Annotated in this window: 57 protein-coding genes, 1 tRNA gene, 1 other RNA gene and 1 riboswitch (1 of these 60 running past the window's edge); of the genes, 16 read left to right on the top strand and 43 right to left on the bottom strand. The window is 59.4% G+C overall.

Annotated elements, in window-relative coordinates:
• Positions 1–18: 18 nt before the first annotated feature.
• Entirely contained in the window at positions 19–699 is a 681-nt protein-coding gene (gene cmk / locus HDE79_RS12245) for a (d)CMP kinase (protein WP_184602262.1), read from the bottom strand.
• Positions 700–830: 131 nt separating this feature from the next.
• On the opposite strand from cmk, the gene HDE79_RS12250 reads away from it, so the two are divergent.
• The 4 genes from HDE79_RS12250 to ykgO all read left to right on the top strand — a co-directional run bounded on the left by HDE79_RS12250 (position 831) and on the right by ykgO (position 4,552).
• Positions 831–1,088 (top strand): acyl-CoA-binding protein, encoded by a 258-nt coding sequence (locus HDE79_RS12250; protein ID WP_184602263.1) that lies wholly within the window; start codon positions 831–833, stop codon positions 1,086–1,088.
• Positions 1,089–1,173: 85 nt separating this feature from the next.
• Positions 1,174–3,192: an NADPH-dependent 2,4-dienoyl-CoA reductase gene (locus tag HDE79_RS12255; RefSeq protein WP_184602264.1), complete on the top strand. Its 2,019-nt coding sequence runs from the start codon at positions 1,174–1,176 to the stop codon at positions 3,190–3,192.
• A 262-nt stretch (positions 3,193–3,454) separates the two neighbouring features.
• Entirely contained in the window at positions 3,455–4,366 is a 912-nt protein-coding gene (locus HDE79_RS12260) for a LysR substrate-binding domain-containing protein (RefSeq protein ID WP_184602265.1), read from the top strand.
• A gap of 60 nt (positions 4,367–4,426) precedes the next feature.
• A complete protein-coding gene (gene ykgO / locus HDE79_RS12265; protein WP_007508267.1) occupies positions 4,427–4,552 on the top strand; it encodes a type B 50S ribosomal protein L36 in 126 nt (41 codons plus the stop codon).
• A gap of 116 nt (positions 4,553–4,668) precedes the next feature.
• Here the strand turns inward: ykgO and HDE79_RS12270 are convergent, their stop codons facing one another.
• The 5 genes from HDE79_RS12270 to carA all read right to left on the bottom strand — a co-directional run bounded on the left by HDE79_RS12270 (position 4,669) and on the right by carA (position 11,313).
• Entirely contained in the window at positions 4,669–5,148 is a 480-nt protein-coding gene (locus tag HDE79_RS12270; RefSeq protein ID WP_184602266.1) for a hypothetical protein, read from the bottom strand.
• A 56-nt stretch (positions 5,149–5,204) separates the two neighbouring features.
• Positions 5,205–6,317 carry a glycosyltransferase gene (locus HDE79_RS12275; protein ID WP_255488399.1) on the bottom strand — a complete coding sequence of 371 codons (1,113 nt, stop codon included), beginning with the start codon at positions 6,315–6,317 and terminating at the stop codon, positions 5,205–5,207.
• 151 nt (positions 6,318–6,468) lie between these two features.
• The gene (greA, locus tag HDE79_RS12280; RefSeq protein ID WP_184602268.1) at positions 6,469–6,945 is read right to left on the bottom strand and encodes a transcription elongation factor GreA; all 477 of its coding nucleotides are present in this window, start codon (positions 6,943–6,945) and stop codon (positions 6,469–6,471) included.
• Entirely contained in the window at positions 6,942–10,169 is a 3,228-nt protein-coding gene (gene carB, locus HDE79_RS12285) for a carbamoyl-phosphate synthase large subunit (protein ID WP_184602269.1), read from the bottom strand. The genes greA and carB overlap by 4 nt, the downstream gene beginning before the upstream one ends.
• A 1-nt stretch (position 10,170) precedes the next feature.
• Positions 10,171–11,313 (bottom strand): glutamine-hydrolyzing carbamoyl-phosphate synthase small subunit, encoded by a 1,143-nt coding sequence (carA, locus tag HDE79_RS12290; protein ID WP_184602270.1) that lies wholly within the window; start codon positions 11,311–11,313, stop codon positions 10,171–10,173.
• A 213-nt stretch (positions 11,314–11,526) separates the two neighbouring features.
• Between carA and HDE79_RS12295 the strand changes: the two genes are divergently transcribed.
• Both HDE79_RS12295 and HDE79_RS12300 read left to right on the top strand, forming a co-directional pair.
• Complete coding sequence (locus tag HDE79_RS12295; RefSeq protein WP_184602271.1) at positions 11,527–12,222, top strand: 2OG-Fe(II) oxygenase; 696 nt, start codon at positions 11,527–11,529, stop codon at positions 12,220–12,222.
• A gap of 6 nt (positions 12,223–12,228) precedes the next feature.
• Positions 12,229–12,606 carry a hypothetical protein gene (locus tag HDE79_RS12300; RefSeq protein WP_184602272.1) on the top strand — a complete coding sequence of 126 codons (378 nt, stop codon included), beginning with the start codon at positions 12,229–12,231 and terminating at the stop codon, positions 12,604–12,606.
• 26 nt (positions 12,607–12,632) lie between these two features.
• Here HDE79_RS12300 and HDE79_RS12305 read toward each other — a convergent pair whose 3' ends face one another.
• From HDE79_RS12305 to hrcA, 6 genes are all read right to left on the bottom strand, one after another.
• Positions 12,633–13,640 (bottom strand): sodium:calcium antiporter, encoded by a 1,008-nt coding sequence (locus HDE79_RS12305; RefSeq protein WP_184602543.1) that lies wholly within the window; start codon positions 13,638–13,640, stop codon positions 12,633–12,635.
• Between the two features lie 15 nt (positions 13,641–13,655).
• Positions 13,656–13,856: riboswitch (yybP-ykoY riboswitch) on the bottom strand.
• 71 nt (positions 13,857–13,927) lie between these two features.
• On the bottom strand, positions 13,928–14,728 hold the full coding sequence (dapB, locus tag HDE79_RS12310) for a 4-hydroxy-tetrahydrodipicolinate reductase (protein WP_184602273.1): 801 nt from the start codon (positions 14,726–14,728) through the stop codon (positions 13,928–13,930).
• 108 nt (positions 14,729–14,836) lie between these two features.
• Positions 14,837–15,958 carry a molecular chaperone DnaJ gene (gene dnaJ, locus HDE79_RS12315; protein WP_184602274.1) on the bottom strand — a complete coding sequence of 374 codons (1,122 nt, stop codon included), beginning with the start codon at positions 15,956–15,958 and terminating at the stop codon, positions 14,837–14,839.
• 181 nt (positions 15,959–16,139) lie between these two features.
• The gene (dnaK, locus tag HDE79_RS12320; RefSeq protein ID WP_184602275.1) at positions 16,140–18,059 is read right to left on the bottom strand and encodes a molecular chaperone DnaK; all 1,920 of its coding nucleotides are present in this window, start codon (positions 18,057–18,059) and stop codon (positions 16,140–16,142) included.
• Between the two features lie 154 nt (positions 18,060–18,213).
• Positions 18,214–18,747, bottom strand: coding sequence for a nucleotide exchange factor GrpE (gene grpE, locus HDE79_RS12325; protein ID WP_184602276.1), 534 nt, complete (start codon positions 18,745–18,747; stop codon positions 18,214–18,216).
• An 88-nt stretch (positions 18,748–18,835) separates the two neighbouring features.
• Entirely contained in the window at positions 18,836–19,897 is a 1,062-nt protein-coding gene (gene hrcA, locus HDE79_RS12330; RefSeq protein ID WP_184602277.1) for a heat-inducible transcriptional repressor HrcA, read from the bottom strand.
• Positions 19,898–20,038: 141 nt separating this feature from the next.
• Between hrcA and recN the strand changes: the two genes are divergently transcribed.
• On the top strand, positions 20,039–21,712 hold the full coding sequence (recN, locus tag HDE79_RS12335; RefSeq protein ID WP_184602278.1) for a DNA repair protein RecN: 1,674 nt from the start codon (positions 20,039–20,041) through the stop codon (positions 21,710–21,712).
• A 43-nt stretch (positions 21,713–21,755) separates the two neighbouring features.
• Here recN and HDE79_RS12340 read toward each other — a convergent pair whose 3' ends face one another.
• Positions 21,756–22,391, bottom strand: coding sequence for a response regulator transcription factor (locus HDE79_RS12340; RefSeq protein WP_184602279.1), 636 nt, complete (start codon positions 22,389–22,391; stop codon positions 21,756–21,758).
• A 107-nt stretch (positions 22,392–22,498) separates the two neighbouring features.
• Here HDE79_RS12340 and HDE79_RS12345 point away from each other — a divergent pair, with 107 nt between their 5' ends.
• Complete coding sequence (locus HDE79_RS12345) at positions 22,499–24,097, top strand: MASE1 domain-containing protein (protein WP_184602544.1); 1,599 nt, start codon at positions 22,499–22,501, stop codon at positions 24,095–24,097.
• A 339-nt stretch (positions 24,098–24,436) separates the two neighbouring features.
• On the opposite strand, the gene fur is transcribed toward HDE79_RS12345, so the two are convergent.
• The gene (gene fur, locus HDE79_RS12350) at positions 24,437–24,859 is read right to left on the bottom strand and encodes a ferric iron uptake transcriptional regulator (protein WP_184602280.1); all 423 of its coding nucleotides are present in this window, start codon (positions 24,857–24,859) and stop codon (positions 24,437–24,439) included.
• Between the two features lie 76 nt (positions 24,860–24,935).
• On the opposite strand from fur, the gene bamE reads away from it, so the two are divergent.
• A complete protein-coding gene (gene bamE / locus HDE79_RS12355; RefSeq protein ID WP_184602281.1) occupies positions 24,936–25,433 on the top strand; it encodes an outer membrane protein assembly factor BamE in 498 nt (165 codons plus the stop codon).
• A 21-nt stretch (positions 25,434–25,454) separates the two neighbouring features.
• Here the strand turns inward: bamE and HDE79_RS12360 are convergent, their stop codons facing one another.
• Both HDE79_RS12360 and HDE79_RS12365 read right to left on the bottom strand, forming a co-directional pair.
• Positions 25,455–25,733 carry an RnfH family protein gene (locus tag HDE79_RS12360; RefSeq protein ID WP_184602282.1) on the bottom strand — a complete coding sequence of 93 codons (279 nt, stop codon included), beginning with the start codon at positions 25,731–25,733 and terminating at the stop codon, positions 25,455–25,457.
• The gene (locus HDE79_RS12365; protein WP_184602283.1) at positions 25,726–26,157 is read right to left on the bottom strand and encodes a type II toxin-antitoxin system RatA family toxin; all 432 of its coding nucleotides are present in this window, start codon (positions 26,155–26,157) and stop codon (positions 25,726–25,728) included. The genes HDE79_RS12360 and HDE79_RS12365 overlap by 8 nt, the downstream gene beginning before the upstream one ends.
• 83 nt (positions 26,158–26,240) lie before the next feature.
• Here HDE79_RS12365 and smpB point away from each other — a divergent pair, with 83 nt between their 5' ends.
• Positions 26,241–26,732: an SsrA-binding protein SmpB gene (gene smpB, locus HDE79_RS12370; protein ID WP_184602284.1), complete on the top strand. Its 492-nt coding sequence runs from the start codon at positions 26,241–26,243 to the stop codon at positions 26,730–26,732.
• A 246-nt stretch (positions 26,733–26,978) separates the two neighbouring features.
• Here the strand turns inward: smpB and HDE79_RS12375 are convergent, their stop codons facing one another.
• Together HDE79_RS12375 and HDE79_RS12380 are read right to left on the bottom strand one after the other, a co-directional pair.
• A complete protein-coding gene (locus tag HDE79_RS12375) occupies positions 26,979–27,152 on the bottom strand; it encodes a hypothetical protein (RefSeq protein WP_184602285.1) in 174 nt (57 codons plus the stop codon).
• A gap of 345 nt (positions 27,153–27,497) precedes the next feature.
• Positions 27,498–27,839: a hypothetical protein gene (locus HDE79_RS12380; protein WP_184602286.1), complete on the bottom strand. Its 342-nt coding sequence runs from the start codon at positions 27,837–27,839 to the stop codon at positions 27,498–27,500.
• Between the two features lie 311 nt (positions 27,840–28,150).
• Between HDE79_RS12380 and HDE79_RS12385 the strand changes: the two genes are divergently transcribed.
• Complete coding sequence (locus HDE79_RS12385) at positions 28,151–28,543, top strand: hypothetical protein (protein ID WP_184602287.1); 393 nt, start codon at positions 28,151–28,153, stop codon at positions 28,541–28,543.
• 105 nt (positions 28,544–28,648) lie between these two features.
• On the opposite strand, the gene HDE79_RS12390 is transcribed toward HDE79_RS12385, so the two are convergent.
• The 9 genes from HDE79_RS12390 to ssrA all read right to left on the bottom strand — a co-directional run bounded on the left by HDE79_RS12390 (position 28,649) and on the right by ssrA (position 36,149).
• A complete protein-coding gene (locus HDE79_RS12390) occupies positions 28,649–28,879 on the bottom strand; it encodes a hypothetical protein (RefSeq protein WP_184602288.1) in 231 nt (76 codons plus the stop codon).
• Between the two features lie 644 nt (positions 28,880–29,523).
• Entirely contained in the window at positions 29,524–29,769 is a 246-nt protein-coding gene (locus HDE79_RS12395) for a hypothetical protein (protein WP_184602289.1), read from the bottom strand.
• On the bottom strand, positions 29,766–30,461 hold the full coding sequence (locus HDE79_RS12400) for a hypothetical protein (RefSeq protein ID WP_184602290.1): 696 nt from the start codon (positions 30,459–30,461) through the stop codon (positions 29,766–29,768). The genes HDE79_RS12395 and HDE79_RS12400 overlap by 4 nt, the downstream gene beginning before the upstream one ends.
• Positions 30,458–32,653 carry a YfjI family protein gene (locus HDE79_RS12405; RefSeq protein WP_184602291.1) on the bottom strand — a complete coding sequence of 732 codons (2,196 nt, stop codon included), beginning with the start codon at positions 32,651–32,653 and terminating at the stop codon, positions 30,458–30,460. Before HDE79_RS12405 ends, HDE79_RS12400 begins: the two co-directional genes overlap by 4 nt.
• Entirely contained in the window at positions 32,650–32,943 is a 294-nt protein-coding gene (locus HDE79_RS12410; protein WP_184602292.1) for a CHC2 zinc finger domain-containing protein, read from the bottom strand. Before HDE79_RS12410 ends, HDE79_RS12405 begins: the two co-directional genes overlap by 4 nt.
• On the bottom strand, positions 32,940–33,203 hold the full coding sequence (locus HDE79_RS12415) for an AlpA family phage regulatory protein (RefSeq protein WP_343205960.1): 264 nt from the start codon (positions 33,201–33,203) through the stop codon (positions 32,940–32,942). The genes HDE79_RS12410 and HDE79_RS12415 overlap by 4 nt, the downstream gene beginning before the upstream one ends.
• 82 nt (positions 33,204–33,285) lie before the next feature.
• Complete coding sequence (locus HDE79_RS12420) at positions 33,286–34,281, bottom strand: hypothetical protein (RefSeq protein WP_184602294.1); 996 nt, start codon at positions 34,279–34,281, stop codon at positions 33,286–33,288.
• A gap of 99 nt (positions 34,282–34,380) precedes the next feature.
• On the bottom strand, positions 34,381–35,631 hold the full coding sequence (locus HDE79_RS12425; protein ID WP_184602295.1) for an integrase arm-type DNA-binding domain-containing protein: 1,251 nt from the start codon (positions 35,629–35,631) through the stop codon (positions 34,381–34,383).
• A gap of 163 nt (positions 35,632–35,794) precedes the next feature.
• Positions 35,795–36,149: a transfer-messenger RNA gene (gene ssrA / locus HDE79_RS12430) on the bottom strand.
• A 286-nt stretch (positions 36,150–36,435) separates the two neighbouring features.
• On the opposite strand from ssrA, the gene HDE79_RS12435 reads away from it, so the two are divergent.
• Together HDE79_RS12435 and HDE79_RS12440 are read left to right on the top strand one after the other, a co-directional pair.
• Positions 36,436–36,759 (top strand): cytochrome c, encoded by a 324-nt coding sequence (locus HDE79_RS12435; RefSeq protein WP_184602296.1) that lies wholly within the window; start codon positions 36,436–36,438, stop codon positions 36,757–36,759.
• Positions 36,760–36,777: 18 nt separating this feature from the next.
• Positions 36,778–37,131 (top strand): cytochrome c, encoded by a 354-nt coding sequence (locus HDE79_RS12440; RefSeq protein WP_184602297.1) that lies wholly within the window; start codon positions 36,778–36,780, stop codon positions 37,129–37,131.
• A 68-nt stretch (positions 37,132–37,199) separates the two neighbouring features.
• On the opposite strand, the gene HDE79_RS12445 is transcribed toward HDE79_RS12440, so the two are convergent.
• A complete protein-coding gene (locus HDE79_RS12445; protein WP_184602298.1) occupies positions 37,200–37,808 on the bottom strand; it encodes an NfuA family Fe-S biogenesis protein in 609 nt (202 codons plus the stop codon).
• Between the two features lie 150 nt (positions 37,809–37,958).
• On the opposite strand from HDE79_RS12445, the gene HDE79_RS12450 reads away from it, so the two are divergent.
• Positions 37,959–38,300 carry a 4a-hydroxytetrahydrobiopterin dehydratase gene (locus tag HDE79_RS12450; protein WP_184602299.1) on the top strand — a complete coding sequence of 114 codons (342 nt, stop codon included), beginning with the start codon at positions 37,959–37,961 and terminating at the stop codon, positions 38,298–38,300.
• 31 nt (positions 38,301–38,331) lie between these two features.
• Here HDE79_RS12450 and HDE79_RS12455 read toward each other — a convergent pair whose 3' ends face one another.
• Entirely contained in the window at positions 38,332–39,330 is a 999-nt protein-coding gene (locus tag HDE79_RS12455) for an RluA family pseudouridine synthase (RefSeq protein ID WP_184602300.1), read from the bottom strand.
• Between the two features lie 334 nt (positions 39,331–39,664).
• Between HDE79_RS12455 and HDE79_RS12460 the strand changes: the two genes are divergently transcribed.
• Positions 39,665–42,850 carry an Rne/Rng family ribonuclease gene (locus HDE79_RS12460; protein ID WP_184602301.1) on the top strand — a complete coding sequence of 1,062 codons (3,186 nt, stop codon included), beginning with the start codon at positions 39,665–39,667 and terminating at the stop codon, positions 42,848–42,850.
• Between the two features lie 90 nt (positions 42,851–42,940).
• Here HDE79_RS12460 and HDE79_RS12465 read toward each other — a convergent pair whose 3' ends face one another.
• The 13 genes from HDE79_RS12465 to tpiA form a co-directional block, all read right to left on the bottom strand.
• Complete coding sequence (locus HDE79_RS12465; protein WP_184602302.1) at positions 42,941–43,594, bottom strand: response regulator; 654 nt, start codon at positions 43,592–43,594, stop codon at positions 42,941–42,943.
• Positions 43,595–43,777: 183 nt separating this feature from the next.
• Positions 43,778–44,023, bottom strand: coding sequence for a hypothetical protein (locus HDE79_RS12470; protein ID WP_184602303.1), 246 nt, complete (start codon positions 44,021–44,023; stop codon positions 43,778–43,780).
• A gap of 525 nt (positions 44,024–44,548) precedes the next feature.
• The gene (locus tag HDE79_RS12475) at positions 44,549–44,878 is read right to left on the bottom strand and encodes a hypothetical protein (protein ID WP_221440144.1); all 330 of its coding nucleotides are present in this window, start codon (positions 44,876–44,878) and stop codon (positions 44,549–44,551) included.
• The gene (locus tag HDE79_RS12480) at positions 44,868–45,314 is read right to left on the bottom strand and encodes a type II toxin-antitoxin system HicB family antitoxin (protein WP_184602304.1); all 447 of its coding nucleotides are present in this window, start codon (positions 45,312–45,314) and stop codon (positions 44,868–44,870) included. The genes HDE79_RS12475 and HDE79_RS12480 overlap by 11 nt, the downstream gene beginning before the upstream one ends.
• 758 nt (positions 45,315–46,072) lie before the next feature.
• A complete protein-coding gene (locus tag HDE79_RS12490; RefSeq protein WP_184602306.1) occupies positions 46,073–46,687 on the bottom strand; it encodes a hypothetical protein in 615 nt (204 codons plus the stop codon).
• The gene (locus HDE79_RS12495) at positions 46,684–49,470 is read right to left on the bottom strand and encodes a DNA methyltransferase (RefSeq protein WP_184602307.1); all 2,787 of its coding nucleotides are present in this window, start codon (positions 49,468–49,470) and stop codon (positions 46,684–46,686) included. Before HDE79_RS12495 ends, HDE79_RS12490 begins: the two co-directional genes overlap by 4 nt.
• 160 nt (positions 49,471–49,630) lie before the next feature.
• Positions 49,631–50,149: a hypothetical protein gene (locus HDE79_RS12500; protein ID WP_184602308.1), complete on the bottom strand. Its 519-nt coding sequence runs from the start codon at positions 50,147–50,149 to the stop codon at positions 49,631–49,633.
• Positions 50,150–50,173: 24 nt separating this feature from the next.
• Positions 50,174–50,398, bottom strand: coding sequence for an AlpA family phage regulatory protein (locus HDE79_RS12505; RefSeq protein WP_184602309.1), 225 nt, complete (start codon positions 50,396–50,398; stop codon positions 50,174–50,176).
• Positions 50,399–50,500: 102 nt separating this feature from the next.
• Positions 50,501–51,304: a hypothetical protein gene (locus HDE79_RS12510; protein WP_184602310.1), complete on the bottom strand. Its 804-nt coding sequence runs from the start codon at positions 51,302–51,304 to the stop codon at positions 50,501–50,503.
• A gap of 94 nt (positions 51,305–51,398) precedes the next feature.
• Complete coding sequence (locus HDE79_RS12515; RefSeq protein WP_184602311.1) at positions 51,399–52,622, bottom strand: tyrosine-type recombinase/integrase; 1,224 nt, start codon at positions 52,620–52,622, stop codon at positions 51,399–51,401.
• A gap of 185 nt (positions 52,623–52,807) precedes the next feature.
• Positions 52,808–52,892 (bottom strand) — tRNA-Leu (locus HDE79_RS12520).
• A 22-nt stretch (positions 52,893–52,914) separates the two neighbouring features.
• Positions 52,915–53,352 (bottom strand): preprotein translocase subunit SecG, encoded by a 438-nt coding sequence (secG, locus tag HDE79_RS12525; RefSeq protein ID WP_184602312.1) that lies wholly within the window; start codon positions 53,350–53,352, stop codon positions 52,915–52,917.
• 8 nt (positions 53,353–53,360) lie between these two features.
• The gene (gene tpiA, locus HDE79_RS12530) at positions 53,361–54,125 is read right to left on the bottom strand and encodes a triose-phosphate isomerase (RefSeq protein ID WP_184602313.1); all 765 of its coding nucleotides are present in this window, start codon (positions 54,123–54,125) and stop codon (positions 53,361–53,363) included.
• 124 nt (positions 54,126–54,249) lie between these two features.
• Between tpiA and HDE79_RS12535 the strand changes: the two genes are divergently transcribed.
• Positions 54,250–55,059 (top strand): SDR family oxidoreductase, encoded by an 810-nt coding sequence (locus HDE79_RS12535; RefSeq protein WP_184602314.1) that lies wholly within the window; start codon positions 54,250–54,252, stop codon positions 55,057–55,059.
• A gap of 33 nt (positions 55,060–55,092) precedes the next feature.
• Here HDE79_RS12535 and HDE79_RS12540 read toward each other — a convergent pair whose 3' ends face one another.
• On the bottom strand, positions 55,093–55,817 hold the 3' portion of the coding sequence (locus tag HDE79_RS12540; RefSeq protein ID WP_184602315.1) for an isopenicillin N synthase family oxygenase. It continues 223 nt past the right edge of the window; only the last 725 of its 948 coding nucleotides appear in the window; the start codon falls outside the window, past its right edge; it ends in the stop codon at positions 55,093–55,095.

Here is a 55,817-nt window from a genome sequence, read left to right on the forward strand (position 1 = left end):
AAACCGCAATGCCGCTGTTTACAGCTGCACTACGGCGAGTACTTTCGCGACGACGTCCTCAATGCCCATGCCAGTGGTGTCGATCAGCAAGGCATCTTCGGCAGGTTTGAGCGGCGCGACCGCACGCGATGCGTCGCGGCTGTCACGCGCCTCAATTTCGCGCTGAAGGCTGCCTAGTGTAACGCTAAGTCCCTTTTCCTTCAACTGCTTATAGCGTCTTTTCGCTCGTTCGGAGGCGCTCGCGGTGAGGAATACCTTGAACGCCGCATCCGGGAAGATCACGGTACCCATGTCGCGCCCGTCAGCCACCAGCCCCGGTGGCCGACGAAAGCCCAGTTGCAACGCCACCAAGGCTTCACGCACCGATGGCACTGAAGCGATCGCCGAAGCCGCGGCACCGGCAGTCTCGGTGCGCAGCTCGTCCGTGGCGTCATGACTGTTGACGATAACCCGAGTCTCCCCACCATCAGGCGACGCGCTGAACTTGATGCGCGTGGTTTGGGCGCAACGGGTTACTGCGTCCACATCCGACAGGTCCAGCCCCTCCATGCCGGCGGCATACCCCACCGCGCGATAAAGCGCCCCGGAATCGAGCAAACGCCAGCCCAGATGTTGGGCGACCAGCGCGCTGATTGTGCCCTTGCCTGATCCCGATGGCCCATCGATAGTGAGAACGGGCGCGGGCAAGGCATGGCTCATGGAGATTCCTGATTCAGAAGAAAGGCTGAAGTTTAACGCGTGCACCGTCTCGTTGACCCCGACTGAGTCGCGTGTTATCAAACATGCACGCTTGGTTCGCAAGCTTTTCCGCCTCTTTTCATGACCGATCTATGACCGATCTTCGCCGCGAGTTCGAACAGGCTGCTGAGGATATTCAGCGATTCGGCAAGCGCCCCGACAACGACACCTTGCTGAAGCTGTATGCGCTCTACAAGCAAGGTTCGAAGGGCGATCTCAGTGGAGCGCAGCCAGGTTTTTTCGATTTCATTGGCACAGCCAAACACGAGGCGTGGGCCAAGCTGCATGGCGTACCCGAGGAAGACGCGATGCGTCGCTATATCGCGCTGGTGCATCAATTGCTGGCCTGAAACAGCTACGCCCCAAACGCAGAGCTTGCTTTCCGCCCTCAAACACCGGCACATTCATACGATTGTTTGAACCGGCCTTGATCGCATGAACTATCCGCACCTGTTCGCTCCGCTGAATCTGGGTCATGTCACCCTGCCCAATCGCATCCTGATGGGCTCCATGCATACGGGCCTGGAAGACAAGGCCAGCGACTACGACAAGCTCGCTGTCTATTTCGCCGAACGCGCCCGCGGCGGCGTGGGCCTGATGGTGACCGGTGGCATTGCGCCGAGCATTCGCGGCTGGCTGAAGCCGTTCGGCGGTCGCCTGTCGATGCCATGGCACAAGCCGCGCCATCGCAAATTGACCAATGCTGTACACGCCGAAGGCGGACTTATCTGCATGCAGATATTGCATGCCGGCCGCTATGGCTATCACCCACTCTCGGTGGCACCCTCGAAGATCAAGTCACCGATCACGCCTTTCACTCCGAGCGCGCTGTCATCGCGAGGTGTAGAGCAAACCATCAAGGATTTCGTGCGCTGCGCGAAGCTGGCGCAAGACGCTGGCTACGACGGCATCGAGGTGATGGGTTCGGAAGGCTATCTGATCAACCAGTTCATTGCCGCGCGCACCAATCATCGTAGCGACGTCTGGGGCGGCGACGCTGCGAGCCGCATGCGTCTGCCGATTGAAATCGTTCGCCGCACGCGCGAAGCCGTGGGCAAGAATTTCATCATCATCTATCGCCTGTCGATGCTCGATCTGGTCGAGGGCGGTCAGGACTGGGACGAGATCGTCACGCTGGCCAAGGCTATCGAAGCGGCCGGTGCCAGCATCATCAATACCGGCATCGGCTGGCACGAAGCGCGCGTACCCACCATCGTTACCAGCGTGCCGCGCGGCGGCTTTGCCTGGGTCACCAAAAAGCTCAAGGGTGAGGTGGCCATTCCGCTGATCACCACCAACCGCATCAATATGCCGGACGTGGCTGAAGACATTCTTGCCGACGGTGCCGCCGACATGGTGTCGATGGCGCGGCCGCTGCTGGCCGACCCGGAATGGGCAAGCAAGGCCAAAGCCGGACGCGGCGATCGCATCAATACCTGCATCGCCTGCAATCAGGCCTGCCTTGATCACGTGTTTCAGAACAAGCACGCCAGCTGTTTGGTCAATCCACGCGCCTGCCATGAAACCGAACTCGTTATCTCACCGACCTCGAAACGCAAACGCATCGCCGTGGTCGGCGCAGGCCCCGCTGGCCTCGCTTGCGCCAGCACACTTGGCGAGCGCGGCCATGCAGTGACGCTGATCGACAAGGCGCAGGAGATCGGCGGCCAGTTCAATTACGCCAAGCAGATACCCGGCAAGGAAGAGTTTTACGAAACACTGCGCTACTTTGGTCATCAGCTCAGCGACAACGGCGTTGATGTGCAACTCGGGCAGACCGCCGATGCGGTATCGCTGATTGCTGGCGGTTATGACGAGGTAGTGATTGCCACTGGCATCACCCCTAGGACCATAAGTTTTCCCGGCAGCGATGATGCCCGTGTCTTCAGCTACCTGGATGTTCTGGCTCGCCATGTGCCGGTTGGTTCGAAAGTCGCCATCATCGGCGCTGGCGGTATCGGTTTTGATGTGGCCGAGTTTCTGGTCGAAAACGCACCCTCACCCACCACGGACGTTGCCCGCTGGACCCATGAATGGGGGGTGGATATGCAGCTGGCGTCTCGCGGAGGCCTGCAGAAACCGCAGCCGGAATCGCCCGCTCGACAGATCTGGCTACTGCAACGCAGCGAGGGTCGCCCGGGTGGACGACTGAACAAAACCAGCGGTTGGGTGCATCGCGCCACGCTCAAGGCCAAACGGGTCGAAATGCTGGGTGGCGTGAGTTATGAGCGCTTCGACGAACATGGCTTGCACATCACCGTTGATGGCGCACCTCAAGTGCTTCCAGTCGATAACGTGGTGATCTGCGCCGGTCAGGAGCCCAATCGACGACTGGCTGATGATCTGATCGCGGCCGGCATCAAGGTTCATGTCATCGGCGGTGCCGACGTCGCCGCCGAACTCGATGCGAAACGGGCTATTGCGCAAGGTATCGAGCTGGCCAGCAGGCTTTAGCTTTGGCCGCAGCGCTCAACATGGCCCTGCGAACGGAGTGCGGGAACCGGAAACTATCCGCAAACCAAAAAAGAACGCCCCGCGATTGCAACGCATCAACATGGGTCAGGGGGAGATGACCAGATGTCGTATTTAGCGTTGCCGCGGGGCGAGGGCCACTGCCGCTAGGGGGAGGGGAAGCGACAGGACGAGCGGGATTATCTGATCGACGTGTTAAAGCATCCAATATATATTTAGCGCATCATTTATTCGATATCGCTATATGTTTGATTTCCGTCAGCTGCGCTATTTCATTGCGGTCGCCGAGGAGCTCAGCTTTACTCGCGCGGCCATACGCCTGCATCTCTCCCAACCGCCGCTCTCTCAGCAGATCCAATCACTGGAGCAGGATCTAGGCGTGCGCCTGCTCGAACGCAACAAGCGCAACGTGGCGCTGACCGAGCCAGGCAAGATTTTTCTGGAACAGGCACGACAGATTCTCGCCAAGGCTGACGAAGCTCGCAGCCACGTGGTCGCTGCCGCCGCGGGTTACAGCGGGCAGCTGCGTCTGGCGTATACGGTTTCGGTGTCGTTCCATCCTGCCTTGCCGCAGACGCTGCTGCGCTATGGCCAGATCGCACCGAACGTCCGTTTGCACCTGAGCGAGATGTATACCGAACCGCAATTTGCCGCGCTGTTGGCGGGTCAGATCGATGTCGGTTTCGTTCGCGATGAGCCGCTGCATGCTCAGGATGCGCGCGGTTTGCGGCTTCGGGTCATCGATCGTGAGCCCCTGCTGCTTGCTGTACCTATCGGTCACCCCTTGGCGGGCCGCAAAAGTCTGCGGTTAATCGAAGTCGCTGGCGACGCTTTTATTTCGCAGCCGCGTGAACTGGCAGCGACGCTTTACGACAGCTTGGTGAAATTGGCTACCAAGGCAGGATTTGAACCGCTGATCATCCAGCAGGCACAACAGATCAACGGTTTACTGGCGCTAGTGGCAGCAGGACTCGGTCACGCACTCGTACCGGCCAGCATGCGCGCCGTGCGTCTGGCTGGCGTCAGTTATGTCGCCCTGGAAGATTCCGACGCCTACCTGCTGCTGGCCGTGGCCTGCCGCATCGATGACGATTCCCCTGCCCTTCGCCAATTCATGTCGACCGTCGCTGAAACAGCCGCCGTGCGAGGCTTGTGATAAGCCTCTCAGGCCGCTACACTTGCTGACTTAACTTTTGAATAGTGTCAGGAGCTGGCCGTGAAGGTGCTTAACTCTTTGAAGTCCGCCAAGGCGCGGCACCGTGACTGCAAGGTTGTGCGTCGTCGCGGCAAGGTGTTCGTGATCTGCAAGAGCAATCCCCGTTTCAAGGCTCGTCAGCGCTAAGCCTAACCAGGTCTGGTTGCAACGAAGTCATGAAAAGGCCGCGCAAGCGGCCTTTTTTGTGCCCTGCGTTCAACCCGAACTATGGAAAATACTGCAAGGGAAAGTACTGCAAGCGCTCAGCGACGTGATGTTGCCGGACGGCGGCACGACAACCAGAGCAGCAACGCGGCCACGGACAATGAAACCCAGTAATCACTGGGTGCCGGACCCCACCAGTGAATATGCCAGGGGATGTAACGTGGCGCGAAATGCGCCAGACCATACGCGGGGTTCAACACGAACCACAGGAAATCCTCGGTGATCCAGAACAGCATGATGCAGGCGAACACGCGCGCCTCACCACGCCAACTCCAGTTCCCGGTGAAAACCAGCGGAAAATGGAAGAACAGTCCCATGCACGGAAACAGCCACGCGTGATAGCCAGTCATCGGCCGGCCACCCCAGAAAATATCGAGCAGCCAATGATGCTGTATGCGCCAGGTCGGCAGATTCGCGGCCCAACCGGCGGCTCCCTCGATCTGGATTTCCACGTGGGCGAAGAAAAAGGCCAGCAGCACGGTCCAGCCGAGCGTCAACACCACTACCAGTGGATGCATCGAGACTGGAACTCTTCGGTCAGCCCCCAGAAATCGTTGATCCCATCGACGCACGCTCAATGATCCACCGGTATGGTTTCTGACTGCCGGCAATCAAGCTGGGCCTGAACGATATCGAGCACGCGCCGCGCCGCCTGCGGCTGCCCCAGGCGGCGAGCGCATTCACGCATCCGCGTCAAACGCTCCGGCTCGGCCAGCAATTGACGCACGCGATACTCGAGCGAGATCAGATCCACCGCTTTCAGTGCTGCGCCTTGCTCCAACACGTAGTCCGCGTTGCGCTCTTCCTGACCGGGGATCGGCGCATACACCACCATCGGCACACCCATCGCAAGACACTCGGATGTGGTCAGGCCACCAGGCTTGGTGATCACCAGATCAGAGCAGGCCATCAGGAGCGCTACCTCGTTGGTGAAGCCGAACGGAAACAATCGCCCCGGCTGTTCCACTGCCTGAATCTTCAGCCGGGCCAATGCGGCTTCGTTGCGCCCAGCCAGCACGATCAGCTGGAAGTCATGTTCCAACTGCATCAATCTGGCTGCCACCTCGTCGAGCTTGCCAACCCCAGCGCCGCCCCCCATCAGCATGATGGTAGGCCGTGCCGGGTCGAGGCCGAAGCGTTCGGCGCAGGCTTGGCGATCCTGTGGCTGGGTGAACTCAGGCATGACCGGGATACCGGTGGTATGGACGCGCTGCGCCTCGATACGGTTCGCCCGCATGCGGAAGGCAATCTCATCGCTGGCGGCGAAGAAGCCCGTCATGTGTGGAATCACCCACATGCCATGAAGATCGAAGTCGGTGACCTGGACCCACACCGGCACCGTCATCCGCTCACGCCGGATCTCATGCATCAGCATCTCGGCGGGCAGAAAGTGGGTGCAGACAATAGCGTCGGGCGCAAACGCATCGATCGCCTTACGCAGATCGCCCGTACCCAGCCGTTCGACGGCGCGCCGCAACTTCTGCATCGGGCCATCTGGATCGGCCTCGGAACTGCGCTGGTACAGCATGCCCCACAGAGTGGGGTAGCTGTTTACCAGTGTGATATAGAAATCGGTGTAGAGCTTGCGGAATGCGGACGGGACGTAGTCCATGGCATCCAGATGCAAGGTCTCGACGTTCGGTAAACTGGCTGCTGCGGTGAGACGCAACGCTTCGGCCGCGCGCATGTGACCTGCACCGGCCGAAACGCTGAGGAAGAGGATCTTCTGCTGTGGCATATTGCGATCCATTGTCAGATGCTCATCGACAGAGGCCAGCGCGCCGCCAGCTGGTTACCAGGCCGCTCACGCACTACGTCCGAAAATTTCACACGCGTCTTCAGGTATAGCGGACACCCGTGATCTCGTAATGTTTAACCCCATTGGGTGCAGTGAACTCGAAGCTGTCGCCTGCACTCTTGCCGATCAGCGCTCGGGCAATCGGCGAAGAGACCGCGATCATGTGCAGCTTGATGTCCGCTTCCAGATCGCCAACGATCTGATAGGTCACTGCCGTACCGGAGTCTTCGTCCTCCAGATCGACGATCGCGCCGAACACAACGCGGTTGCCCGGATTGAGCTGGGTGACGTCGATAACCTCAGCGTTCGAGAGCAGTGACTCCAGCTGACCGATGCGCCCTTCGGCAAAACTCTGCTGCTCGCGCGCGGCGTGGTATTCGGCATTTTCCTTGAGATCACCGTGCGCCCGCGCTTCGGCAATGGCTGCGATGATGCGCGGCCGATCGACGAATTTCAGCTTTTCGAGCTCGCCACGCAGGCGCTCTGCGCCCGCCTTGGTAATCGGGGGACGACTCATGCGCTCAACTCCTTGTGCAGTTCCTGCAGGCTATGCACATCGCCATCGCTGCGGAAATCCAGCGAATGGACGAGCGCACGCGCGCCTGCCACGGTGGTGGAATACGTGACGCGGTGCTGCAAGGCCTCGCGCCGGATCGAGAACGAATCGGCAATCGCCTGCTTGCCCTCGGTGGTGTTGACGATATAGACAATCTCGCCGTTCTTGATCAAGTCGACGATATGCGGACGGCCTTCGAGCACCTTGTTGATACGCTCGCAGATGACGCCATGCTCGGCCAGATAGCTGGCTGTACCCGAGGTCGCCACCAGATTGAAGCCGCGCGCAACGACCTCCTTGGCAACGTGCAGCAGGCGCTCCTTGTCGCTGTCGCGAACCGAGAGAAATACCTTACCCACCTTCGGTGGCTTGATGCCGGCTGCTTCGTGACCGCGCGCGAACGCCGCGCCAAAGCTGCGGCCCACACCCATCACTTCGCCGGTCGAACGCATCTCGGGGCCGAGGATAGGATCGACGTTCTGGAACTTCAGGAACGGGAAGATCGCTTCTTTCACCGAGTAGTACTCGGGGATGACTTCCTTCGTCGCGCCCAGGCTGGCCAGCGTGCGGCCCGCCATGACCCGTGCGGCGATCTTGGCCAACGGCACGCCGATCGCCTTGGAGACGAACGGCACCGTGCGCGACGCACGCGGATTCACTTCCAGAATAAAGACCGTCTCGCCCTGAATCGCGAACTGGGTATTCATCAGGCCGATGACCTTGAGTTCGCGCGCCATCATGGTGACCTGGCGACGCATCTCGTCCTGGATCGGTGCCGTCAGCGAATACGGCGGCAACGAGCAGGACGAATCGCCGGAGTGCACGCCGGCTTCCTCGATGTGCTCCATGATGCCGCCGATCAGCACGTTACCTTCGGCATCGGCAATCACATCCACGTCCACTTCGACCGCGTGATCGAGGAAGCGGTCGAGCAACACTGGCGAATCATTGGATACCTTCACGGCATCGCGGATGTAGCGCGACAGGTCGACATCATCGTGCACCACTTCCATCGCACGGCCACCGAGCACATAGCTCGGGCGCACGACCAATGGGTAGCCGATCTCGCGGGCCAGCGCCAGCGCCTCGTCGGCGTTGCGCGCGGTGCGGTTAGGCGGCTGCTTCAGGCCGATCTTCGTAATCATCTGCTGGAAGCGTTCGCGGTCCTCGGCCAGATCGATGCTGTCCGGGCTGGTACCGATAATCGGCACACCGGCTGCCTCGAGCGCACGAGCGAGCTTGAGCGGCGTCTGGCCACCGTACTGCACGATCACGCCCTTGGGCTTTTCGATGTGCACGATTTCCAGCACGTCCTCGAGCGTCAGCGGCTCGAAGTACAAGCGATCGGAGGTGTCGTAGTCGGTCGAGACGGTTTCAGGATTGCAGTTGACCATGATGGTCTCGTAGCCATCCTCGCGCAGCGCCAGCGATGCGTGCACGCAGCAATAATCGAACTCGATGCCCTGGCCAATGCGATTCGGGCCACCACCGAGCACGATGATCTTGTCGCGATTCGTCGGCGCCGCCTCGCATTCTTCCTCGTAGGTCGAATACATGTAGGCTGTGCTGGTGGCGAATTCGGCACCGCATGAGTCGACCCGCTTGTAGACCGGGCGCACACCCAGCGTATGGCGTAGGTGGCGTACGGCAGCCTCGTCGGTATCAAGCAACTCCGCCACGCGTGCGTCGGAGAATCCGAGACGTTTCAGCTCGCGCATGCGCGGTTCGTCGATCGCGGTCAGCCCCTGCTCGGTAACCTCCGTCTCGGTCAGCACGATGTCCTCGAACGCGGCGAGGAACCATGGGTCGACGCGGCTGAGGTTGTGTACCTCCTCCAGCGAGAGTCCAGCGCGGAAGGCGTCGGCCAGATGGAATACGCGATCAGGCCGCGGCTCACGCAGCTCGCGCTTGAGCACGACGAGACCATCGTCGGTGCTGATATCCAGTCCGGTTGGATTGAGACCGGTCTTGCCGATCTCCAGGCCACGCAGCGCTTTCTGCAGCGATTCATGGAACGTGCGGCCAATCGCCATCACCTCACCCACCGACTTCATCTGGGTAGTGAGGCGCGCATCGGCCGACGGGAATTTTTCGAAGGCGAACCGCGGGATCTTGGTGACAACGTAATCGATCGACGGCTCGAACGACGCCGGCGTCAAGCCACCAGTGATATCGTTTTTCAGCTCGTCCAGCGTGTAGCCGACGGCGAGTTTGGCGGCAATCTTGGCGATCGGAAAACCCGTCGCCTTCGATGCCAGCGCCGACGAACGCGAAACGCGCGGATTCATCTCGATCACCACGACGCGACCGTTCTCGGCGTTGATGCCGAACTGCACGTTGGAGCCGCCGGTATCCACACCGATCTTGCGCAGCACGGCGATCGAGGCATCACGCAGACGCTGGTATTCCTTGTCGGTGAGCGTCTGTGCCGGTGCCACGGTGATCGAGTCACCGGTATGCACGCCCATCGGATCGAGGTTTTCGATCGAGCACACGATGATGCAGTTGTCCGCGGTGTCGCGGACCACTTCCATCTCGAATTCCTTCCAGCCGAGCACGGATTCCTCGACCAGCACTTCGCCCACCGGCGAGAGATCCAGACCGCGCTTGACGATCTCCTCGAACTCCTCGCGGTTGTAAGCGATGCCGCCACCCGAACCACCCAGCGTGAAGCTCGGCCGGATGATCGTCGGATAGCCGACCTTGGCCTGCGTCAACAGCGCCTGCTCGAAGGTACGAACAACCTCGGCCTTGGGACAATCCAGCCCGATCTCGGCCATGGCGACGCGGAACAGCTCACGGTCTTCGGCCATGCGGATCGCTTCGCGCGACGCGCCGATCAATTCGACGTTGTACTTTTCCAGTACACCGTTATCGGCCAGATCCAGCGCGCAGTTCAGGCCGGTCTGGCCGCCCATCGTCGGCAGCACCGCATCAGGTCGCTCCTTGGCGATGATGCGCTCCACCGTCTGCCAGTTGATCGGCTCGATGTAGACCGCGTCGGCGGTTTCCGGGTCGGTCATGATCGTGGCGGGATTGGAGTTCACCAGGATCACCCGATAACCCTCTTCCTTCAGCGCCTTGCAGGCCTGGGCACCGGAGTAGTCGAATTCGCAGGCCTGGCCGATCACGATCGGGCCGGCGCCGATGATGAGGATGCTTTTTATATCGGTACGCTTGGCCATCTCAGCGGGCCTCCTGCATGGTCTTGTCTGACATGAGCCGGGCAAAACGGTTGAACAGATATCCGATATCGAGCGGACCGGGGCTCGCCTCCGGATGTCCCTGGAAGCAGAACGCCGGGCGATCGGTCAGCGCGAAACCCTGCAGCGAACCGTCGAACAGCGACGTGTGTGTGACCCGCACATTGGCCGGCAACGTGGCCGGATCGACTGCAAAACCGTGGTTCTGCGAGGTGATCAGTACGCGGCCGTTGTCGTGATCCTTCACTGGATGATTGGCGCCGTGATGCCCAAACTTCATCTTCAGCGTGGAAGCACCGACCGCCAAGCCCATGATCTGATGGCCCAGGCAGATACCGAACAGCGGGATCTTTGCATCGAGAAATTCTCGCGTGGCGGCGATCGCGTAATCGCAGGCGGCCGGATCGCCCGGGCCGTTGGACAAAAACACGCCATCAGGCTTCATCGCCAACACGTCAGCGGCCGGCGTCTGCGCTGGCACCACGGTGACTTCGCAGCCCTGTTCGGCCAGCAAGCGCAGGATGTTGAGCTTGGTGCCAAAATCGTAGGCGACAACCTTGAAGCGCTTGGCCGGCTGGTTGAAAGTAGTGTCATCGAGGTCATAGATGCCCTCGTTCCACACGTACGGCTTGGCGACGCTGACGACCTTGGCCAGATCCATGCCGTTCAAACCCGGAAACGCACGTGCCTTGGCCAACGCCACTTCGACGTCGACATGCTCGCCCGCCATGATGCAACCGGCCAGCGCGCCCTTGTCGCGCAGGATCCGGGTAAGCCGGCGGGTGTCGATACCCGCAATCGCCACCGTGCCATGACGCTTGAGGTAATCCGGCAGACTTTCGCTGCTGCGCCAGTTGCTGGCGAGGCGCGGCACGTCGCGAACGATCAGTCCGGCCGCGTGTATGGCACCGGATTCAGCGTCTTCGGCATTGACGCCGGTGTTGCCGATATGCGGATAGGTCAGCGTGACGATCTGGCGCGCATAGGAAGGATCGGTGAGGATCTCCTGATAGCCGGTCATCGCGGTATTGAAAACCACTTCGCCGACGGTATCGCCAGTCGCGCCCACGGCGTGACCATGAAACACGCTGCCGTCTTCGAGGGCGAGCAGAGCGGAAGTAAGCATAAGGTGTCCGCCTTTTGGATGCAGCAAGGTCCGCAAGCCGCGCCATGGCTGGCTTGTGGAACTCGTGAGAGAAAGTATCTGGGCGGGTTGAAATGATAAGACGCAGCGCGGTTTCTGTCCACCTTACGAAGCATGAACCACGCTTTTGGCCTGCGCTATTTCGACAATGGCCAGCGTTACACTACAAAATATTTTTCGGGAGCCTGCCAAACCATGAGCGCCACCGTTCTGCTCGATCCCGCGCGCCTCGATCGCCCGGATACCACGGTGACACAGCAGCCATTTCCGTTCCTGGTGGCGCACGGACAGCTGCCGGACGAGGCGCGCAACGAGCTGGATCGGGACTTCCCACGGTACGCCAGCGCCGGATTCTTTCCCTACGATGCCAGCGATTGTGGCCCATCCATCAATGCGCTGATTGAAAACATGACCTCGCCTGAATTCGCCAAGGCCGTTGGTGCGCGGCTGGGCATCGACAATCTCGGCCAATATCCAACCCTGGTGACCCTATGCCGCTTGCTCAACAAGCGCCACGGCACCATCCATACCGACAGCAAGTCCAAAGTTGCCACTGCACTGATCTATCTCAATACGCAATGGCCTGACACCAGCGATGGCTGCCTGCGATTCCTGCACAAGATCGACGACATCGACAGCATCGTGGTGCCCGAACTGACGCCGCTGTACGGCGAATTCGCCGTGTTCAAGCGCTGCGACAATTCCTTCCACGGCCACCTGCCCTTCGAAGGCGAGCGTCGCGTGGTGCAGGTCGCCTGGCTGACCAGCGAAGAAGAAAAGCTGCGCAAGACCAAACGTGGCAAGTTCTCGCGCGTGTTCAAGAAGCTCGTCGGCAAACTGGATACCCGGCACGGCGCCGGCCGCGACCGAAATGCCTCACATAAGGATTGAAGCCACATGGATACGGACATCCAGCACGCACCGCCCACTCCCCTGGCATTCCGCTGGGGCATGCTGTTGGGACTGGCGGTCTTCGTCGTCGACATCGTCGGCCTGATCCTGCTCACGTCCCTCAAGTCCCGGCTGGGCGCCATGTCGCCCGGCGTTGACCAGGGCTGGATCACGTATGACTTCATGGATGACCACATAGTCGCCCTCTCGTTGGCTTGGACAGGCCTGTGCGTAGCCGCGCCCTCGACCTACCTGGCCAAACGCCGGTACTGGCGTGGTCTGCGTGGCATGCTGCTGGTGAGCGGCATCGCCCTGTTGCTGCTATTAGGTTTCGTGCTCTATGCCAGCGCACTCGGCAGTGGCCTGGCTGCCGCCACCGGTTAATTGCCCGGGACGGCGGACCGCCCATATCAGCCCTGAGCCAACCACCACCCGGCGAATACCGCAAATACGCCGTAGAGCAGGCCGACCGGCAATATCCAGCGCGCATCGACACGCCCGCGCTGAAACAGCCACCACAGATAGCCGATCGCGATCATGGTGATCACGCCAGCCGCTTTCAGTGGCGCATCAAACAGCCAAGGTGTAGCAAACAACGCCAGCGAACTGGGAATGGTCGCCTGAATCATCATCGCGCCGGAAATATTGGCGAGCGCAAGACGCTCCTTACCCTGACGCACCCAGATCAGTGCGTTAACGGTTTCCGGCAATTCGGTGGCGACAGGGCTGAGGACCAGCGCCACGAAATGGGCCGGCAGCGAGAAAAACGCACCAATGGCCTCCAACTGGCCGACAAACAATCGCGATGCTGCCGCAATGACTGCCAGTGCGATAACCGTCTGCGCGACAACCCAGCGCATCGCCGGATCGACCTGCCGAGGACGAAACTTCAGCGGATCGAGCTCTTCGTCTTCCGGCACGTGATCTTCGCTGCGCATCTCACGCCATACGTACAAGCCGTAGGCCGCCAGAAAAACGACGCCCAACCATGGTTTGATCGCGAACGCGACCAAGCCCAGCCCAACTTTCACGACAAAGATCGCAAGAAACCAGGATTGATCGCGCGCGAGACGTTGATGATCGACGCGAATCAGCCGATCGGCTCGCTTCAGCCGCCGCCGGTTCAACCACAGTGCACCGCCCACGACAGCGTAGGCGATAGTGGCCAGTACCAGCGGACCGCCAAGCGCGGCACCGACGCCGATATCACGCGCCTCGGGCGTCTTGCCGAAGATGACCGCAACGAAAGTCACGGCACTCTCGGGCAACGCCGTGCCGAAAGCGGCAAGCACCGTACCGGTTGCGGTCGAACTCAGCTTGAGCTTGCGCCCGAACCATTCGACACCGTTGACGAAATACTCGCAGGCGAGATAAATCACCACCGCAGAGCCGAGGAATAACGCGAAGGTAAGCAACATGGAATGCACAAGGGCCAGGCGAGCGGAAAACCGATGGCTCACCGACACCGCTCGCCCGGCCGGGTAAGCATGTCGATGGCCAAAGGTCTCGCCGGGCGTGGCCGTCACCGAAAGTGACGGTTTGCTGTCCACACCATGGTTTCGAAATGCCGAAACCAATTGTGTTGATGCGGACGCCTCTGGGTACGAGGCTGGCTACTCCCCAATGACAAGTCAGTGATCGTAACCAGGGCAGACGCGAATCACAAGGCGCAGCATTCGACCAGCACCTTTGCCGCACGAAACACTCACCGTGGTGTGGCGATGACATCCTCGAGTCGCCACTGACCCGGCGCGCGCCCGCGCAGCCAGTGCGCAGCTTGCAATGCGCCGCGCGCGAAGATCGAGCGATCGGTGGCACGATGCGCAAGCTCCAGCCGCTCGCCCTGTCCGATCAGCATCGCCGTGTGTTCGCCGACGATATCGCCGCCGCGGACCACGGCAAAGCCGATCGAGCCATCGACGCGCTCGCCCGTCCGGCCCTCGCGAGCGTAGACCGCTGATGATTCCAGCGTGACATCGCGAGACACAGCTGCTGCATGGCCAAGAGCCAGGGCTGTGCCGGAGGGCGCATCCTGCTTGCGGCCATGATGAGCCTCGACAATCTCGATATCCCAATCAGGCAAGGTCGCCGCCGCTTCACGCAAAAGATGAGTCAGCACCGCAACACCCAGGCTGAAGTTAGCCGCGCGCAATAGCGCAATATTTTCTGCAGCCTTGAGCAGTCGAGCTTCCATCGCTGCATCGGTACCCGTAGTACCCGTGACCAGCGGTGTGCCATTGGCCAGACAAAAGTCCAGCACCGCCGAAAGTCCTGCAGGGCCGCTAAAGTCGATCACCACGTCGGGCGCTGGCGCGCTCAGCCAGTCATGGGCATAACGCAGCGAATTGACGCCACCGAAGGAAACCGGCAGCCCATTCTTAGACGAGGCGGGTGACACTACGGCATGAACCAACGCGAATCGCTTATCGCCCTCAAGCAGGCCCAGCAGCGAACTACCCATGCGGCCGGAAGCGCCATTGATGCCAAGGCGAAGAGATTGAGTCACTGGCTTACTCCCGTCGTATCCATTGATCGATCCATCCTAACGTGAGCGTCGTGAATCCGATGCACGACTGGCATTACCCATCGAACATTACCCATAGAAATTGACTGATCAGGCGGTGACCCGCGACCAGAATTCCTTGACGCCATCGATCCAGCCCTTGGCGCGCGGGGTATGCCGATCACCATCACTTTCTTCGAACGTGGCTTCCAGCGATTCGAAAAGCTCGCGCTGTGCCTTGGTCAAACGCACCGGTGTTTCCACTACGACACGGCAGATCAGATCGCCATGGCGCGTGCTGCGTACCGATTTGACGCCGCGTCCGCGCAAGCGGAACTGCGTGCCGGTCTGGGTCTCGGCTGGAATGCTGATTGGCACCTCGCCTTCCAGCGTGGGTACTGGCAGTTCGACGCCGAGCGCAGCCTGCGTAAAGCGGATCGGAAGTTCGCAGTAAAGGTCATTGCCCTCACGCTGGAAAATCGCGTGTTCACGCACATGCACTTCGACGTAAAGATCACCCGCAGGCGTGCCGCCGGGCCCTGCTTCGCCCTGCCCGCTGAGACGGATGCGATCACCGTTGTCCACACCGGCGGGAATCTGCACAGACAGCGTGCGGGATTCTTCGACCCGGCCTTCGCCATGACATTTTTTGCACGGCTTTTCGATGGTCTTGCCGGTGCCTGCGCAATGCGGACAGGCCTGCTGCACCGAAAAGATACCGTTCTGCATGCGCACCTGGCCGTGACCGCGGCAGGTTTTGCACTGGCTGACCTTGCCGTCTTCCGAACCGCTGCCGTTGCAATGGTGACAATTGACCTGGGTCGGCACTTCGATCTGTCGGCTGACCCCGAATACGGCTTCTTCCAGATCCAGTTCCATGATGTAGCGAAGGTCAGCACCGCGGCGCTGACGGCCACCACCGTTTCTGCCAAAGATGTCGCCGAAGATGTCACCAAAGATGTCACCGACATCGCCGAAGCCGGCGCCACCGCGACCACCCGCACCCTGCTCGAGTCCGGCATGGCCGTACTGGTCGTAAATCGCGCGCTTCTGTGCGTCGCACAAAACCTCGTAGGCCTCCTTGGCCTCCTTGAATTTGTCCTGCGCCGCCGGGTCATCCGGGTTGCGATCCGGATGGTATTTCATCGCCAGCCGGCGGAAGGATTTCTTCAGCTCGACTTCGGTGACGCTGCGCTCGACGCTCAGCACTTCGTAGTAATCACGCTTGCTCATTCATGCATCCACACTGTTTGTCGCTTATCTGGAGATCAAGCGGTGACGCTCAAAATCCCCGCTTATCATTCAACGTGCCGCCCCTTCAACACGAAGCCCGTGACAGGATGATCCCGGCACGGGCTGGTGAAGTCGACCCTGCCCTCGCCCCTTATCTAGGTGGACGGCTGTCGATTATTTCTTACTTTTTCTCGTCTTTCACTTCGGTGAACTCGGCATCGACCACATCATCCGGCTGCGCTGAACCACCCGGTGCCGACTGCGAACCGGCATCCGCTCCACCGCTGCCCTGTGCCGCGGCCTGCAGCGACTGTGCTGCCTGCTCCAGCTTCTCGACCTTGGACTCGATCGCGGCCTTGTCCTCACCGTCCTTGACCTTTTCCAGATCGGACAACGCGCCTTCGATGCTGCTGAGCTGGTCAGCCGGGATCTTGCCGCCGTGCTCTTTCAACGCACTGCGGGTCGAATGCACCAGCTGGTCGGCCTTGTTGCGGGTAGCCACCAGCTCGTGGAATTTCTTGTCCTCTTCCTTGTTGGCTTCGGCGTCGGCAACCATCCGCTGAATCTCGTCTTCAGACAGGCCGGAGCCCGCCTTGATCTCGATCTTCTGTTCCTTGCCGGTCTTCTTGTCCTTCGCCGACACGTGCAGGATGCCGTTGGCGTCGATATCGAAGGTGACTTCGATCTGTGGCTGGCCACGCGGCGCGGCATCGATACCGGACAGGTCGAACTTGCCCAGCGACTTGTTGGCGCTGGCGCGCTCGCGCTCGCCCTGCAGCACGTGCACGGTCACGGCCGTCTGGTTGTCGTCGGCGGTGGAGAAGGTCTGCCCGGCCTTGGTCGGCACCGTAGTGTTCTTCTCGATCAGCTTGGTCATCACGCCACCCATCGTCTCGATACCGAGCGACAGCGGCGTCACGTCCAGCAGCAGTACGTCCTTGACGGTACCGCCCAGCACGCCGCCCTGGATCGCGGCGCCAACAGCAACGGCTTCATCCGGATTGACGTCCTTACGCGGGTCCTTGCCGAAGAACTCCTTCACCGACTCCTGCACTTTCGGCATGCGGGTCTGGCCACCGACGAGGATCACCTCGTTGATGTCGGACACGCGCAAGCCGGCGTCGTTCAACGCGGTGCGGCACGGGTCGATAGTGCGCTTGACCAGTTCCTCGACCAGCGACTCCAGCTTGGCACGGGTCAGCTTGATGTTGAGGTGCTTCGGACCCGAGGCATCGGCCGTCACGTACGGCAGGTTGACGTCGGTCTGGTGGTTGGACGACAGCTCGATCTTGGCGCGCTCGGCTGCGTCCTTCAGGCGCTGCAGGGCTAGCGGATCCTTGCGCAGGTCGATGCCCTGCTCCTTGTTGAACTCGTCAACGAGATAATCGATGACGCGCATATCGAAGTCTTCGCCACCGAGGAACGTATCGCCGTTAGTGGCCAGCACCTCGAACTGCTTCTCACCGTCGACTTCGGCGATCTCGATGATCGAAACGTCGAACGTACCGCCGCCCAGGTCATACACAGCGATCTTGCGGTCGCCGCCTTTCTTGTCCATGCCGTAAGCCAACGCGGCCGCGGTCGGCTCGTTGATAATGCGCTTGACGTCGAGGCCCGCGATCTTGCCGGCATCCTTGGTCGCCTGGCGCTGGCTGTCGTTGAAATACGCCGGCACCGTGATCACGGCTTCAGTGACCGTCTCGCCCAGATAATCCTCGGCGGTCTTCTTCATCTTCATCAGCACTTTGGCTGCGATCTCCTGCGGCGCCATCTTCTTGCCGTCGGAGGTCTGCACCCACGCGTCGCCGTTATCGTGCGCCACGATGCCGTAAGGCACGATATGCAGGTCTTTCTGCACTTCCGCGTCAGCGAACTTGCGGCCGATAAGGCGCTTCACCGCGTAGAAGGTGTTCTTGGGATTGGTGACGCTCTGGCGCTTGGCCGACGCGCCCACCAGCACTTCGCCGTCCTTGTTGAAGGCGACGATGGATGGCGTGGTGCGATCGCCTTCCGAATTCTCGATGACCTTGGCCGTGCCGCCTTCCATGACGGAGACGCACGAATTGGTGGTGCCCAAGTCGATACCAATGATCTTGCCCATGTCTACTACTCCACAATTTATCTAGCGGCCCCCGCGGCCGCGACTGGTTTCAAGGTGGGGGTGTGGCCCGGCGATTCAATGCCAGCAACGCCCCAGATGCGATTTTGTTCGATTTGCCAGCGCCTCATTCAGGCAAACGCCAGCAAGAAAAGCTCTAGTCCCTGGCCACGGCGACCAGCGCCGGACGCAACAGACGATCATTCAACACGTAACCCTTCTGCAGCACGCTGACCACCGTACCCGGCGCCTTGCCCGGTGCCTCGACCATGCTCACCGCGTGGTGGCGTTCCGGGTCAAGCGACTGACCAAGGGGATCGATCTGCGCCATGCCGTTGTTCTCGCCGACCTTCAACAATGCCTTCAAGGTAAGGCTGATGCCTTCGCGCATCGAGGCGATGTCGCCACCTTCCACAGCCAGGCCACCCTCAAGACCGTCGTATACCGGCAGCAGCTCGTTGAGCAGTTTCTCGTTGGCAAAGCGGCGTGCCTGCTCCAGATCCCGATGCATGCGGCGACGCTGATTTTCCAGTTCGGCGCGCTCACGCAACACAGTCTCGCGCAGCTCGGCGTGGCTGGCTTCGAGCGCGCTCAGCTGGCTCTGCAGCGCTTCCAGCTCGGCATTTTCCGAACCAAAATCGCCGTTCTCGTCCTGCGCGTCATTGGGTACGTGAGGATCGTTGTTATGCATTGAAACACTCCAAGACTTTTCCATGGCCGGCACCTTGATGGGTTGCCAACCGTCAACAATTCGCGGGAAACCCCGCCTCCCGCACGGGTTATAAGGTCGTAGCGGCTCGATTCAAGGCGTCGCTGAGCAATGCGGCCGTTGCCTGCACCACCGGAATCACACGTTCATACGCCATCCGGGTGGGCCCGATCACACCCACCGCACCCAGAACCCGCCCCTGAGCGCCATAGCTTGCCGTGACTACGCTGCAACCATCAAGCGCCGTAAAGCCCGACTCTTCGCCGATGAAAAGCCGTACGCCCGGCGCGCGGGCACACACCTCCATCAATTGCAGCAACTCGTTTTTCTGCTGGAACGCATCGAACAGTTCGCGCAGGCGCTGCAGATTGGACAGCTCCGAATACGCCATCAGATTGGTCTGGCCGCTCACCAACACGTCGCTGCCTCCAGCCTGCGGCGCGAATGATGCAGTCGCCAGCTCCATCGTGCTCGACAGCAGGCGATTGAGCTCGCTGCCGGCCTCGCGCAGTTCGGCCAGCAGATGTGCGCGGATGTCGTCCACGCGAAAACCGACGAACTGCGCGTTGAGATAATTGGCGGCTTCTTCCAGCTCGCGACTGTCCAGCGGCTGAGCCAACTGCACGATGCGGTTCTGCACCTGATTGTCGGAGAACACCAGAATCACCAGCACGCGCGCGTCCGGCAGCGGCACGAAATCAATATGGCGCAAAGGAAAATCTGCCTGGCGCGGCACAGTCACTACACCGGCAAAATGCGTCATCGCCGAAAGCAGGGTCGACGCATTGCCGAGCAGGTCGAGCGTGTTGGTGGGGCCCGGCGGCAGCTCTCTCTGCAGACGCGCCATCTCGTCGTGTGGCAGCGGCTGCAATTCGATCAGGCTGTCGACGAAAAGGCGCAGCCCGCGCGGCGTCGGCACGCGACCAGCTGAAGTATGCGGGGAAGAGACCAGCCCGGCATCCTCGAGGTCGGCCATGATATTGCGGATCGTCGCAGGGCTTACATCCAGTCCGGACGAGCGCGACAACGTGCGCGACCCTACCGGCTCGCCGTCGACCAGATACTGGGCAATCAGCGTGCGCAACAAGCGTCGCGTGCGGGCGTCGAGATCGGGGCCGTGCGGATTAATCATGCGCTGTAGCAGTCCTTGAGACTGCACAGAAATAAGGTCTGCGCGCACAGCTTGCAAGTGAAATTCGTATTTAGTGCTGCCGGGCTACCGCTACAATCCATTGAAATCATCATCCCAACGCCCTGATTAACTGCCTCGACCATGCTTACCTCGCTTTACGTTCGTCATTTTGCGGTCGTTGAAGGCGCCGAGATCGCGTTCGGCCCCGGCCTGACCGTGGTCAGCGGCGAAACCGGCGCTGGCAAATCGCTGCTTGTCGATGCGCTGATGCTGCTGGCCGGCGCCCGCGCCGACAGCGGCATGGTACGCGCCGGCAGCGATCGCGCCGACCTGACCGCAGAATTTGATCTCACTGAGCTGCCCGACGCACGCGACTGGCTGCAGCGTGAAGAACTGGACGAAGAAGACCAGTGCCAGCTACGTCGCGTGATTCGCGCCGAAGGCAGTTCGAAGGCGTGGATCAACGGCCGCCCCGCCAACGCGCGCCAGCTCGGTGAACTGGCGTCGCTGCTGGTGGAGATTCATGGCCAACACGAGCATCAAGCGCTTCTTTCGCGCTCGCATCAGATGGCCCTGCTCGACGCCTATGCCGGCCATGACACCCTGCTGACGCGAGTGCGCGACAGCGCGCTGCAGTGGCGCGAGCTGGGTGTACGCGTACGTAAACTCAGCGGCGGCGACGATCGTGATCAGCGTATCGAGCTACTGAACCACGAGCTGGGCGAACTGGAAAAGTGGACGCTGCCCACTGCCGAACTGACCGAACTGGAGACCAGCCACAAGCGCCTCGCCAACGCGGGACGGTTGGCTGAAGGCGCCTCCGGGGTCGTCGAACTGCTCGATGGCGAAGGTGAGTTTGCCCTGCGTCGCGCACTCGGTCGCGCCCACGCAGAGCTGGGCAAACTGGCTGTGATTGACGATCGGCTGACGCCATTGCTCGAACTGCTCGACAACGCCGAAATCCAGCTCGGCGAAGCCGCAGATGGACTGGGCCGTTACGCGCAGGATGTCGATCTCGATCCTGATCGCTATAGCGAAGTAGACACGCATCTCGCACATCTGCATGAATTATCGCGACGTCATCGATTACCGGTCGCCGAGCTGCACGACAAGCTCGACGTGCTGCGTACGGAACTGGCCGAACTCGAAGGCGCCGGTGACGCCTTGGAAAAACTGGCGGTCCAGCGCGAACAACTGCAACGCGACTACACCATCGCCGCGGGCCAACTCAGCGAGGCACGATTCACTGCCGCTGCCAGGCTCGACATTGAAGTCAGCGCACTCATGAGTGAGCTGGGCATGACTGGTGGCCTGCTGCGCATCGAGCTGGAACCCGTCGCCGGCGACGAGCCCGATCCGCAGGGCAAGGAGCGCTGCGAACTACTGGTCAGCGCCAATCCCGGCCAACCACCGCGGCCGCTGCGCAAGGTGGCTTCCGGCGGTGAACTGGCACGCATCAGTCTGGCTATTGAAGTTGCCACGCTGGGCAAGGACACCGTCGGCAGCATGGTATTCGACGAGGTCGACACCGGCATTGGCGGTGCTGTTGCGGAAGTGGTTGGTCAAAAATTGCGCTCGCTGGGCTCGCAACGCCAAGTGCTTTGCGTTACTCATCTGCCGCAGGTAGCCGCGCAAGGCCATGCACATCTTCGCGTCAGCAAACAAAGTGATGGCGACGCCACCCGTACGCAGATCGAGAAACTCGACGCGGCCGGTCGGCGCGATGAGCTGGCACGCATGCTTGGCGGCGTCGAGATCACCCGCGAAACGCGGGCGCATGCCAAGCAGATGCTGGAGCGGGCTCAGAGCAACTGAGCTGATTGCCGACAATGGTGCCGAGCAAACGCAGCCCAGAAGTTCAGGTATTGACTGGCAGCAGCCCGCGGTCGGTTGCCATGCGATACAGATCCAGCTCCGAACCGGCACCCAGTTTGCCCATCAAACTGGCGCGATGGATATAGACAGTTTTCTGACCGATGCCTAGTTCGGCAGCTACCTGCTTGGGTGTGAGACCACCAGCCAACAGCAGAAACACCTCGCGTTCGCGCGCCGTCAATCGGCTGATCGGATCAAGCCCTGCACTCGACCTGCCAGCTCGACGCTCGCGTAAATCCGAACTCAGAAAGACTTCGCCGTGCATGACTGCGCGCAGACCCGCCACAAGTTCTTCCGGCGCCACACCTTTGGTCACATACCCACTGGCACCGCGGCGAAGCGCTTCCGAAACGTAGGGATCACCGTCATGCATGCTCAGCACGACAATGCGCGTTTCCACACAGACACTCAGCAGATGTTCGATCAGCGGCAAGCCGCTGCCATCGGGCAGCGACAGATCCAGCGCGACCAGATCGGGACGCCACTGACTTACCGCCTCCACGGCATCGTCACCGTTACGGCACTCGGCAACGACGTCGAGATCGGGCTCAAGCTCGATCAGTCGTTTGAAGCCCTCACGAACGATGGCGTGGTCATCGACCAAAACGATTTTGTGCATCCCGCTACTTTACACAGTGGATTACAACTTAGGCAGATGCCGCGAGAATCATTGGCCAGCGCCGACATCGCCGCATACCGGCGAACTGCCGCATGTACCATCCGCACATGCGCCTGAAATCACTCCATCTGCCAGATTCCGGCCCACTGCTGGCCATCGGCTACGTATTGCTCTGGCTGTTGCTGTGGATGACGGTGCAGCCATACTGGATGCTTCCCTACGGCTTGCGGTTTGGCGCACTGCTGCTGACGCCGGTGCGCCACTGGGGTTGGTTGCTTGGCGCGGAGTTGGCCGCTACGGCTGGAATTGCCCTGGTGCAAGGCATGCCACTAGGCTGGAACGGCTTTTTTCTCGCCGAACTGCCTGAGCCATTGGTGATGGCCCTTGGCCTGTGGCTGCTGCGCCGACTCAATCTGCATGCGAGTTTGAACAGTCCGCAGGAAGTGACACGCTTGCTGCTGTCGGTGGTGTTGATCGTGATCGCCACCACCGCTGTCGACGCAGCATTGCTGGACTTGATCCACGAACCCGGCTCGCCCGAGCTGATCATCAGCATCCTCGGCGAAGAGTTGCTCAGCCACTATCTGGGCATTCTGTTGATCGTGCCGTTAATGATTTTGCTGCTGCGCACCCGCTTCGATCGCCGTGCCCTGGCCAGCCTGTCCATGGACGGCCTGCTGGTGATGTTCCCGTCGATGATGATTTTGCTGGTGCTGTCCGAACAGGCCTCACCACAGCCGCAGTTTGCTCGCGTGCTGTCGCTGGCACCTGTGCTTTTTTTCGCGTTTCGCCACGGCTGGCGCGGTGCCAGCATGGCCATGATCATTTCGAGTTTCGGCATGAACCTGGTCGAGCAGCATCTCGGACATGCACCCTCGACCGCCGCGGCCTATCTTTTTCTTGCGGTGGCGGGTACGGGCGCGATCATGCTTGGCTCGGCAACCGATGCGCTGCGCCGCAGCAGCACGCGGGTCGCAGAGCAGAATGTCTATCTGGGTGCCGTCAACCGCCGGCTTGACCAACTCGCCCAGCAATTGCGCAGTGCCGCACGCGGCAATCTGCAGGCCGATGAAAACCAGCGCCGTCATCTGGCGGCCGAATTGCACGACGAGCTGGGGCAAAACATCACCGCCATCCAGACACACGTCAAGTTGGCGCAAACCCGGCTGCACGATGCAGGCATGCAGGACATCAGTACGTCGATCAATACCATCCTGGCCCATATGCGGCGGGCACTGCATCGCCTGCTGGATGATCTGCGCCCTGCCGTGCTGGATGAGTTCGGACTTATTCGCGCACTGGATGAGGGGCCGATCCGGGATCTATTGAACGCCGCCGGCATTACGTACTTCACCGAACTTCACGGCGACCCGCGTCTTCTTGATGACGACACGCGCACCGCGATTTACCGGCTCACCCAGGAAAGCGCGACCAATGCCGTGAAGCATGCGCAAGCCAGCGAGTTCAGAGTACGTTTGCGCATCGGCGAGCGCCAAGGCATGGCGCTTGCGCTACTGGATCTGCGGGACAACGGTACCGGCCTGCCGCATCGAATACCGCGCGGTGGCCGCGGCCTGCAAGGCATGCGTGATCGGGTCACCTCACTGGGTGGCCAGTTCCGCCTGCGGGCAGACCATGCTGGCGTTCACCTGCGAATTTTGTTGCGCAGCAACAACAGCTTGCCTGATCCTCAGCGCTTGAACTAGGAATTTTTCTTATACCTGGAACGTAAAGACTTCGTTACGATCAGGCCATCGATGTGGGGGAGCCACCATTGCAAGATGGTGGATCAGAATCACCGTGGGGACGGTGGTTCTGAAAAACGGCAGGATGCTGTTTCGCCGCTATTCGGCGACGAGCCTCGGCAACAGCAAGTTAGTGCTTGAGCCGGTCGTGAGTCAGGGTAGCGGAGCAGCCGCGAGTGGACAGGAGTCCTCTTCGCGGCTTTTTTATGGCCGCTATTCAGGCACTTGCAATGATTCGGCAGCTTGACCCACGCCCGGGAATTCGTCCGCAATCAAGCCAGCAGACAGGTCAATCCCTGCTCAACCCTTCTTGGGGCGATTTTTCGGGCGCACGTAGATCACCAGACTGTGATCCTCGATCACGTAGCCGTGACGATCGGCAATCTCGCGCTGCAGACGTTCAATCTCTTCGCTGACGAACTCAATGACATTTCCGCTGTCGACATCAATCATGTGATCGTGATGCTTGCCGCGATCCAGTTCGTAAACAGCCTGGCCACCCTCGAAATTGTGTTTGACGACGATACCGGCTGCTTCGAACTGGGTCAGCACGCGGTAGACCGTGGCTAGGCCAATGTCTTCCTGGTGAGCCAGTAGTTTTTTGTAGACGTCTTCCGCCGTGAGGTGCTGTACCCCTTCCTCATCAAAAATCTGCAGGATGCGCATCCGCGGATGCGTGACCTTGAGGCCGACCCGACGCAGTTCTTTGGTTTCCTGTTCCATAACCCACCCTTCGCACACAGCGCTACTGAGGCTGTAGTGTATCATCCGATACCTTTACGATCTGGACGCAACACGCATGCAAAAGCTGATCACCCTGCTGGTTTTCGCCGTGCTGGCGCTCTCCATCGCCGGCTGCCACATCGTCTATACCCCAGACGTGCAGCAAGGCAATCTGCTCGACAAGACCATGGTGGATCAACTGAAGCCAGGCATGACCAAGCGTCAGGTGCTCGTGTTGATGGGCACACCGTCTGTCAGCACGCCATTCAACCAGAGTCGTTGGGATTATGTGTCTACTCAGGAGCACCGCGGCGGCCCGATCAAACTGCGAACCTTTACGCTGACCTTCAACAACGACACATTGGTTGGAACCCAGGGCGATTTCTTCGCGCAAGACGCCGAGCAGCTCGTCAAGGACAGCAAGAAGTATCACGCCAGTTACCCGGTTAACGAAACCAAGGGTGACAAGAGCAAGACGCCCGATGAAGACAACAAGGACGGCGGCTTTGGTTCCGGTACTGACAACGGCACGACCCCTTCCCCGACCAGCGGCGGCAACGACGACGGCCATTGACCGACACGTCACTGGTCTGCTTCAGCGGATGCGCCGTCGACGCGCCTCCATCGGATCAAGCATCAATGGCCGGTAGATCTCAATTCGATCACCGGCCTGCACCAGGTGATCCGACGAGACACGCTTCGAGAAGATACCTAGCCGGTCAGGGTCAACCATGCCGCCTGGCAAAATTTCAGCGACGCCCGATGCACTGATGGCCTGCATCACCGTGCTGCCTTCGACCACCTCGATACACCGCAACCACTGCCGCTCTGCATCGAGGTGGACAACTTCGACAGATATCATGCGGTCAGCCATAAACCCGCTCGGCCTCACGGCAAAAGTCGTCCACCATGCGGTTGGCCAGTCCCTGGAAGCCGAGCTTCAAGGCCCCTCCCCCCAGCCGGCTGGCATAGTCGAAATCCAGCGCGAAACTGATCTTGCAACCAGCGTCGCCCAGGGCCAGGAAGTCCCATATGCCGTCAAGGCTGCGAAAGGGTCCATCCACCAGACTCATATGCAGACGCTTAGGTGGATTGACCGAATTCCGTGTAGTAAAGCTCTGGCGAAACCCCGCGAACTTGAGATCGAGCCTCGCCACCAGCACATCACCGGTACGCTCGAGTATCTCGGCACCCACACACCAAGGGAAACGCTTTGGGTATGCTTCGACGTCATTGACCAGGTCGAACATCTGCGCCGGCGAATAATTCACCAGGGCGCTACGACGGATTTCGATCATGGCAGCCTCTTCATATCACACTGGATTCGACCCGATATGCGGTCGATCCGGCATCAGGGCAACTAGGCCCGAGTTTAACGGACATGGCCAAAGCGAAGGACAAAGACAACAAGGGCGGCGGCACGATCGCGCTGAACAAGCGCGCGCGCTTCGAATATCACATCGATCAGCGATACGAGGCGGGTATCGCGTTGGAAGGATGGGAATTGAAGGCCTTGCGTGCCGGCCGGATCAACTTTGGCGAAAGCTACGCCACCGTCAAGAACGACGAGATCTTTCTGGTCGGCGCATCGATACCACCGCTGATCAGTGCATCCACCCACGTGGTCGCGGTAGATCGCCGCACGCGAAAACTGCTTCTGCATCGCAAGGAAATTGACCAGCTGATCGGCGCGGTCGAGCGCAAGGGCTATACGCTGGTGCCTACCGCGATGTACTGGAAGGGCAACAAGGTCAAGGTCGAGATCGGCCTGGCCCAGGGCAAGCAGGAACACGACAAGCGCAATACCGAAAAGCAGCGCGACTGGCAGATCGAAAAACAGCGCACCATGCGCTCGCACAACCGCGCCGCTTGAATTGACAAGAAGCTGTGTACGCAAAAAAAGCCCTTGATGACCATCAAGGGCTTTTTGTTTATTGAGGTGGCCTCTATCGAACTATTCGCTGGAAGCCTTGCTTCATAAGGGTTTGGCTGTTTCCAAGTTTTGACATACCCTAAAATATGCCAAGCAGTCGCTGCGCGGATCGACTTGCATGCGAGCCGGATCATGCTGCGGATGGAAACGCTATCTTCGCTGGTTGGGTAGCCAGGGCAATCTGTTTTATTTCCTGGCCGACTCCGTAATAAAGTTGCCGACCGCGAAAATGGCAAGAACAACGAGAATCAGCGCGCTGACGATCAGCGAACAAGAAGTCGCAACTAATCTCACTACCCAGCGAATAACTACCTGATTTTCGATGACTTCGGCTCCGGGTTGGTTGGTCAGCTCATTCAATTTGTCGACCCGCGTGTTTGCTGTGATCTCTCCATGACGTTCATGGGCACTAAAATTGAAATGACCAATGCAATTTTGAGTCAGGTCAGTTGCCTTGCCCCCTTCCCAGCTATTTGATCCGGCTAAAAGTCGAGAGATTCGGCGAAACCAAGCCTAAGCAACGAGGTGGTTTCGCAATAAAGAAGGCCCCTAAGTGCGTCAAGCACTTAGGGGCCATTGTGGTGGCGTCTATTGAATTGGAAGCCGTAAGCCCTGTGGCACATAGGGTTTAAGATTTAATTATTCCGAGTTGCCCCCAAAGTTGCCCCCTCATTACATTCGCTTGACCCTTCGCCGCACCGTAAATCAATACCCAGATCCATAAGAGGATGTTGGCGGCTGGGTCGCATACGGGTTCTGCTGGTAAGAGCTGCGTTGGGTCGGCTGCGCATAATTCGGTTGGGTCTGCTGCCCATAGTTAGGGGTTGCATAAGGGTTGCGAGTGCCCTCCTGACCGGTGTAGGGGTTTACGTTGCCTTGCGTCGAATAGTTGTCAGTTTTCGTATTGTTGGGATTGGTCTGGTAATGGGGTTCCACGTACGTCCCGTTGGCGCGGGTGTACCCACTCACATAATGTTGCGCCGCTGCCGAGAATGAGAGCGTCGCCAACAAGGCAAACATTGCGCCGATAACAACTTTCTTGTTCATATCAAAATCTCCGTATGGATTGGCAGGATGGCTTCGTTGCCCCAGATAGGGCCAGCAAGATAGATGCATGCATACACCGAGCCATGCTCTCAGGACAGTAAACCGGCGCTGGGAGCGTTCTGCACCTGCTCGCACGACGAAAATTGGGCACAATGTGCCTCGCCGTTGCTGCATTGGGTGGCGTTATGGCGTGTGACGCTTGCGGGACTGGCTGGCAGCATCAAGCGCAGTGCGGACAGATGTAGGTTTATCGTTGCATGGCGCTTAGGCAACATCGGTCACGCTGCTGACGGGGAGAGGATTCTCAAACTATGCGTGGGCTACTGCTTTTCGTTTGCGTAATTTGCATTGCAGCGTGTGCAAAGGCACCAGACGTCTCCAGCTTTGCGTTGACCGTCCTCGGGCACGACGAAGCGACGAAAGAATGGACAATGGAGTCCAACGACACCCGCAGCAAGCAACGCATTCGCTACGTTGCGACATGCAGCACATACCACCAAGCAGGCCATCCAATGGACAGCGGTGCAGATGCCTGCTCATTTCGCGTCGGGGAAACGATGGTCGAAAGTTTTAAGCCCAAAAGCTGGACCGACATTACTATCGATAACAGCGGAACAATGGCGATCTTGACGGGCCAAGGATCAGATCAAGTTATTCAACTTCTGAAGGTTAAATCAGCGCATGTTGTTGAGATACCTAGGTAAGGGTTTCGCCGTCGCATTCCGTCTCGACAGTGCGACTAGCGCAATGACACGCAAAGGGATTTTGACGCTGACTTCCCCGAAAATCCGCCTGTAATTCACTGCACTTTATTCCGGAAGCTCGCCAGCAGCGATCAGCGCCAGCGCATCAATTACGCTGGAATAGTTACCCCGCTGCGCCTCGATGACGCGTAGGGCTTTGTCACTAGGCGAGTAGTCTATATGGGCATACATCGCGCGGCATGCGCGTTGCTGCTCCAGCTTCCGCGCCTTACGCCATGCCTGCCAGTGGGCATGATCGTTACCGGTCTGTACAGGCAGACCGGTCTGGCACGTCATGCCTCAAACCTCCTTGCTTCGCGTCGGCAAATTTGCCGTCACCCTCGCCTTTCCCTCGACCGTGCGCGGCCCGGTAGAGCACCCGCCATGCCACTTGCATCGCTGCTTGCCCGGCACGCTCAGCGCCTCGCATGGTTGGCCGTCACTGCGGCGACGCCCACCGCACACCGCACGTTTCGTGACATCACGGGCTGCGCACCTTGACAGGTAAGCAGGTGCCCACGTCGGCAACCCTTCAAAGTCACTCGCGCCCGCGCGTATGGCGTCGATAATTCCGGGCTTGTTGGTCGATTCGCCAAAGTCTTTCGCGCGTGTGCAGACTGGGCGCCCACTGTTGGCAGCGTCACTCGGCCCGGCTAAGTCAAACGCGTGCGCGCACCTGCGCGATGTGTGCCGTAATTCCGGGGCCGCCCCCGTAGCTTTCAAGATCAAACGGTCAATCACGCTGCTGGAGTCGCTGCCCACGTAGGGCTTCAGCTCGGCTGTGATGATGGCAAGCGCCCGCGCATTGGGGTGGTAGTCGATCCGTTTAACCCCGTGCCTGCGCTGGCGCTGCAATGCGAGCGCGCGCGCCTTGCGCTGCTTTATCGGATCGGCTTGGTAATCAGCGTTGTGCATGGGGTTGTTTCGCAGATTGGTCTACTTTATTCCGGAAGATGGTCAGCGGCCGTCCAAATCAGCGCGTCGATCACGGTTGAGTAGTCACCGCCAGCGCGATTGCTCACCTTGGACGCAATGACGGCCAACGCCGCGGGGCTGGGGTAATAGTCGATCCGCGGATAACGTCCCCGTCGCTCGCGCTGCTGCTCCAGCTTTCGCGTTTTGCACCATGCCCGCCACTCGGCGTTGTCAGAAACGGTAACTATCGGCTGTCCAGGTTGCCAGGTCATAGGGTCGCCTTCTTGATCGGGTGGAAGTGCGAACAACCGCGCCGCTGCATGGGGTACTGCGTGCCCTTCCCTGCGCCGCATGCGCCCATGCCGGCCGCCGGACTGATCGTGTCTGGGGTGAAGTGTCGGCAGCCCTCACACGCTACGGGCGGGCGCGGGATGTAGCCGCCAGCCTTGCGCACGAAACACCACGGGCAGCCCAGCGCACGCGGCCAGCCGTCGACCACGGGCAACACCGCGGCAACATCGGGATACGCCCATACCGGGCCGCAGAGCTGGCAGTGAATCGCTGCCGTATGCCCAGCAGGTACGCGGCCGGCGTGGCGCTCTGCCGTTTCCTCCAGCAGTGACAGATACCCGGCAAGTTGGCGCGAATCCAAGCCAATGCATGCAGCCACGTCCAGATCATGCAGCCGGTGAATACTCGCCGCGTCGATCCAATTAGCACCAGCCAGCGCCAGCAGACGGGCACGTAGCTGTTTCAGTGCTGGCGCGTCCAGCAGTACGGCAGCCCCGATATTTGCAGAATTGCCGGATGGGTCACTGACAGAACTGACACAACTAGGTTTTGTCAGTTTTGTCAGTGAGTCAGATCGGCCGTTTTGAGGTTGTGTCAGTTGTGTCAGTGGGTCGCCCTGCCCTTTCTGAAATACCGCGCCGCGCTGTTCCTGCAACTTGGCACGCCAGCTCATGGGGTCACCCTCCACGCAAACACCACGGTTCGGCGCCCACCTTGCGGGCCGGGTTCGTTGACTTGCGTCAGCAGGTGCCGACACTCCACCAGCAGGTCCAGCCCTTCCTCGATGGCATCGCGGTCACTCAGGCCAGTCCAGCCGCGCCGTTGCAGGTCGCGTGCGGTAAACGATTCGCTCAGGTCGGGTCGCTTCTTCAGGATCAGGTGCGCCGCTGTCAGCCCGTTATCCATGGCCGGGGCATAGATGCGCCGCGCGTGGCCTTCCAGGTAGCTACACCAGTCCAGGGCCATGGCGAGCGTGTCCGCAGTGACCGCGCCTGCGTGACCATCGGCCAGGTGCAGCACCAGCGCCAGTCGCCCCGCCAGTGCCGGATACTTGGCAAGGTGAGACTCCATCCATGCCGCCTCGTTGCCCTCGCGTAGCCGCCCCATGAGCTGGGTCTGCCAGTCGATCAGCAGCCCTTGTGCCTCACCATCGAAGCGCAGGAACGGCACGTCCGCCGATGCGTGACGCTCGGCGCCGATAGCGCCCGCGTCCAGTGCCCGCAGATTTTGAAACGTCGCCCATGCGCTGGCCTCGGCTTTCGGGTCTATAGGTCGGTCGGTATATGTCCAGCTCGTCGGCAGGTCGGGATACACCGCCAACTGAAACCGCTGGATCAGGCCGTCATCACTGAAGCCGCCTCGGATCGCGCCGCGAACGTATTCCGCCAGCTTGCCCGGTTGCATGCCGCCGAGTATCGACATGGCACAGGCTTCAATGGGGATGGTGCCGCGTCCGATACGATCAACGGTAAAGGCGCCGGTGCCGTTCCAGCACTCCAGCCAGAACGCACGGTCACTTTCGCGCCCATCACGATCCAAGCCCGCCAGCCAGCCGGCCAGCTCGTCGCGGTATTGCACCAGTCCGCGCGGGTTGGCGTTCAGCAGCTCACCCAGCTTTTCCACTGTCGCATCATTGACCAGAATGCGCGGCTCGCTCGGCGGGTGATCCTCGAATAACGCGGCCTCGGCGGCAGCTTCTGCGCCTAGATGGTCTTTCTTTTTCAGCGCCGCTTGAATGTCTTTCTTGGCATTGGCCTTCGCCGCGTCAGCGACCATGACGCGCGCTTCATATTCGCGCGCCTCCACGTCATAGATCGCGCGTTCCTCGCCCGCCAGCCGCTCCAGCATTCGACGTGCTGGCGATAGCGCCGGACTCTTGCCGCTACTGGGTCGCCCGATCACACAGCCCCACAACATGGGCCGCTCATACCAGCGGGCATGCTGTTTCATGGCAATGCCCACATGCCGCCCGATGGTGCCGCCCAGTGCCACCATGGCCGGTATTGCGGTGAAGTCCAGGGGCACTTGCAGCCCATCGGCAGCGTCAACACACCACGCGCGTACGGATGCCGGCAACATGCCTTCATCGAATGCGGGAACGTCTGGCAGCGGCGCAGGTAGCGGCTCCGGCGCACTGGCCGACATGGCGCCGTCTTTGATTTCGATTGATTGTTTTTCAAAGCTTGCAGCCAGCCTCGGCAGCGCCAGCACGTCCGCTGCCGTAGCGTTTGGGTGCATCGCCAGCCAGTCCACCGCGTCGCCCTTGTCAGGCACGCCCAGTGCCCCTGCGTTGACCACCTCCACGGCGCAGCCAAGTGCGCGCAACTTGGCGGTCACGTTCTCCGCATACTTGCGGCCCGCTTCGTCGTGGTCGGGCCAGACAAGCGCCGGCTGTTCGGGTGCTGTCGCCCAGTCCGTATCATTCGCACGCTGCGCACCACCGATACTGGTGCAGGCCGGCACGCCGAGTTTCGCCAGTGCATCGGCGCACGCCTCGCCTTCGACATGGGCCCTCGGGCCTGAATCGACCAGAGGATAAGGTGGCACGTACAACGGCCAGCCGGTCGCCGGTCGTGCTGGCCCCTTTGCGATGTAACTGCCGTCGCTAGCGCGGTGGATTGGGCGAATAATCTTGCCCTTGCCGTCGCACTCGTGGCGTTCCTTCAATTGATTGCGCTGCGCATCACTCAGCGCTTGCCATTGTGGATGCTTTAGCCGTACCACCCGCAGCAGTTCGCTACCATCGGGCATGACGTAGCGATGCAGGCCACGCAATGCGAAGCCAGCATGCAAAGGCCCCTTGAACAATCGAGCTACCGCATCTCGCGCCGTCTCTGGTGCCAGTTCTTTCATCACGGCATTCATGCGCCACCGCCGATCAGCTCGCGCACCGCTGCCCTAAAGTCCAGGCCGGTAAGCCGCTGGTGAAACTCCACCATGTCGCCCTTGCCGCAACCGGAATAGCAGCGCCAGTGGCCGCGTCCGCTGCTGAGCTTCACGCCAAAGCTGGGATTGTGATCGTCATGGAAGGGACACAAGCCCACGGCGTAACCGCTGCCGTTCGGCTGGCCCAGCTTGGCGACGCGCGGCCCGTAGTAAGCCGCAGCATCGGGCAGACGGTCGCGCCAGTTATTGGGAATGCGCGCCGAGTTCATGCCGCGCGTCCCTGTTCGATCAGCGCGCGTATGTCCTCTACCTTCCACGCGGTGATCCGCTCGCCAAGGTGAACTGGCTTTGGATAGCGGCCGCTGCGAACGCCAGCCCAGAAGTGCGACTTGCTTACCGGATAAATAGGCGGGATAGCAGGTGCCGTTTTAGTGGCAGCCCTACCGACGATCTGCCAAATTCTCAAAAATCCAGTTTCGGGGAGCGTGTGCATTGCCGTGTTTCCCTGTGCAGTAATGGACAGGGGCATTAAACCGAAACACAGGCGAGGCCTTTAGTGTGATTTAAAGCAGCTAACTAGATATTCGTACAGCCGTGCTAAATGCTCGGATTCAGTCAATTAATACGATTGCTTTGTAGCCGCCTCCTTTTTTGGCTAGTTCGCCGCGCATGAACTGCACAACGTCCGCCTTGTGGATGCCATGCCATGGAAGGACAACGGTGCAAGCTCGGATAAATTTTGAGTCATTCCAAAACTCTGGTTCGCCTAACCCACAACACACCCACAGCTTCGTCAAAAGTCGGGCGATCAAATGGTTCTTTCCTCCTAGAATGGGCCTACCAGAGCGTTTTTCAGATCGTTTAAACGTGTGACGAAAAGCACTAAGACGAACTAGCTGCTCATTTGCTTCGTAAGTGCCAGTTCGCCCCCTTACTCTCCCGCCCAAAGATCTTTGAATTAAATAGTTTAAAGCGTCCGTGCCGTCCCACTTTTCGTAAACGGCAAGTAGGGATTTCAATGCTTCGCCGAGTTCATCGGTCACCCTGCCCAGCTCCCTCGTCGTTGGAACTGGGATATTTAGCGACGCGTTCAGACAGTCGGGGCTAGCTGCGACACCAAAAACACGACATAAGTCGTCTTCGCCACACGCTATATAAGTAGCTTCGGCCCACGGCGATTTCAACGCGTTTGCAAAACGTTCGAATGCCTCTGCTTCAGATTTAACAGGGACGCTATACGATATGAACTGGCGTTCCCCCTCCTCATGTTGAACGTAAAGATAAGCGGCAAAAATATCCGGTAATCCGCATCTTCCAATCTCACGTTGTTTAAAAGAAACTCCAATTTGTGTTGCCGCCCCAGGATCAGACAAGACGAAACTTCTTGACGCACCTGCAGGATTTAAAATTTCATAGCTAACGGTTTCGTTATCACGGCGATCAATGCGTGACCTGCCGTAGTCTCGATAAGCCGCCCATACCTTGAGACCAAAATCCTTCAAGAAGGGGTCGGTCTGCTCATCAATTTCAGCAAGAAAAGCTTTCCATGCTTCTTCGTCGTCCGTGGGCGAACGGTGTCCCACACTTGTTGTAAATAGCAGACCCACTGCGCACACCTCTGCGCCCTTCAATAGATGCCGCGCCAGCCGGGGAAGGTGCCCGGTTTTCGGATGGCCGTCCTAGGCGCGGCGTTCAAAAGTTGTCGATCAGCTTGCCTTACGCGTCATCGGCACGACGTTGCCGCCCACCTTCAACGTGTCCAGATAGTCCGCCCATGCGGCCATCATCTTGCGACGTTCGGCAAGGTGCGCGGTGCGGTTGTACGCGCGACCGTTGGGGTCTTTCACGGCATGAGCTAGCTGGTGTTCGATGTAGTCGGGCCGGAAGTGCAGCACTTCATCCAACACCGTGCGCGCCATTGCCCGGAAACCATGGCCGCTCATTTCGTCGGTGGCGTAACCCATGCGGCGCAGTGCCGACAACACCGCGTTATTGCTCATTGGTCGCTGCGGACTACGCGCACTTGGGAACACGTAGCGGCCGCGCCCGGTCAGCGGGTGAAGCTCGCGCAGGATCGCCACCGCTTGCGGCGACAGCGGCACAAGGTGCGGCTCGCGCATCTTCATTTTCTCGGCGCGGATGTTCCACTGCGCCCCGTCCAGATCAAACTCCGCCCACTCGGCTTGCCGTAGCTCGCCCGGTCGCACAAATACCAGCGGCGCCAGCATTAGGGCGCACTTCGTGACCAGCGAGCCGTTATAGGCATCCATCGCGCGCAGCAGGCCACCGATTGCAACCGGGTCGACGATGGCGGCCAGATGGGTTTGCTTGACCGGCGGCAGCGCGCCGCGCAGATCCGCGACCGGATTGCGTTCGGCGCGGCCGGTGGCGATGGCATAGCGCAGCACCTGCCCGCAGTTTTGCAATACGCGGTGCGCAGACTCGACCGCGCCACGGTCAACAATGCGGTTGACGGTCGCCAGCAGCTCCTTTGCCGTAACGTCGGCAATCGGCCGCGTGCCCAGCCACGGAAAAACATCATTCTCCAGTCGCAGCATGATCCGGCTGGCGTGCAGCTCTACCCACGTTGCCGATTGCTTGGCGTGCCACTCACGCGCCACCACTTCAAAGCTGTTCGCCGCGCGTTCCTCGCCGGCAGCTTTTGCGGCCTTGCGCTGCTCGCCCGGATCGACGCCAGCGGCGAGCAGTTTGCGGGCCGCGTCGCGTTTCTCGCGCGCATCAGCCAGCCCCGTGTCTGGGTAGGTTCCGAGTGAGAGGCGTTTCTCCTTGCCCCCGAATCGGTACTTCAAGCGCCACCACTTGCCCCCCGCTGGAGCAACTTCCAAGTACAACCCGCCACTGTCGCCCATTTTGTAAGGTTTATCTGTTTGCTCGCCGCTCCCCGTAGGTTTAATCCCGGGCTTGGCCTTGCGGATGGTGACGTCGGAAAGTGTCATGGGGGCAACCCTTGTGGGGATAAGTACGCTTGCCCCCGATGTTGCCCCCTGTTGCCCCCAGATTGCAATGGATGGGGTTGGACGGCATAAGGCACAAAAAAGGCCGGAACCTTTGCTTTTGCTAGGGTTACCGGCCTTCGTTGGACTACTTTGGAGCTTTAATTGGTGGAGGTGGCGGGAGTCGAACCCGCGTCCGAGAGCGTTCAACGCCCGGATCTACATGCTTAGCTCAACGTTCGATCTCGTTCCGCGACAAGCACGATGGGCAAAGCGCACCGCGGAACCAGCCTGATTGATTTGACCTAGTACCGCCAGGCGGCAGTCTTTGGCGATCCCGTGATAATGACCCTACACCGACGAGCACGAGCACAAGTGGGTTCGGGGCTTACGCCTTAAGCGGCGAGAGCGTAGTTGTCGTCGTTGGCAACTAGAAGTTTGCTGCTGGATTTACGAGGAAAGCTGCCCCCTCGGCATGCACCAAGTCATCTCACTACCCCCGTCGAAGCCAGAACACCCCCGGGGAAAACGATTTAACCTCCCGAGTATATGGGGACAGCGACCCGATCATCAATCTAATCCGTCGAATTGCCTGATTCACTACCTGGCCGGTAACTCGAAACCACGACGAAATGTAGCTAACGGCAAGTTGTTCGAGCGAGCGCGCAAGATCGATGACGCAATGCAGACATGGCACAAGCCCGCGTGGGCAGCATGAAAGCGGAGTGTTGTTCGGGCCACGATGCAACCTCTATACTCAGCCGCTTACATGACCGCGACTCCGCCGCAATCGTGAGAATGATCTCGATGACTCGACTGCAACTGCTTGGCCTGGCCGCGGCCACTGCCCTATTTGCCACTGCCGGCGTGCATGCCGAAGGTGACAAGGCCGCCGGAAAGAAACTGATCTATACCTGCGCTGGATGCCATGGCGTGCCTGGTTACAGCAACGCTTACCCGCAGTATCCGGTGCCGAAAATCGCCGGGCAGAACGAGCAATACATCATCAACGCTTTGCATGGCTACCAGAGCGGTGACCGCACGCATCCGACGATGGGCGCGCAGGCGCAGAGTCTGTCCGACACGGACATTCAGAACGTCGCCGCTTACCTTTCCAGCCTCGCCCAGTAGTCGCCAAGGACTCTCCGCATGAAACGTGCGCTTACCCTGCTTTCATTCGGCGCCATCCTGGCGTTTGCATCTACGCAACTGCTTGCCAGTGGCAATGCCGAGAACGGGAAAAAGAAAGCCGGCACCTGCTTTGCCTGCCATGGCACCGATGGCAACGCAGTCGACCCGCAGTATCCACGTCTCGCCGGTCAGTACGATGAGTACATCCAGCAGGCGCTGCATGAGTACAAAGACGGTCGACGCAACAACGCGATCATGAAGGGGATGGATGCGCCGTTGTCTGATCAGGATATCGAGGACATTGCTGCCTACTTCTCCAGCCTGCCGACCAAGCTGGATACACTGCAAGGTCATGTCGAAGGCGACAAATAATCTCGCCGCGATTGCATGAAAAAGCCCGCGATTGCGGGCTTTTTTTATGGCGATAGAGCGCTATCGAATCAACCAAGCGCGGATTTGCCTTCGGTCTTGCTGTAATAAGGCTTCTCGCCACCTGCATGATCCGTCGCGTCACGAACCGCGGTTATCTCGGGCACGCGTTCGCGCAAGTTTTTTTCGACGCCTTGCTTGAGGGTTACATCGACCATGCCACAGCCGTGACAGCCGCCGCCGAACTGCAGCAACACAGCACCACCGGCATCGATTTCCAACAGCGTGACCCTGCCACCGTGCGAGGCGAGCTGTGGATTGATCTCGGCATCGAGCACGTAGCGCACACGCTCGATCAAGCCGGATTCCGCGCCAGGTACATCACCCTTGATCTTCGGCGCGCGGATATTGAGCTGGCCGCCGGTGGCGTTGGTTTCAAAGTCGATGGTGGCGCCTTCGAGCCAGCGAGCGCTCTCGCCATCGACGTGGAAATCAAACCCTGTGCATTCGATCGTCCACTCACCGCCAGCCAGGTCAGCCGGCTCGCAGAACTCCAGTTCGCAATTGGCTGCTGCCGTTCCGGGCTGCGTCACGCGCAGGCGGATGCTCATGCCATCGCTACCCTGCTGCGAAAGAAGTCGCAGAAAATGCTGCTGCGCGCGCTCCGAGATGTCGATCATGCCTGCTCCGATGAAGTCCGACTCATGCCTGCGATTCGACGCAGGCGAAACAGCACCATTTTAGTCCTGTTTCGCTTTCGATGCGCGACTTTGACTTTCAGACATTCACGCTTGACGCTTGAACAACTATTTCACTTACCGGAGCCGTCCATGACCACAACTGACCTCGCCAGCCAGCACTGCAAGCCACTGAAGGGCGAGCAGCACCTGCTGAATGCTGAAAAAGTAACCACTTTTCTAAAGCAGCTACCAGGCTGGACGCTGAGTGACGACCAGCAAGCCATCATCAAGGACTTCAAATTCAATGACTTCCGCCACACGCTGGGATTTATCAATGCGGTGGGTTTTATGGCCAATCACGAGGATCATCACCCGGACATCGAAGCGGGTTACGGTCATTGCCAGCTGCTGTGGTCAACCCACGACGTGGGTGGCTTATCGATAAACGACTTTATCTGCGCCGCTCGTGTCGAAGGCCTGCTGGCGCGCTGAGGCAACGCTGACCGCTTCGTGCACCGGGTGATTAAAAATCGGTGCGCGACTTTTCCTTGAGATACAAAAGCCGTTTGCCTTTCACCGACAGCACATCGAGGAAATCCTTGAGATCGTCTGGCAACGGCGCGGAAAAACTGTACGAACGATCCTCAAGTTCAAAGCTCAGATGGGCCGCATGCAGAAACATCCGCTGCAAGCCCATATCGCGAAAACGCTTATTCATCTCGCGATCGCCGTATTTCGGATCACCCGCCAGCGGATGACCGATGTGGGCCGCATGAACACGGATCTGATGGGTGCGGCCAGTACCGAGTGTGGCCTGCATCAGGCGTGCGCTCGGGTACTGCTCCATTTCCTTGAAAAAAGTCAGCGAAGGCTTGCCGTTATCGGCTACCCGCACCATCCGCTCGCCGCCCTGCAGCACCGATTTGAGCAGCGGCGCATTGACATCGAACTTGGCCTTGGACGGGTGTCCCAGCATCAGGCACAGGTACTGCTTGGTCACTTCGCCAGCCCGAATGGCCGCCTGCAGGCCCGTGAGCCCAGCCCGCGTCTTGGCAAATACCAGCACGCCGCTGGTATCTCGGTCCAGCCGATGCACCAGCTCAAGGTGCTCCTGCGGTCTGGCCGCACGCAATAGCTCGATCGCTCCGTGGCTTACGCCGCTGCCGCCGTGGCTGGCAATGCCCGAAGGCTTGTCGATCACGAGAAAGTGCTTGTCTTCGAAGATGATGGCATCGGCCACCTGAGCGACCATGCCCGTGGCCGGCCCCTTGCCTTCGGGACGTTCAGCCACGCGAACCGGCGGAATACGGAGCATATCGCCGTCGGCGAGACGGGTATCGGGCTTGGCCCGCTTGCCGTTGACGCGCACCTGTCCGGTACGCAAAAGCCGGTAGATCATGCTCTTGGGCACGCCTTTGAGCAGGGTTACCAGCGCGTTATCGATGCGCTGACCATCCCGTTCAGGACCGATCGCGACTTGACGTACACCTTGAGGTGCGTCGGGGGAAGTTACCGTCTGCATTGAAAAAAACCTGATGAAATAGGATACTCGGCGAGCGCCACATTCTTCCCACCGATGTCTGGATCGGGTCGAATGACGGCCCGTCACGTCGGCGAGGATTGCGGCGGTTGCCCTTTGGCATCCAGCCTCGACTCCCTTTCATCGTAACGGTTCGGGTTGCTGTTGTCCGGTGCCATAGGGTATCGGGGCAGCAGGCGTAGTTGACCGAATCATCCCGACACCGGCAACGGTGCCGTTCATTTTGCCGCTTAACCGCAGCGGCGCGATCCCCGGCAGGCCGCCATCACAGGCGCCACCGAGGCACGCGACGCGCGGCCAAGCCGAGGAAACCACCATGAAACGTATGTTGATCAACGCGACTCAGCGTGAAGAGTTGCGTGTGGCCATTGTCGATGGCCAAAACCTGTACGACCTTGATATCGAAATCCCTTCACGGGAACAGAAAAAATCCAATATTTACAAAGGCCGCATCACGCGGGTCGAGGCTTCGCTGGAAGCCTGCTTTGTCGAGTACGGCGCCGAGCGACACGGCTTTCTGCCGATCAAGGAAATCTCCCGCGACTATTTCACGACCGGACTTGACCCCCACAAGGCGAGCATCCGTGAGCTGCTGAAGGAAGGCCAGGAAGTCGTCGTTCAGGTCGAAAAGGAAGAGCGTGGCAACAAGGGCGCGGCGCTGACCACGTTTATCAGCCTCGCCGGCCGCTACATGGTGCTGATGCCGAACAACCCGAAAGCCGGCGGCGTCTCGCGGCGCATCGAGGGTGAAGATCGGCAGGCACTGAAAGAAGCCCTGGACCACGTTACCGTACCCGACGACGTCGGCCTGATCGTGCGCACCGCCGGCCTTGGCCGCGATGCCGAAGAGCTGCAGTGGGATCTCGATTACCTGTTGCAACTGTGGAAATCGATCTCCGCTGCAGCTGTTTCGCAGAAAGCACCATTCCTGATCTACCAGGAATCGAAGCTGTTTATCCGCGCCCTGCGCGACTACCTGCGCAGCGACATTGGCGAAATCCTGATCGACGAAGAGTCGCTCTACAACGACGCGCGCGATTTCATGCAGCAGGTCATGCCGAACGCGTTGCGCAAGCTCAAGCTGTACCGTGACGACACGCCGTTGTTCACCCGCTACCAGATCGAAACGCAGATCGAAAACGCGTTTGATCGGCAGGTGCGTCTGCCGTCCGGTGGCTCGATCGTCATCGATCAGACCGAAGCGTTGACCGCAGTCGATGTCAACTCCTCGAAGGCCACCAAGGGCAGCGACATCGAGGAAACCGCGTTCAATACCAACTGCGAGGCGGTGGTGGAAATCGCCCGCCAGCTGCGCATCCGCGATGCCGGCGGCCTGATCGTGCTCGATCTGATCGACATGGACAGCCCGAAGCATCAGCGCGACGTCGAGGATCGTCTCAAGGACGCCCTGAAACACGATCGTGCGCGCGTCCAGGTCGGACGTATCTCGCGCTTCGGCCTGCTCGAGATGTCGCGCCAGCGCCTGCGGCCCAGCCTTGGTGAGGCATCGCAGATCGTCTGTCCGCGCTGCGAAGGCCACGGGCATATCCGCGGTGTGGAATCGCTGGCACTGTCGACGCTGCGACTGATTGAAGAGCACGCCATGAAGGAAAGCACTGGCCAGGTGCTGGTGCAGGCGCCGTCGAGCGTCGTCAATTTCCTGCTCAACGAAAAGCGCGCCAGCGTGGTCGAGATCGAAATGCGCCACAAGGTGCATGTGATGATCATCGCCGACGAAAAGCTGCAAACACCCCATATCGAGATTCAACGTATCCGCGAAGCGGACATGGGCGATCACAGCAAGCCCAGCTACGAACGACTGACCGCCGTAGAGCCGACCGATCTGCCCAAGATGGGCCAGGTACTGGGCAGCAGCGAACAGCCCGCGGTGAGCGGCATCATGCCTTCCAGCCCTGCCCCGATGCGCGAAGAAGTTGCCGCGAGCGCCATTGCAAAAACGCCGGTCACTAGCCGCCATCAGTCCACAGCTATCGCCACACCGTCTTCCGGCGGATTGATGTCGCGTCTGCTGGGTTGGTTCCGTGGTTCAGAGGCAGCGGCTCCTGTTCCGGTCGCCAAACAGCACAATGAAGACAAAGACAATGCACGTGGTGGTCGCCGCGACGAGCGATCTGGCCGCGGCGGTAATGGCCAGAATGGGTCGGCGTCGCGTCAGCAGCAACCTCGCCGCGAATCGCCGGCGCAAGGCGCAGCGAAATCCGGATCGCAGCAGCAGCCAAAAAACAACCGTCAGCGCAACAACGACGGTCAGCAACCACGCCAGCCCCAACAGCCGCAGACACAGACGGCGAAGGCCGAGCGTCAGCCCAAGCCTGCAGCGGTTGATGGCAATCAACCACGCGCCGAGCGCAAGCCCAATCAGCAGCAGCCCAAGGCCGAGCGTCAGCCGCGCCCTGCCGCCGTGGCCGTGAATGATCGCCCCTTGGGCGAATCACCGGAAGAGACTGCGAAGGAAGCGCAGCTCGCCGCTACGCCGGTTCAATCGGCTACGCCAGAATCCGCCGACAGCGCGCTTGACGCCGACGGCAGCCAGTCACGTCGTCGGCGCGGCCGTCGCGGTGGCCGTCGCCGCCGTCGTCATGACGAAACCGCTCCGAACGGGACCAACCTCGACGCCTCACAGGCGGAAGGTCTCGATGACGAAGATCGCAATGATCCGATGGAAAGCATCGACTCGTCGAAGCCAGTGGCTCGCCGCGAATCATCGCCCTCATCGGTCGTGGTAGCGACTGAAAGCGTTGTACCGGTTGAGCAAATCACTGAACACGCTCAACGTGAGACACACGAGCGAGCGCCGTCATCAATCCCATCTGATGTTCCCGAATCGGCCCCGGTTGCTGCAGAGAATGCGTTTGTTGCCGTCAGCGAACCGACCAAGCCGAGCCCTGATTCAACAACGGATAGCCTCGTAGGCACGACCTTGCCTGCTCCTACCAGCTTTAATCTGCCAACGCTCCCGCCTATCCCTGATCAAGCCGGATCGTCAGTGGTTGATGCAGACGCCGGGCATTCAGGCGAACTGACAATTGCAGCTCCGTCAGAACCTGCCCATGCCAGCCAGCCGGAAACGACATACGCAGTTGCCCACGTCAGTACAACGGTCGAAAAACCGCAGACTCTGTCGGTGCCGACCATCAACACTGAAGTCGCTGCATCGCCAGTTGCGACTTTCAATGACGTTGACAAAAACGTGGAACAGATCTCGTCGGCTAATGCCGAGACGAAGCCCGAATCGGCAACGCTATCCAACCAGACAATCAAACCCATCGCTGCGTCGGTTGTATCTCACCTGCCGCATGCGGAAACGTCTGATGAGGTCAGGTCTGATGAGGTCAAGGTGAACGTGCCGGTCGCTCCGATGCCCAAGCAAGGTGACCTGTTGGCTCACACAACACATTCCGACTCGGCGTCTCTGAGCAGTCATGCGGACGTTCCTGAACCAGCGCATCTGGATCAGGACAGGAAAGATTCGAACGTTTGATCAGCAGTTCATGAAGTAATAAAAAACCGGACAGTAGTCCGGTTTTTTATTACTTGCGATCTCAGAATTTTCTTCTGCAACAGCTCAATATCAGCTACCCACTTGATGATTTGAAGTGTCGAGCAGACCATGCACCGTCATCAGATGAGCCAGGCTGAGGACATGATCGACGTGCAGCTTTTCCATCAGCCGTTGCTTGTAGGTCGACACGGTTTTCGGGCTCAGATTCAGTTGTTCACCAATGATCGTCAGCGGCTTGCCTCGCACCAACATCATCGCCACTTCCAGCTCACGACTGGACAAGACGTCGAACGGTGACATGCTTCCATCAAGCGTGGCGAGCGCCAGCTGCTGGGCGACGGACGGGGCCAGATAACGGCGGCCGGTTGCCACTTGGCGCACAGCAGATACCAGCTCATCGGCTGTGCAGCCCTTGGTCAAGTAACCAAGCGCACCGGCATCAAGAAGTCGCTTCGGAAACCGTGCATCGTCAACAACCGTAACGATGACGACGTGGGTAGACATTTTCCCACGACACACCCGCTCGGTCAGCTCGACACCGCTCATCCCCGGCATATGCACATCGACCAATGCGATATCGGGCGACAGTGTACGGATGAGTCGCAGCCCTTCCTCGGCGTTGCTTGCCTCACCGACAATGCTGATATCCGGCTGCTGCTGCAGAATCATGCGAAAGCCGGTTCGAACCAGCTCGTGATCATCCACCAAAACGACATTGATCATTTCATCCCTCCTTGAATAGCTCGATTAAATCCCTTTCCAGAGTGCCTTGCATCCAAGGCCAGGCACCATCGCGTCGAACAAGGCTTGACTTGGTCAAATCGGGCCATCGATCAAAATCCAGCCATAGGTAATATTCAATATTGCCAAGTTCGATGATTCAGCTGAATTCATTAGCAGCATGACTCAAGCTTCCATCACATCGTTGGCAGAAGCCTCGGGCGTGTCCAGATATCTTGCGAGCACCAATGTAGATGCATGCCCAGGCATTTCAACGCGGATGGGGCGACCGGTACGCAGGTGCTCGTCATGCGCCACTTCTTTGGCCAGCGCGATGGCAGCATCAAGCTGAAGATCGCTGAACAGTGTTACATGGGCGCGGCTAACACTCCAGCTGCCCTTAGGCCCCTGCTTCAGCGAAATAATCACCATTGCAGCAATCCCATCCTTGAAACATTCAATATTGAAACGACGAACGGCCGTTTATCTACGTCGATCCAAGCACGCAATGTGCCACTTTGCATACGCGCGATATGTCAGCCAGCGCCCACACACGTTGTGCGGGAATTACCGCGAAACTGCTGCTCAAAAAATCAGCCCAAGACGCCTGCCCCCAAAGGAAGGAGAATTTGGGCCCACTTCTTAACACGGTCGAAAGTACCCAAAGCCGACTGATCCTAACCAAACGCGGCGCATAAAAAAACCGTCAGAAGACGGTTTCCTTATTACTACAAATTCCAGTGCAATTGATTATGCACTGAAACTTTTGTTGGTGCCAAGAGGGGCAACGAAAAGCTAGTCTTTGTAGGCATTTCCAGCCCTGTTTGCCGAAAGTACCCCCAAATATACCCCCACGGTGCAGACGCTTGCCTTTAGATTAATGTCGGAAGCGGCAAGCATGTACGGCGGAATTGTAGGACTGTGGGTATATGGTCTGTAGAAGCGTCGAAAATATGCCTACTTTCGGGTACTTTGCTTCGCCTTTGACTTAGGTTTTGGGTTTTCTACAGCGGCGTCAACTGTTAGCGGACCATCTTGAGTGGAAGTTGAGAGACCCAACTTGGCAAAGCCCACCATTATTCCTGGCACACGGTTTTCAGGCGTCGGTCCAATCGGTCCCGCGCCAATCTGATACTCCACCAAAAGATCATATTTCCCCTCGTGATAACCATAATGTTTCACAAGAAGGACGGTTAATTCTCTCAACCCAAGCGGAGTCCCAACAGCGTTTTGCGCACGCAATATTGGAGTTCCCGAGGGTATGGCGGAACCTAATTCAGTTGACACGCTGACTACTCCACTCTGCCACGCCGGCTGTAGATGCCAAAACAGTACGCAAATCAAGTGAGCTGTCTTCGCTTGTAACTTTCACGTTGACCATAACGTCAGCGCGCACATTGAGGTAGCAATCCATTGCCCGGACGACAACCTCATTCAGCGACACCTGATCAGTAACCGCGCGAAGCCAAGCCGCGCGATGTACAGCAGGTGGCACTCGAACGTTAAATTGCCCGCGCAATGGCTTGTTCGGCTCCTTACCTAGCCGTTGACAAGTTTCGAGATAATCTCCCACAGCCTCCTCGAAAACCGCCTGCAACTGCGACGGAGAATCTGCCTCGTACGTTACCAAATCTTCAATAAACAGAATTTTTCCGCGACAGACGCCACGCTCCATATCAAGCTCGGCAGTTCCTTCATACCCCTTGAAGGTCAAAATATTCATGGACATCCTCTTATATAAGTCCTCGCGCTCGAATGTGTTCAACAATATCTGTGACGGTAGCTTTACCAATTGTCGAATGTGGATGCGGCTCGTGACAAATAATCAAGGCTTTCGTGGTGACGTTATAAAACTTCCGACGAGACCCCGAGCCTTTTTCCATCTTGTACCCAAAACGAAGCAACACGGACTTGAGCTCGTCCCATGTAAAATCGGACGGAGCGGGTTTCCCGCAAAGCTTTTCAAGAAGTTTTTCGTGTTTGGACATCCGATCCTACGCCACCCCGGTTAAATTGTAACTGAAAAACAGTTACCAATATTCATGACGCGCCTCACATGACCTTAGCCCTACCGCCAGGGCATGGGTGCGTCCGAAACTGCGCATTGTTGTTCACCGGGTAAGACTCTAACTGACTACCCTGCCGACACGGGCAGACACATTAAAAAAATTCATTCTCGGTCCCGCTTCGGCGTGCCCCGGTCGTCGGTTCCACCTGACGTTGCAGCGTCGGCTAATGCCAGACACTTGCCGGATCGGGCCAGACTTGCGGGGCACGGCTACAGTGCTCCAGCGCGCCCGTTTCCGCTATCAGCCATCGTTGCTTAGGCACGTAGGCGTCAACTGACGGCGTAAGCGCATCACCTGGCCGCTAGCGTCAAGCGACATCAGACATTGCACGAACAATGTCAAGAACTTAGCGTGCGACGCTGGCCTCATGGGGTTATTTCACGCATGCCTAAATCTATAGGCAAATCGGCTTTTATCCGTATTTCTGCATCCGGTTGAGTAGCCGCTGCAGATAGCCGCCCTCCCGCCTTTCAAGTTCTGCGTCGCGGTCAGCATACCGTCGGAAAGCACTCCAGTGCATACCCTTGGGCTTGAATGGCTCACCGAAAAGGTCGCTGAAATCATCGCCCATCCTGCGGCGGAGAGCCCAGCGTTGCGCAAATATACGGTCGGTACCCCCCACGCGCTGGCTGGCATAGGTGGGCAATGGGCGAATGGCAGTACGGCTGCAGAACTGTTTGATGCTGCCAAACTTGTACAACTTAAGCACTCGGCGCTGGGTGTAGGGGCAATGCATGTACCAACGGCGACCACCGTATTCCAAGGGGAGCGATGACAGACGGATGGTGCATGTCACGTCCTGTGGCTCGCCGTCTGGTTTCCATGTGTAGGACAGCCGAAGTTCACCGCTCTCTGCGCTCAGGGTGGCACAGTAGCCGATGCTCGCCACCTGTTCACCGTCGCGACTCCATTGCCAGCTGCCCGATGTCATGGCACCAGCATGCAGTGCACCTGCCTTGAATAGGCTGCCTACGTTCAACGACAACGCGGATTCGATGTGCGGGCGCCAACCGCCGGCACCGCTCATGTCTGCTTCGCCTTCCGCTTGCCGGGACGTTTGACGCTTGCCGACTGCAGCCCCGTTAGCCTGTTGTAAAGCTCGAACAGGTAAGCGACCCGGGGAGCATCATCCTTGCTTCCCCGATAGCCGTAGGCGGCGTCTACGGCCTTGTCCAGCGCCCGATGGGCGTCCTGCAGGTCGGTGGGCATGCTGTCGGGATCGTACAGGTCGGCGAGCGTGGCGTCGGGGTGTGCAGCGCGGGCAGCCAGGACTCTTTCTGCTGCCCGCGCAATTGCAACGCGCTTTTCCTCCGCCTCCTCTTGCGGCCATGGAAAATTGTTGTAGACGACGTGGACGGAATAGCGATAGCGACTTTCCAACCTTCCCGCGACAGTTCGCATCCACGCGTTATGCATCGTGCTCGACAGAATGCCAAAGTGGTATGCCGTGGCATGCGGCACTATGAAAAGCAAATCACTGGCAAGCGTGTCGGGTTTGAAATAGCCAACTGGGATGAAATTTCGCCGTTCTGACGATACCTTCGGAATGACTAGGTATTTTCGATCTGGCATGAATTCGACATGGAACCGACGCGGAGTCTCAGCCAGCTTGCGAGTGGGCGCGCTCTTGCTGGCGTTGCGCATGCGCCGCACCGCGGCTACTCGATCCATAGCAAGTGGCAGCGCCTTTATGGCAGCAGGTTCGGCATCGCCGAGCCACAAGCACCAACGTTCGTAACCGTTCAAGAACTCATCACCTCCCAACCAGCGTCGAAAGTAAGGTTTCGCTCCCGGCTCACGGTTTAGAAACTCCGCCATTTCCTCTGGAGTGAAAAGATAGTGGCCACCATCAATCGGCTTGTTGCCAATGCCCATGGCCGGCACATCGCAAAGAGGATTGCCGCGTCGCTGCAGCACCACGTCCGGCGCATCGGTCAAATACGGATTGATGTTTTTTGCAGTTACAGTAGTGGGCTCCGCCTTGATGCCATCGCCGTAGACGTAGAGCGTGCGCTTTGCAGGTATTTGCAGACCAAAGCCGACAATGACGCAATGAACTGCCGCGACGCCCTTGCCTTCGTTGCTCCATTGAAAGGTGCGATGCGCAAAGCGAATCGTAATGCCGTGCCCCAGAAGCCACGGCCACAGCACGCCGGCCTGTTCGCCTTGGGTGATGCTGTTGGTTGAAACGAAGGCCACCTCTATGGCTGGGTTTTGCGCAATATAGGCAGCGGCCTTTACATACCAAGCGGCTACATAATCCAGAAGGCCACCACTATTGAGCGGCGCGAAGATCGGGGCTACGTCCGCGCGCTGACTGTCGCTCATGTACTTGGCGCCAACGAATGGCGGATTGCCCAAGACATAGCTGCACTGCATGGATGGCAGCACTGTTTGCCAGTCGATACCTAACGCATTCGTTCCGTTCGCAATTGTAGGTGACGTTACCAGCGGCACGGTGGGCCGCGTGGTACCGAAGCGCTCGGCGGCTTCCAGATTCATCTGGTGATCGGTGATCCACAACGCCACGCGCGCAATGTGCGCCGCCGCGTCGTCAATCTCGATGCCGTAGAACTGGTGAACGTTCACCCGGCACAAAGTGGACACGTCCAGCACACCGCGCTGCTCGCCCCACAGTTCGGCTATCACTTCCATTTCCAGCCGACGCAGATCGCGGAAGGCAATCACAAGAAAATTGCCGCAGCCGCAAGCAGGGTCGAAAAAGGTCAGGGTGGGTAGCTTGTCGTATAGGGCGCGCAGCGTGGCCTTGGTGCGCTTGGGTGCGTGCAGCTCGGCGCGCAGGTCATCCATGCACAGTGGATTGATGACGCGCAGAATGTTTCGCTCGCTGGTGTAGTGCGCGCCCAGCTCGCGCCGGGTGGCCTGTCGCTTATCGGTGGGATGCTGTTGCTCCAGCACACCTTGGAACATGGCGCCAAAGATCGCCGGGGATATGCCACTCCAGTCCAGCTCCGAACTTTCCAGCAGCAGCTGGCGCAAGTCATGATTGAAAGCGGGGATGCGCGACTGTTCCGCGAACAGGCTGCCGTTGATGTACTCGAACGCGGCCAGGTCTTCGTCCAGGCTGTACTGGCGTACATCGCGCGAGGTATCAAGTACCTGAAACAGCTCCGCCAGCATGGCGCCCAAATCTTTGCCATCCTCACGACTGCGCTGCACCAGCCGGGTGAACTGGCCATTTTCGCCAAAGATGCCGGTGTCGTCGGCAAAGAAGCAAAACAGCAGGCGCGTCATGAACACTTCCAGATCGTGTCCGATGAAACGCACGTCCAGCAGCGCTTGATGCAGCTTGGAAACCTGATAGGCCGCCTTGCGGTCGATCTTGGATTCCTCGGCTATATCGCCCGCCGCATCCTCCACCAGAAACGCAAACCAGTCGGCCCGCTTGGGCAGTTCCCTCAAGCTGCATTCGTGGGTGGCGTCGGTGCGCAGGTCGGTCAGCCGGAACCGGGCGAAGTCCGACGTGATGATGTAGCGCGGCCGCTCGGCATCCTTCAATGCCATGAAATATTCGCTGGCCTGCGCGAAAGCTGCATCCAGATCCTTTCCCCGGCTCTTGTGTTCCACAATCAGCTTGCCGGGGATAAAGCTGTCGATGAAGCCACGCCCGCCGCCCAGCTTGGACACCGCCTTTTCGTAGATCGTCGCGGATTCGGGGCGGATGCCGAAGCACTCATAGAAGCGTGCCCAAAATAGTTTCGCGTCGGCGTTCTCTCGAACTGTGTGCTGCCAATCCTTGGCGAATGCGGAAAGGCGTCGGCGTATTTCGTTCCGTGTCGTTGCGACCATGTGCGCGGGTGCCTGTTGTAGATGGATCGATTATGCGTGCTGAGGCGTATGGGGCAAACAGCAGGTGATCAAGAGCGCTGCAGCAAAAAGCAAGGTGCTTGGTAGATATATAAAGAGGTGTACGGAATCCGTAGCAAGGGCGTGGTGTAAAACGGTCATTTTAGGTACGGATTCCGTAGCTAACCGGCTGCCGTTTTCGGTGCATAGGTACGGATGCCGTAGCGAGCGTGACGGAATCCGTACTGGCCTTCCTGTTTTTCTTTGGGCGTTTGAAGGGTTTTGCGGCTGGCTCACGCCAGTTACCGGGTGCTACGGACGTTGCAGCGCAGTCCAGCTTGCCGCCGCATTCGTCGATGGCGTGCCACGTCAGCGCGTAGAGGCTGGCCGCGTGCAAGCCGCCTTGCCGGGTCTGCACGATCAGTCCGTAATGCCGTAGCTCGCGCAGGGCGAATGTAACCGTCTCTGGGCTTGTCCATCCCCTCGGTTTCAGGATAGCCATGGACGCACCGAGGTCGCCGTTATTGCTGCCGCGATACTGTCGGGCCAGGTCGCAAAGCAGCTTGATGGCAGAACCGCCGCATGCGTGCCAGTTCGGGCTGTCTTGCACCGCATGCGGTATCAAGGTGAAGCTACCTTGGACTTTGCGACCCTTGTGCTTTGCCCTATCCCGCTGCTTCATGGTCGGCTCCTGCAGGGTGCGGGATCATACTGATACTCGCTCGATCAGCGCGCGAATATCTTCAACTCGCCAGGCGGTGATGCGCTCACCTAGCTTCACGGGCTGCGGGTAGCGCCCAGCTTTTACGCCTGCCCACCAAGTCGAACGGCAGACGGGGAAGATCGCAGGGATAGCCGGCGCGGTCTTGGTGGCGAGTTTGCCCACTATCTGCGGCAGACGAAGGTAGCCAGTTTCGGGCAGCGTGTGCATTGTGATGTAGCCTCGTCGTTTAAGAACGAGTACAGCATCGCCATCACCATTGCGCCGTTGTTGCTATTGCAGCTTGTATTGCCGCTATTGCAGTTTGAGGCGCTAGACCTTCCGTCTGTTCATAGCTTCACGAACTGATTTCAAGTGTTCGCCAATCGAACGGCCTGATAGCTTCACACCCTGCTCGTCCAACATTGCAGCGACGGCTTCACCGGCTTTGTAGTGCTGGGTAAGGTCAAGTTTTGCAGCATTAGCCAGTGCGCCGATGATCGCTAGAAGCGTGGTGCGCTGGCGGCCATCCAGTGGTGTATCTGGCTGTTCGCGTTCGCGAGCTCGTTGTCGGAATCTTTCATTTTCCCTCATCAGCTCTATCACGTAATCTGAATCCATATCAGCAACTCGTTTCATCACTCGCGCATGTTCGACGGGGTTTTCCAAGCGTGCCCGCTCATCGTTGATGCGCGAGAGTGCGGCCATTGCTATTTCAGTTTCATCTTCGACGTAATTAGTAAAAAAATCGCCCGGTTCCAGTCCATGCACCTCCGCCCAATCGAACACCTTATCCACGTCCAGCAGAGTCTCGCCGGTGACCAGTGCGCCAGCCAAGTCACGGCGTTCTTCCAGTACGGCCATTCGTCCCGCGTCAATGGAGTGGACGAGCAGAGATTCGATGGCATCACGCGCGCGGCTGATTGCCCCTTTCAGTGTTAGCTGACCCCAAGAATGAGGGCTTGTCCCAGCACGGACTTGGTCACTGTCAGTTTGCGGCTGTAGGAACGGCTCAAGCTCTGATTCGGCTATCTCTACGCCCTTCCACTCGCCAAGTTCAAAGGCGAATATCGTGGCTGCCAGCCGCACGCTGATAACTCGCACCGGCAGTATGCGTTCGCCCTTTAGCATATCCATCGCGCACACCTTTGCGCCCTTCAATAGGTGCCGCGCCAGCCGGGGAAGGTGCCCGGTTTTCGGATGGCCGACCTAGGCGCGGCGTTTCAAATAATTAGCTTACCTTCCGACCGATGGCTATAACCTTGCCGCCAGCCCGCAACCCGTCCAGATAGTCGGCCCATGCCTGCATCATGCGTGTACGTTCTTCCAGATACTGCGCCGCGTGCGTGTAAGCCTCCCGGACCTTGTTGGACTCGGCATGTGCCAGCTGACGCTCGATAGCGTCCGCGTTCCACCCCATTTCGTTTAGCCGCGTCGCGGCCATGCTACGGAAGCCGTGCCCGGTCATTTCCTCGCCGGTGTAGCCAAGCCGTCGCAGGGCAGCATTCACAGTGTTTTCTGACATAGGGCGGGATGCCGTGCGCAGGCCAGGAAACACGTAGCGGTCCCCGCTACTGAAGGCGTGCAGCTCGCGCAGGATCGTCACGGCCTGACTGGATAGCGGCACAAGGTGCGCGGCCTTCATCTTCATTTTTTCGCCGGGGATGCGCCAGATGGCCTCGTCCAGATCAAACTCGGCCCACTCCGCATGGCGTAGCTCACCCGGTCGCACGAATACCAGCGGGGCAAGTTTCAGCGCGGCGAGCGTTACAGGTTGGCCGGTGAAGCCATCAATAGCGCGCAGCAGCTCGCCCATCCGTGCCGGATCGGTCACGGCAGCATGGTGTTTGCCGCTGGGGGGCTTGAGCGCTCCCCGCAGGCTGGCGGTCGGGTCAGTGTTCGTCTTGCCTTCCAACATGGCGTAGCGGAATACCTGCCCCGCCTTGATCTTGGCCCGCTTGGCGCTTTCCAGCCTGCCGCTTTCCTCGACCTTCCGCAGCGCGTCCAGCAGCTCGCGCGCTGTCACCTCTGCAATGGGTCGCCTGCCAATCTCGGGAAACAGGAAGGTTTCCAGAATCCAGCGGGTCTTGTTGGCCGTCACTTCGGCCACGTCCTGCCGTGCCATCCATTCGCGGGCCACCGCCTCGAACGTGTCGGACGCCACGGCTGCCGCCTCGATTCGTTCAGCTTTGACCGCCTTGCGCACCTCGCCGGGGTCGGTGCCGTTCGCCAACAGCTTGCGGCCGTCGGTTGTGGCATCGCGGGCAGCGGTCAGGGAAACCTCGGGGTACGCGCCCAGCGCTAGCAGTTTCTCGCGCCCGTCTACCCGATACTTCCAGCGCCACAGTTTGGAGCCGGTCGGCTTCACCAGCAGAAACAGCCCTCGACCGTCCGCCATCTTGTACGGCTTGGCGGCAGGCTTGGCCTTGCGGATGGCAACGTCTGACAGGGGCATCTGGGGGTATCCCTTGTTGGCCGGCAGCCTATTTGCTGCCCGTACCCCCGACTGTACCCCCACTTATGGGGGTATTCCACTGGACAGCGTTGGACGCCTCTGCATGCTACAGGCACAAAAAAACCCGCAAGTAGCGGGTTTCGTTGTGTTTTTTGGACTCTAACGGACGTCTTCAAACGGTGTAATGGTGCCCAAGAGGGGACTCGAACCCCTACGACTTACGTCGCTACCACCTCAAGGTAGTGCGTCTACCAGTTCCGCCACCTGGGCAGGTGTATTACTTACTACTCACTTAATGCTTTTTCGTTGGCTCTTTTGCTGCCGGCACTTCGCCCTGATCGCTGGCTTTGACTGGCGCAGCAGGCTGAGCGGCTGGTGCGGCCGACGGGACTTCCGAATTCGCCGGGGCCGCTGGCACCGTGGTGGTCGTCGCCGGCTTGGCCTTGCCGGTCACATCGGACATCACGCCCAGATCGCTGGCGGTGCTATGCGGCTGGCCATTGGCGTGCAGGTAGATACCCATACCGAGGCTCAGGAGGAAGAACAATGTCGCAAGTACGCCAGTCGCCCGCGTAAGGAACGTCGCCGAACCCCGCGCGCCAAACACCGTGGCCGACGCACCGCTGCCGAAGCCGGAACCGGCATCGGCGCCCGCACCGTTCTGCAACAGGATCAGTACGATCATTGCTGCAGCGATCAGGATGTAAAACACGCTGAAAATAACGAACATGGTTTCTTTTAGGCCTGTTGCGCTTGATGCGCCGCGTTGCAGATGCCGAGGAAATCAGATGCAGCCAACGAGGCGCCTCCGATCAACCCTCCATCCACGTCCGCTTGCGCGAATAATTCGGCGGCGTTGGCCGCTTTGACGCTACCGCCGTAAAGCAGTCTTGTTAGCCGCGAAATTATAACATCTTCTTTTTCCAATTGGCTACGAATGAAGGCGTGTACCTGCTGTGCCAGCTCCGGGGAGGCCGTGCGGCCGGTTCCGATGGCCCAGACCGGCTCGTAGGCGATCACGGCGGTATCAAAGGTAGCTATCCCGTTGAGCTTCAGTACGGCCTGCAGCTGGCGAGCTATCACTGCCTGCGCCTCGCCCGCCTCATGTTGCTCCAGCGTCTCGCCGACGCAGAAGATTGGTGTCAGGCCGCCAGCGCGGGCAGCGGCAAACTTGCGCGCGACCAGCTCATCGCTTTCGCCGTGGTAGTGACGACGTTCTGAATGACCGACCAACACCCACTGCGCGCCAATGTCGCGGAGCATGGCAGCGGAAACCTCGCCGGTATAGGCACCCTGCCCCTCGTGCTCGCTGACATCCTGCGCGCCAACGGCCAGCCCGGAATCACCCTGCTGCTCAGTCAGCGCAGCGATATAGGGAAACGGCGGAAAAATGGCCACGTCGATGGAAGCCGGCTTGCCTGCAACGATCCCATCGACCAAGGCCGCAGCCATCGAACGACTGCCATGCATCTTCCAGTTGCCGGCGACGAGTTTCGTACGCATGGTCTGATTCCGCTTCAATCAAACTGCAAGCTTACCGATGGGGCGGAACATCAGCAAACCGATGAAGCCAGTGGCGTCCATCGCGTGATACGGACGAGAATGGGCATTGTCACGAGGAATGCCCATGTCCCCATCCCGTCCACTCAGTTTGATCACCGGTGCCTCTGCCGGCATTGGTACAGCGTTCGCACGGCAGCTCGCTTCGCAGGGTCATGATCTGGTGCTCACCGCGCGGCGCATCGATCGACTGGAGTCGCTGGCCGCCGAGTTGCGCGAAAAACACGGCACCGCGGTGACCGTTCTGCCCAGCGATCTTGCCGATCCAACGGCGCCACGACAGCTCACGGCAGCGCTCGACGAACGCGGGCTGAAAGTCGACTGGCTGATCAACAATGCCGGTTACGGGGTGCCTGGCGCCTTGGTCGCCAGTCCATGGGCCACTCACGCTGATTCGCTGCAAGTGCTGCTGACCGCGCCGACCGAGCTGTCCTGGAGGTTGCTGCCCGGCATGCGCGAACGCGGCTATGGCCGCATCATCAACGTGGCCTCGCTAGCCGGGTTTCTCCCGGGTACCGCAGGACATACGCTGTACGCAGCGGCCAAGTCCTATCTGATCAAGTTTTCGCAGTCGCTGGCATTGGAAAACCAGCTGGCCGGTGTCAACGTCTGCGCGCTGTGCCCAGGCTTTACCCGCTCGGAATTCCATGATGTCACCGGCACCCGCGACAAGATGAACAAGCTGCCCGATTTCATGTGGCTCACCGCCGAAGAGGTGGTACGACAAGGCGTTGACGCGGTGGAGCGTGGCGAAGCGGTCCATGTCACCGGCGGAGTCAACCGGTTCATCAAGGCCTTGTTTGAACTCGTGCCAGATCGACTCGCGCTGGCGCTGTCGGCCAAGCAATCAAAACGCTATCGAAACGGCAGCGAGTAGACGCTTGAGCCAGCCCGCTTCAGACGGCGTGGCTCAAATCAACTTGATCTCGCGCAATCGCTGCATCAGGTACTCATGCGACGTGATCGAGTCGCTGTAACGGCTCGGGTTATCCGGCGTAATGCACTGTGCGACGGGATCAAGCACGACGTCCGGATTCGGATGCAGGAAAAACGGCACCGAATAACGCGGCTTGCGCGCATTCGCATTCGGCGGGTTGACCACGCGATGCGATGTCGATGGGTATACGTGATTGCTCAGCCGCTGCAGCATGTCACCGATATTCACCACGATCGCATCGCCTTCGGTGGTTACTGGCAACCATTCGCCTTCGCTGAGAACCTCCAGGCCCTCGGCACTGGCGCCAACCAGCAGCGTGATGAAGTTGATGTCCTCGTGCGCCCCAGCGCGCTCGTTGGGGATGTTGTCCTGCGTGCCGCCCTCATCAGGAATGGGTGGATAGTGGATCGGCCGCAGAATCGAATTGCCCTGATCAGTCTTGTCGCCGAAATAATGTTCGGGCAACCCGATGTGCAGTGCCAAGCCGCAAAGCACGCGCGTACCCAGCTGATCCAGCGCTTCGTAAAGTGCGTAACCATGCGGCCTGAAGTCAGGCACTTCGGCCGGCCACAAATTGGGTGGCATCACATCAGCGAATGTTGAATCTCGAGAGATCTCGCGACCGATGTGCCAGAACTCTTTAAGGTCAGCATGCTTGCTGTCCTTGGCGGTCTCGACCTTGTAAGGCGTATAACCGC

Source organism: Rhodanobacter sp. MP1X3 (genome assembly GCF_014207165.1).
Classification (GTDB): Bacteria; Pseudomonadota; Gammaproteobacteria; order Xanthomonadales; family Rhodanobacteraceae; genus Rhodanobacter.

Bases quoted from the DNA above. Each gene is read 5' to 3' on its own strand.
- cmk (WP_184602262.1), bottom strand. From the start codon at position 699: ATGAGCCATGCCTTGCCCGCGCCCGTTCTCACTATCGATGGGCCATCG.
- HDE79_RS12250 (WP_184602263.1), top strand. From the start codon at position 831: ATGACCGATCTTCGCCGCGAGTTCGAACAGGCTGCTGAGGATATTCAG.
- HDE79_RS12255 (WP_184602264.1), top strand. From the start codon at position 1,174: ATGAACTATCCGCACCTGTTCGCTCCGCTGAATCTGGGTCATGTCACC.
- HDE79_RS12260 (WP_184602265.1), top strand. From the start codon at position 3,455: ATGTTTGATTTCCGTCAGCTGCGCTATTTCATTGCGGTCGCCGAGGAG.
- HDE79_RS12270 (WP_184602266.1), bottom strand. From the start codon at position 5,148: ATGCATCCACTGGTAGTGGTGTTGACGCTCGGCTGGACCGTGCTGCTG.
- HDE79_RS12275 (WP_255488399.1), bottom strand. From the start codon at position 6,317: ATGCGCGCGGCCGAAGCGTTGCGTCTCACCGCAGCAGCCAGTTTACCG.
- greA (WP_184602268.1), bottom strand. From the start codon at position 6,945: ATGAGTCGTCCCCCGATTACCAAGGCGGGCGCAGAGCGCCTGCGTGGC.
- carB (WP_184602269.1), bottom strand. From the start codon at position 10,169: ATGGCCAAGCGTACCGATATAAAAAGCATCCTCATCATCGGCGCCGGC.
- carA (WP_184602270.1), bottom strand. From the start codon at position 11,313: ATGCTTACTTCCGCTCTGCTCGCCCTCGAAGACGGCAGCGTGTTTCAT.
- HDE79_RS12295 (WP_184602271.1), top strand. From the start codon at position 11,527: ATGAGCGCCACCGTTCTGCTCGATCCCGCGCGCCTCGATCGCCCGGAT.
- HDE79_RS12300 (WP_184602272.1), top strand. From the start codon at position 12,229: ATGGATACGGACATCCAGCACGCACCGCCCACTCCCCTGGCATTCCGC.
- HDE79_RS12305 (WP_184602543.1), bottom strand. From the start codon at position 13,640: ATGTTGCTTACCTTCGCGTTATTCCTCGGCTCTGCGGTGGTGATTTAT.
- dnaJ (WP_184602274.1), bottom strand. From the start codon at position 15,958: ATGAGCAAGCGTGATTACTACGAAGTGCTGAGCGTCGAGCGCAGCGTC.
- dnaK (WP_184602275.1), bottom strand. From the start codon at position 18,059: ATGGGCAAGATCATTGGTATCGACTTGGGCACCACCAATTCGTGCGTC.
- grpE (WP_184602276.1), bottom strand. From the start codon at position 18,747: ATGCATAACAACGATCCTCACGTACCCAATGACGCGCAGGACGAGAAC.
- hrcA (WP_184602277.1), bottom strand. From the start codon at position 19,897: ATGATTAATCCGCACGGCCCCGATCTCGACGCCCGCACGCGACGCTTG.
- recN (WP_184602278.1), top strand. From the start codon at position 20,039: ATGCTTACCTCGCTTTACGTTCGTCATTTTGCGGTCGTTGAAGGCGCC.
- HDE79_RS12340 (WP_184602279.1), bottom strand. From the start codon at position 22,391: ATGCACAAAATCGTTTTGGTCGATGACCACGCCATCGTTCGTGAGGGC.
- HDE79_RS12345 (WP_184602544.1), top strand. From the start codon at position 22,499: ATGCGCCTGAAATCACTCCATCTGCCAGATTCCGGCCCACTGCTGGCC.
- fur (WP_184602280.1), bottom strand. From the start codon at position 24,859: ATGGAACAGGAAACCAAAGAACTGCGTCGGGTCGGCCTCAAGGTCACG.
- bamE (WP_184602281.1), top strand. From the start codon at position 24,936: ATGCAAAAGCTGATCACCCTGCTGGTTTTCGCCGTGCTGGCGCTCTCC.
- HDE79_RS12360 (WP_184602282.1), bottom strand. From the start codon at position 25,733: ATGGCTGACCGCATGATATCTGTCGAAGTTGTCCACCTCGATGCAGAG.
- HDE79_RS12365 (WP_184602283.1), bottom strand. From the start codon at position 26,157: ATGATCGAAATCCGTCGTAGCGCCCTGGTGAATTATTCGCCGGCGCAG.
- smpB (WP_184602284.1), top strand. From the start codon at position 26,241: ATGGCCAAAGCGAAGGACAAAGACAACAAGGGCGGCGGCACGATCGCG.
- HDE79_RS12380 (WP_184602286.1), bottom strand. From the start codon at position 27,839: ATGAACAAGAAAGTTGTTATCGGCGCAATGTTTGCCTTGTTGGCGACG.
- HDE79_RS12385 (WP_184602287.1), top strand. From the start codon at position 28,151: ATGCGTGGGCTACTGCTTTTCGTTTGCGTAATTTGCATTGCAGCGTGT.
- HDE79_RS12390 (WP_184602288.1), bottom strand. From the start codon at position 28,879: ATGACGTGCCAGACCGGTCTGCCTGTACAGACCGGTAACGATCATGCC.
- HDE79_RS12395 (WP_184602289.1), bottom strand. From the start codon at position 29,769: ATGACCTGGCAACCTGGACAGCCGATAGTTACCGTTTCTGACAACGCC.
- HDE79_RS12400 (WP_184602290.1), bottom strand. From the start codon at position 30,461: ATGAGCTGGCGTGCCAAGTTGCAGGAACAGCGCGGCGCGGTATTTCAG.
- HDE79_RS12405 (WP_184602291.1), bottom strand. From the start codon at position 32,653: ATGAATGCCGTGATGAAAGAACTGGCACCAGAGACGGCGCGAGATGCG.
- HDE79_RS12410 (WP_184602292.1), bottom strand. From the start codon at position 32,943: ATGAACTCGGCGCGCATTCCCAATAACTGGCGCGACCGTCTGCCCGAT.
- HDE79_RS12415 (WP_343205960.1), bottom strand. From the start codon at position 33,203: ATGCCCCTGTCCATTACTGCACAGGGAAACACGGCAATGCACACGCTC.
- HDE79_RS12425 (WP_184602295.1), bottom strand. From the start codon at position 35,631: ATGACACTTTCCGACGTCACCATCCGCAAGGCCAAGCCCGGGATTAAA.
- HDE79_RS12435 (WP_184602296.1), top strand. From the start codon at position 36,436: ATGACTCGACTGCAACTGCTTGGCCTGGCCGCGGCCACTGCCCTATTT.
- HDE79_RS12440 (WP_184602297.1), top strand. From the start codon at position 36,778: ATGAAACGTGCGCTTACCCTGCTTTCATTCGGCGCCATCCTGGCGTTT.
- HDE79_RS12445 (WP_184602298.1), bottom strand. From the start codon at position 37,808: ATGATCGACATCTCGGAGCGCGCGCAGCAGCATTTTCTGCGACTTCTT.
- HDE79_RS12450 (WP_184602299.1), top strand. From the start codon at position 37,959: ATGACCACAACTGACCTCGCCAGCCAGCACTGCAAGCCACTGAAGGGC.
- HDE79_RS12455 (WP_184602300.1), bottom strand. From the start codon at position 39,330: ATGCAGACGGTAACTTCCCCCGACGCACCTCAAGGTGTACGTCAAGTC.
- HDE79_RS12460 (WP_184602301.1), top strand. From the start codon at position 39,665: ATGAAACGTATGTTGATCAACGCGACTCAGCGTGAAGAGTTGCGTGTG.
- HDE79_RS12465 (WP_184602302.1), bottom strand. From the start codon at position 43,594: ATGATCAATGTCGTTTTGGTGGATGATCACGAGCTGGTTCGAACCGGC.
- HDE79_RS12470 (WP_184602303.1), bottom strand. From the start codon at position 44,023: ATGGTGATTATTTCGCTGAAGCAGGGGCCTAAGGGCAGCTGGAGTGTT.
- HDE79_RS12480 (WP_184602304.1), bottom strand. From the start codon at position 45,314: ATGAATATTTTGACCTTCAAGGGGTATGAAGGAACTGCCGAGCTTGAT.
- HDE79_RS12490 (WP_184602306.1), bottom strand. From the start codon at position 46,687: ATGAGCGGTGCCGGCGGTTGGCGCCCGCACATCGAATCCGCGTTGTCG.
- HDE79_RS12495 (WP_184602307.1), bottom strand. From the start codon at position 49,470: ATGGTCGCAACGACACGGAACGAAATACGCCGACGCCTTTCCGCATTC.
- HDE79_RS12500 (WP_184602308.1), bottom strand. From the start codon at position 50,149: ATGAAGCAGCGGGATAGGGCAAAGCACAAGGGTCGCAAAGTCCAAGGT.
- HDE79_RS12505 (WP_184602309.1), bottom strand. From the start codon at position 50,398: ATGCACACGCTGCCCGAAACTGGCTACCTTCGTCTGCCGCAGATAGTG.
- HDE79_RS12510 (WP_184602310.1), bottom strand. From the start codon at position 51,304: ATGGATATGCTAAAGGGCGAACGCATACTGCCGGTGCGAGTTATCAGC.
- HDE79_RS12515 (WP_184602311.1), bottom strand. From the start codon at position 52,622: ATGCCCCTGTCAGACGTTGCCATCCGCAAGGCCAAGCCTGCCGCCAAG.
- secG (WP_184602312.1), bottom strand. From the start codon at position 53,352: ATGTTCGTTATTTTCAGCGTGTTTTACATCCTGATCGCTGCAGCAATG.
- tpiA (WP_184602313.1), bottom strand. From the start codon at position 54,125: ATGCGTACGAAACTCGTCGCCGGCAACTGGAAGATGCATGGCAGTCGT.
- HDE79_RS12535 (WP_184602314.1), top strand. From the start codon at position 54,250: ATGTCCCCATCCCGTCCACTCAGTTTGATCACCGGTGCCTCTGCCGGC.